52 protein-coding genes (1 of these 52 running past the window's edge) are annotated in these 57,197 nt (G+C 65.9%); 31 read left to right on the top strand and 21 right to left on the bottom strand.

What is annotated here, in order from left to right:
* Together QX121_RS27180 and QX121_RS27175 are read left to right on the top strand one after the other, a co-directional pair.
* On the top strand, positions 1-463 hold the 3' portion of the coding sequence (locus QX121_RS27180) for a 5-formyltetrahydrofolate cyclo-ligase (protein ID WP_315735678.1). The gene continues 119 nt to the left of window position 1, outside the view; only the last 463 of its 582 coding nucleotides appear in the window; its start codon lies beyond the left edge, outside the window; the stop codon is at positions 461-463.
* A gap of 1 nt (position 464) precedes the next feature.
* Entirely contained in the window at positions 465-1,289 is an 825-nt protein-coding gene (locus QX121_RS27175; protein WP_315813507.1) for a TIGR00282 family metallophosphoesterase, read from the top strand.
* Positions 1,290-1,298: 9 nt separating this feature from the next.
* Here the strand turns inward: QX121_RS27175 and QX121_RS27170 are convergent, their stop codons facing one another.
* Both QX121_RS27170 and QX121_RS27165 read right to left on the bottom strand, forming a co-directional pair.
* A complete protein-coding gene (locus tag QX121_RS27170; RefSeq protein WP_315813506.1) occupies positions 1,299-2,729 on the bottom strand; it encodes a methyl-accepting chemotaxis protein in 1,431 nt (476 codons plus the stop codon).
* A gap of 45 nt (positions 2,730-2,774) precedes the next feature.
* Complete coding sequence (locus QX121_RS27165) at positions 2,775-4,523, bottom strand: methyl-accepting chemotaxis protein (RefSeq protein ID WP_315813505.1); 1,749 nt, start codon at positions 4,521-4,523, stop codon at positions 2,775-2,777.
* 219 nt (positions 4,524-4,742) lie between these two features.
* On the opposite strand from QX121_RS27165, the gene QX121_RS27160 reads away from it, so the two are divergent.
* The 7 genes from QX121_RS27160 to ybgC all read left to right on the top strand — a co-directional run bounded on the left by QX121_RS27160 (position 4,743) and on the right by ybgC (position 9,745).
* Positions 4,743-5,489: a YebC/PmpR family DNA-binding transcriptional regulator gene (locus QX121_RS27160; RefSeq protein WP_315734381.1), complete on the top strand. Its 747-nt coding sequence runs from the start codon at positions 4,743-4,745 to the stop codon at positions 5,487-5,489.
* A 73-nt stretch (positions 5,490-5,562) separates the two neighbouring features.
* Positions 5,563-6,090 (top strand): crossover junction endodeoxyribonuclease RuvC, encoded by a 528-nt coding sequence (gene ruvC / locus QX121_RS27155; protein ID WP_315775405.1) that lies wholly within the window; start codon positions 5,563-5,565, stop codon positions 6,088-6,090.
* Positions 6,087-6,704, top strand: a complete 618-nt coding sequence (gene ruvA / locus QX121_RS27150) for a Holliday junction branch migration protein RuvA (protein WP_315813504.1) — start codon at positions 6,087-6,089, stop codon at positions 6,702-6,704. Before ruvC ends, ruvA begins: the two co-directional genes overlap by 4 nt.
* Before the next feature lie 46 nt (positions 6,705-6,750).
* Entirely contained in the window at positions 6,751-7,170 is a 420-nt protein-coding gene (locus QX121_RS27145; RefSeq protein ID WP_015664393.1) for a cytidine deaminase, read from the top strand.
* Positions 7,167-8,213 (top strand): Holliday junction branch migration DNA helicase RuvB, encoded by a 1,047-nt coding sequence (gene ruvB, locus QX121_RS27140; protein WP_315753251.1) that lies wholly within the window; start codon positions 7,167-7,169, stop codon positions 8,211-8,213. The genes QX121_RS27145 and ruvB overlap by 4 nt, the downstream gene beginning before the upstream one ends.
* Before the next feature lie 81 nt (positions 8,214-8,294).
* Entirely contained in the window at positions 8,295-9,215 is a 921-nt protein-coding gene (locus QX121_RS27135) for a metallophosphoesterase (protein WP_315813503.1), read from the top strand.
* Positions 9,216-9,295: 80 nt separating this feature from the next.
* Positions 9,296-9,745, top strand: coding sequence for a tol-pal system-associated acyl-CoA thioesterase (gene ybgC, locus QX121_RS27130; RefSeq protein ID WP_315813502.1), 450 nt, complete (start codon positions 9,296-9,298; stop codon positions 9,743-9,745).
* A 193-nt stretch (positions 9,746-9,938) separates the two neighbouring features.
* Here ybgC and QX121_RS27125 read toward each other — a convergent pair whose 3' ends face one another.
* Positions 9,939-10,466 carry a ParB N-terminal domain-containing protein gene (locus QX121_RS27125; RefSeq protein WP_315775402.1) on the bottom strand — a complete coding sequence of 176 codons (528 nt, stop codon included), beginning with the start codon at positions 10,464-10,466 and terminating at the stop codon, positions 9,939-9,941.
* Between the two features lie 288 nt (positions 10,467-10,754).
* On the opposite strand from QX121_RS27125, the gene QX121_RS27120 reads away from it, so the two are divergent.
* The gene (locus tag QX121_RS27120; RefSeq protein WP_315813501.1) at positions 10,755-11,735 is read left to right on the top strand and encodes a catalase family peroxidase; all 981 of its coding nucleotides are present in this window, start codon (positions 10,755-10,757) and stop codon (positions 11,733-11,735) included.
* Positions 11,736-12,306: 571 nt separating this feature from the next.
* Here QX121_RS27120 and QX121_RS27115 read toward each other — a convergent pair.
* Positions 12,307-12,534, bottom strand: a complete 228-nt coding sequence (locus QX121_RS27115; protein WP_315813500.1) for a hypothetical protein — start codon at positions 12,532-12,534, stop codon at positions 12,307-12,309.
* Positions 12,535-12,827: 293 nt separating this feature from the next.
* Between QX121_RS27115 and QX121_RS27110 the strand changes: the two genes are divergently transcribed.
* From QX121_RS27110 to adh, 3 genes are all read left to right on the top strand, one after another.
* Positions 12,828-14,366, top strand: a complete 1,539-nt coding sequence (locus QX121_RS27110) for an outer membrane protein (RefSeq protein WP_315813499.1) — start codon at positions 12,828-12,830, stop codon at positions 14,364-14,366.
* Positions 14,367-14,643: 277 nt separating this feature from the next.
* Positions 14,644-15,651, top strand: coding sequence for a helix-turn-helix domain-containing protein (locus QX121_RS27105; RefSeq protein WP_315783555.1), 1,008 nt, complete (start codon positions 14,644-14,646; stop codon positions 15,649-15,651).
* A 147-nt stretch (positions 15,652-15,798) separates the two neighbouring features.
* On the top strand, positions 15,799-17,316 hold the full coding sequence (gene adh, locus QX121_RS27100; protein WP_315771753.1) for an aldehyde dehydrogenase: 1,518 nt from the start codon (positions 15,799-15,801) through the stop codon (positions 17,314-17,316).
* Positions 17,317-17,492: 176 nt separating this feature from the next.
* Here adh and QX121_RS27095 read toward each other — a convergent pair whose 3' ends face one another.
* The 7 genes from QX121_RS27095 to xylB all read right to left on the bottom strand — a co-directional run bounded on the left by QX121_RS27095 (position 17,493) and on the right by xylB (position 24,045).
* Positions 17,493-17,960, bottom strand: a complete 468-nt coding sequence (locus QX121_RS27095) for a J domain-containing protein (RefSeq protein WP_315734355.1) — start codon at positions 17,958-17,960, stop codon at positions 17,493-17,495.
* Between the two features lie 83 nt (positions 17,961-18,043).
* Positions 18,044-18,382: a Rieske 2Fe-2S domain-containing protein gene (locus tag QX121_RS27090; RefSeq protein ID WP_315734353.1), complete on the bottom strand. Its 339-nt coding sequence runs from the start codon at positions 18,380-18,382 to the stop codon at positions 18,044-18,046.
* A 24-nt stretch (positions 18,383-18,406) separates the two neighbouring features.
* On the bottom strand, positions 18,407-18,634 hold the full coding sequence (locus QX121_RS27085) for a hypothetical protein (RefSeq protein ID WP_315813498.1): 228 nt from the start codon (positions 18,632-18,634) through the stop codon (positions 18,407-18,409).
* 194 nt (positions 18,635-18,828) lie between these two features.
* A complete protein-coding gene (locus QX121_RS27080) occupies positions 18,829-19,776 on the bottom strand; it encodes an ABC transporter substrate-binding protein (RefSeq protein WP_315734349.1) in 948 nt (315 codons plus the stop codon).
* 100 nt (positions 19,777-19,876) lie between these two features.
* Positions 19,877-20,935 carry an ABC transporter permease subunit gene (locus tag QX121_RS27075; protein ID WP_315813497.1) on the bottom strand — a complete coding sequence of 353 codons (1,059 nt, stop codon included), beginning with the start codon at positions 20,933-20,935 and terminating at the stop codon, positions 19,877-19,879.
* The gene (locus QX121_RS27070; RefSeq protein WP_315783547.1) at positions 20,928-22,451 is read right to left on the bottom strand and encodes a sugar ABC transporter ATP-binding protein; all 1,524 of its coding nucleotides are present in this window, start codon (positions 22,449-22,451) and stop codon (positions 20,928-20,930) included. The genes QX121_RS27075 and QX121_RS27070 overlap by 8 nt, the downstream gene beginning before the upstream one ends.
* A 148-nt stretch (positions 22,452-22,599) precedes the next feature.
* A complete protein-coding gene (gene xylB, locus QX121_RS27065; protein ID WP_315813496.1) occupies positions 22,600-24,045 on the bottom strand; it encodes a xylulokinase in 1,446 nt (481 codons plus the stop codon).
* A gap of 128 nt (positions 24,046-24,173) precedes the next feature.
* On the opposite strand from xylB, the gene QX121_RS27060 reads away from it, so the two are divergent.
* From QX121_RS27060 to QX121_RS27045, 4 genes are all read left to right on the top strand, one after another.
* The gene (locus QX121_RS27060; RefSeq protein WP_315813495.1) at positions 24,174-25,007 is read left to right on the top strand and encodes an SDR family oxidoreductase; all 834 of its coding nucleotides are present in this window, start codon (positions 24,174-24,176) and stop codon (positions 25,005-25,007) included.
* Between the two features lie 172 nt (positions 25,008-25,179).
* A complete protein-coding gene (locus QX121_RS27055) occupies positions 25,180-26,304 on the top strand; it encodes a GGDEF domain-containing protein (protein ID WP_315813494.1) in 1,125 nt (374 codons plus the stop codon).
* Positions 26,305-26,408: 104 nt separating this feature from the next.
* Positions 26,409-27,743 (top strand): acyclic terpene utilization AtuA family protein, encoded by a 1,335-nt coding sequence (locus QX121_RS27050; protein WP_315775392.1) that lies wholly within the window; start codon positions 26,409-26,411, stop codon positions 27,741-27,743.
* An 85-nt stretch (positions 27,744-27,828) separates the two neighbouring features.
* A complete protein-coding gene (locus tag QX121_RS27045) occupies positions 27,829-29,379 on the top strand; it encodes a GMC family oxidoreductase (RefSeq protein WP_315813493.1) in 1,551 nt (516 codons plus the stop codon).
* Positions 29,380-29,382: 3 nt separating this feature from the next.
* On the opposite strand, the gene ggt is transcribed toward QX121_RS27045, so the two are convergent.
* Complete coding sequence (gene ggt / locus QX121_RS27040; RefSeq protein WP_315813492.1) at positions 29,383-31,056, bottom strand: gamma-glutamyltransferase; 1,674 nt, start codon at positions 31,054-31,056, stop codon at positions 29,383-29,385.
* Between the two features lie 215 nt (positions 31,057-31,271).
* On the opposite strand from ggt, the gene QX121_RS27035 reads away from it, so the two are divergent.
* Entirely contained in the window at positions 31,272-32,765 is a 1,494-nt protein-coding gene (locus QX121_RS27035) for an amidohydrolase family protein (protein ID WP_315813491.1), read from the top strand.
* Positions 32,762-33,691 (top strand): GTP-binding protein, encoded by a 930-nt coding sequence (locus tag QX121_RS27030; protein WP_315813490.1) that lies wholly within the window; start codon positions 32,762-32,764, stop codon positions 33,689-33,691. Before QX121_RS27035 ends, QX121_RS27030 begins: the two co-directional genes overlap by 4 nt.
* Positions 33,692-33,707: 16 nt before the next feature.
* Here QX121_RS27030 and QX121_RS27025 read toward each other — a convergent pair whose 3' ends face one another.
* The gene (locus tag QX121_RS27025; protein ID WP_315734324.1) at positions 33,708-34,844 is read right to left on the bottom strand and encodes a GGDEF domain-containing protein; all 1,137 of its coding nucleotides are present in this window, start codon (positions 34,842-34,844) and stop codon (positions 33,708-33,710) included.
* A gap of 101 nt (positions 34,845-34,945) precedes the next feature.
* A complete protein-coding gene (locus QX121_RS27020) occupies positions 34,946-36,022 on the bottom strand; it encodes a J domain-containing protein (protein WP_315813489.1) in 1,077 nt (358 codons plus the stop codon).
* A 482-nt stretch (positions 36,023-36,504) separates the two neighbouring features.
* Between QX121_RS27020 and QX121_RS27015 the strand changes: the two genes are divergently transcribed.
* The 4 genes from QX121_RS27015 to QX121_RS27000 all read left to right on the top strand — a co-directional run bounded on the left by QX121_RS27015 (position 36,505) and on the right by QX121_RS27000 (position 42,729).
* Positions 36,505-37,380, top strand: coding sequence for a dihydrodipicolinate synthase family protein (locus QX121_RS27015; RefSeq protein ID WP_315813488.1), 876 nt, complete (start codon positions 36,505-36,507; stop codon positions 37,378-37,380).
* Positions 37,381-37,576: 196 nt separating this feature from the next.
* Positions 37,577-39,916, top strand: coding sequence for a xanthine dehydrogenase family protein molybdopterin-binding subunit (locus QX121_RS27010; protein ID WP_315783527.1), 2,340 nt, complete (start codon positions 37,577-37,579; stop codon positions 39,914-39,916).
* 391 nt (positions 39,917-40,307) lie between these two features.
* Complete coding sequence (locus tag QX121_RS27005) at positions 40,308-41,369, top strand: linear amide C-N hydrolase (protein WP_315783526.1); 1,062 nt, start codon at positions 40,308-40,310, stop codon at positions 41,367-41,369.
* Between the two features lie 241 nt (positions 41,370-41,610).
* The gene (locus QX121_RS27000) at positions 41,611-42,729 is read left to right on the top strand and encodes an amidinotransferase (protein WP_315783754.1); all 1,119 of its coding nucleotides are present in this window, start codon (positions 41,611-41,613) and stop codon (positions 42,727-42,729) included.
* Positions 42,730-42,741: 12 nt separating this feature from the next.
* Here the strand turns inward: QX121_RS27000 and QX121_RS26995 are convergent, their stop codons facing one another.
* The 4 genes from QX121_RS26995 to QX121_RS26980 form a co-directional block, all read right to left on the bottom strand.
* On the bottom strand, positions 42,742-43,059 hold the full coding sequence (locus QX121_RS26995) for a multidrug efflux SMR transporter (protein ID WP_315783524.1): 318 nt from the start codon (positions 43,057-43,059) through the stop codon (positions 42,742-42,744).
* A gap of 685 nt (positions 43,060-43,744) precedes the next feature.
* A complete protein-coding gene (locus tag QX121_RS26990) occupies positions 43,745-43,993 on the bottom strand; it encodes a hypothetical protein (protein ID WP_315734314.1) in 249 nt (82 codons plus the stop codon).
* Between the two features lie 855 nt (positions 43,994-44,848).
* Complete coding sequence (locus tag QX121_RS26985) at positions 44,849-46,273, bottom strand: sensor histidine kinase (RefSeq protein ID WP_315783522.1); 1,425 nt, start codon at positions 46,271-46,273, stop codon at positions 44,849-44,851.
* Complete coding sequence (locus QX121_RS26980) at positions 46,248-46,913, bottom strand: response regulator transcription factor (protein ID WP_315734309.1); 666 nt, start codon at positions 46,911-46,913, stop codon at positions 46,248-46,250. The genes QX121_RS26985 and QX121_RS26980 overlap by 26 nt, the downstream gene beginning before the upstream one ends.
* Positions 46,914-47,033: 120 nt before the next feature.
* Between QX121_RS26980 and QX121_RS26975 the strand changes: the two genes are divergently transcribed.
* From QX121_RS26975 to QX121_RS26950, 6 genes are all read left to right on the top strand, one after another.
* Complete coding sequence (locus QX121_RS26975; protein ID WP_315783520.1) at positions 47,034-47,813, top strand: ABC transporter ATP-binding protein; 780 nt, start codon at positions 47,034-47,036, stop codon at positions 47,811-47,813.
* A gap of 17 nt (positions 47,814-47,830) precedes the next feature.
* Complete coding sequence (locus tag QX121_RS26970; protein ID WP_315796992.1) at positions 47,831-48,697, top strand: ABC transporter permease; 867 nt, start codon at positions 47,831-47,833, stop codon at positions 48,695-48,697.
* 41 nt (positions 48,698-48,738) lie between these two features.
* Positions 48,739-49,755, top strand: coding sequence for an ABC transporter substrate-binding protein (locus tag QX121_RS26965; protein WP_315734303.1), 1,017 nt, complete (start codon positions 48,739-48,741; stop codon positions 49,753-49,755).
* Between the two features lie 178 nt (positions 49,756-49,933).
* A complete protein-coding gene (locus QX121_RS26960; RefSeq protein ID WP_315759634.1) occupies positions 49,934-50,545 on the top strand; it encodes a LemA family protein in 612 nt (203 codons plus the stop codon).
* A gap of 15 nt (positions 50,546-50,560) precedes the next feature.
* The gene (locus QX121_RS26955; protein WP_315813487.1) at positions 50,561-51,460 is read left to right on the top strand and encodes a YgcG family protein; all 900 of its coding nucleotides are present in this window, start codon (positions 50,561-50,563) and stop codon (positions 51,458-51,460) included.
* A 17-nt stretch (positions 51,461-51,477) separates the two neighbouring features.
* On the top strand, positions 51,478-51,975 hold the full coding sequence (locus tag QX121_RS26950) for a TPM domain-containing protein (RefSeq protein ID WP_315813486.1): 498 nt from the start codon (positions 51,478-51,480) through the stop codon (positions 51,973-51,975).
* 175 nt (positions 51,976-52,150) lie between these two features.
* Here the strand turns inward: QX121_RS26950 and QX121_RS26945 are convergent, their stop codons facing one another.
* Positions 52,151-53,134 carry a YafY family protein gene (locus tag QX121_RS26945; RefSeq protein WP_315813485.1) on the bottom strand — a complete coding sequence of 328 codons (984 nt, stop codon included), beginning with the start codon at positions 53,132-53,134 and terminating at the stop codon, positions 52,151-52,153.
* 86 nt (positions 53,135-53,220) lie between these two features.
* Between QX121_RS26945 and QX121_RS26940 the strand changes: the two genes are divergently transcribed.
* The gene (locus tag QX121_RS26940; protein WP_315796988.1) at positions 53,221-53,865 is read left to right on the top strand and encodes a glutathione S-transferase family protein; all 645 of its coding nucleotides are present in this window, start codon (positions 53,221-53,223) and stop codon (positions 53,863-53,865) included.
* A gap of 125 nt (positions 53,866-53,990) precedes the next feature.
* Here QX121_RS26940 and QX121_RS26935 read toward each other — a convergent pair whose 3' ends face one another.
* Entirely contained in the window at positions 53,991-54,851 is an 861-nt protein-coding gene (locus tag QX121_RS26935; protein WP_315813484.1) for a right-handed parallel beta-helix repeat-containing protein, read from the bottom strand.
* Between the two features lie 385 nt (positions 54,852-55,236).
* On the opposite strand from QX121_RS26935, the gene QX121_RS26930 reads away from it, so the two are divergent.
* Entirely contained in the window at positions 55,237-55,899 is a 663-nt protein-coding gene (locus QX121_RS26930; protein ID WP_315734288.1) for a hypothetical protein, read from the top strand.
* A gap of 100 nt (positions 55,900-55,999) precedes the next feature.
* On the opposite strand, the gene QX121_RS26925 is transcribed toward QX121_RS26930, so the two are convergent.
* Positions 56,000-56,689: a hypothetical protein gene (locus tag QX121_RS26925; protein ID WP_315734286.1), complete on the bottom strand. Its 690-nt coding sequence runs from the start codon at positions 56,687-56,689 to the stop codon at positions 56,000-56,002.
* Positions 56,690-57,197: the final 508 nt, after the last annotated feature.

Genomic DNA, 57,197 nt, shown 5'->3' with positions numbered 1-57,197 from the left:
CTTCGCATTCGAGCCCGGCACGGTCGTCTCCGGCTATGCGCCAGTCCGCAACGAGCTCGATCCGATGCCGTTGCTGCGTGAGCTGGCGGGGCAGGGGGCGCGGCTGGCGCTGCCGGTCGTGCTGGCGCGCGGCCATTCGCTCTCGTTCCGCGCCTTCGCGCCGGGCGACCGGCTGACGCTCGGGTCGCTCGGCATCCCCGAGCCGTCGCCGGCAGCCGCCGAGCTGGTGCCCGATGTGATGCTGGTGCCGCTCGCCGCCTTCGACCGCACCGGCCACCGCATCGGTTACGGCGGGGGCTACTACGACTACACCTTTTCGCACCTGCGGAAGATGCATCACGTCATCGGCGTCGGCCTCGGCTTCGCCATTCAGGAAACCGAGGCCATCCCGGCCTTGGCCCACGACGCGGCGCTGGATTATGTGCTAACCGAGCGCGAGACCTTGGATTTCCGGAGCAATTGAGTTGCGAATTCTCTTCGTCGGCGACGTCGTCGGCCGGGCCGGCCGCAGCGCCGTCTCGGACCACCTTCCAGGCTTGATCCACGATTGGGCGCTCGATCTCGTCATCGTCAATGGCGAGAACGCGGCCGGCGGATTCGGCATCACCGAGGCGATCTATCAGGAGCTCGTCGATGCCGGCGCCGACGCGGTCACGCTCGGCAACCACTCCTGGGATCAGCGCGAGGCACTGGTGTTCATCGAGCGCGCGCCGCGCCTGGTGCGCCCTGCGAACTATCCGGCAGGCACGCCCGGCCGTGGCGCCGCGCTGATCGACGCCAAGAACGGTGCCCGCGCGCTGGTGGTCAACGTGCTCGGGCGCGTGTTCATGACGCCGTTCGACGATCCGTTCGCGGCGGTCGGCCGCGAGCTCGGCGCCTGCCCGCTGCGCGAGGCGGCGGATGCGATCGTGGTCGACGTGCATTGCGAGGCCTCCAGCGAGAAGCAGGGCCTGGGCTATTTTTGCGACGGCCGCGCCAGCCTCGTCGTCGGCACCCATACGCATGTGCCGACGGCCGATCACCGGATCCTGCCCGGCGGCACCGCCTACATGACCGATGCCGGCATGACCGGCGATTACGACTCCATTATCGGCATGCAGAAGGACGAGCCGCTGCGCCGCTTCCAGTCGGGCATCCCGTCGGCGCGCTTCGAGCCGGCCTCCGGCGAGGCGACGTTGAGCGGCGTGGCGGTCGAGACCGACAACGGCACCGGGCTTGCGATCAAGGTCGCGCCGGTGCGCATCGGCGGCCGGCTGTCGCCGACGAGGCCGGCGTTCTGGGGAGGATGAGAGCCTGCGTCAGGCCTTGAGGCGAAAACCCATCCGGAACGCGCCCCAATGCCGGCCCTTGATGACAATCGGCGCGGACAGGTCCTTCATCAGCACGAACTGCCCGCCGCCCATGTCGCGGCGGTAGGTCTGGAGCAGAAACGGCTTGTTGCTGGCGGCGGCCACCTTCTTCACCGCGCGGTCGTCGAACAGCCGGCGGTTGCGGCAGTTGGCGTTGTTCCAGACCGGATCGGGCCCCTGCGGCTTGCGGTAGTTCGGATTGTGCGTCGGCAGATAGCCGCCGCGCGCCCAGGCGACGCAGAACACGATGCGCGGGTCGCTGCCCTGGATCGGGTCCTGGATCGCCGGCAGGACGCGGTCGGTGAACTCGACGTAGCGCGTCATGTACTGCTTGGGATTGGTGCCGGGGATCTCGCGATAGCTCTCGTCCATCAGGTCGGCGAGCGTGATCTCGCCGCGGTCGATCGCCCCCTCGAAGGTCGCCGAGATCTGCCGGGCGGTGTCGACGACGGTCCTGATCAGCGGCGCGTCCGTGGTCTGTACGCCGCTCTCGGCGATCAGCCCGATCAGCGCCTCGGAATGATCGAGCAGCTTGGCGATCCGGCTGTCGGCCTGTTTGAGCTCGACCGAGGACCGGTCGACGCCCTTGGCGAGCTCGTTGAGCTCGCTGATGACCGTGTCGCAATGCGCGAGGTTGGAGGTCGCGGCCTTCGCCACGCCGTCGATCTCCTGGCCGACGCTGGTGAAGCCGTCCTGGACGCGGATGATGATGCCGCCGATCTGCTGGGCGCCTTCACCCGCCGTCTTGGCGCGCGACGAGGCCTGGCCGCTCTCGCCGAGCAGGCTCTTCACCTGCGAGTCGAGCCCGCGCAGGGTATCGCCGATCTGCTGCGTGGCCTGGCGAGTCGCCTCGGCGAGCGACTTCACCTCGCTGGCGACGACAGCGAAGCCCCGGCCGGCGCTGCCGGCACGGGCCGCCTCGATGGTGGCGTTCAGCGCCAGCAGGTTGGTCTGCTTGGCGATCGCCTCGATCGCGACCGAGACCTTGGCGACCTGCGACAGCGCATCGCCGACCGAGCCGAGCCGCTGCTCGATCCGCTCCACGGAGTCGACCAGTTCGGCGATGTGCCGGACCGCGGTGTCGACCACGTTGCGCGACTGGGCGATGTCGCCCACTGCGGCGGTCGTGGCCGATTGCACCGCCTGCGAGGCGGTGGCGATGTCGTGATTGGCCGCGACCATGGTCTTGGCGGTGGCCTGCAGATGCCCGAACCGCTGCGACTGGTAGCTGACGCGGGCGGCGACCTCCTGGACGTTGCCGGCGACGTCGGCAAGCTCGACGCCGAGGCCGCCGATGCGGTCGGCGATCTCGTCGATCAGCCGCTCGGCGCCGGTGCGCGCGTCGTGACTTTCCAGAATGGCGCGTTGCGCGACCGACATGTCCAGGCTCCAGGGCTTGAAAGGATCAGAAAATCACCGCTCGACTCACAATTTGTAGGCGGTGCGGAAGCCGCCCCAGTGCCGGCCGCGAACCCGGATCGGCACGTCGATTTCGCGCATCATGACGGTATTGCCATTGCCCATGTCGCGCGCGTAGCTCTGGATCAGATAGGGCCGCTGGTTGCGGCCCGCGGCGAGCCCGGCCGGATCGTTGAAGATGCGGCGGTTGCGGCTGTTGGCGGTGTTGAAGGCCGCGTCGCCCGGCCGCTGCGGATGCGAATAGATCCGGTTGTGCACCGGCAGATAGCCGTTGCGATCGATCGCGACGCAGAACGCCATGCGCTGGTCCTTGACGAGGAAGGCCTCCTGGAACGAAGGCAGCACGCGCTCGGCCCAGTCGAGAATCCGGCTGCGGTGCTGCTGCGGATTGGTGCCGGGGATCTCGACATAGTTGGTATCGAACATGTCCTCGAGCGTGATCTCGCCGCGCGCGACGGCGCTTTCGAACATCCGGTTCAGCTCGGTGCCGGCTTCCATGGCGCGGGTGACGAACTCATTGTTCTCCTCGTGCAGCGCCCAGAGCTTGTCCTCGATCTTCTCGCGCAGCTCGGCATTGGGCGCATCGAACCGCGCCTGGGCGCCGGCCTTCACCTGCTCGGTGACGCGCAGGCGGCACGGGCCGACGTCCTCCAGCACGGCGTCGAACCCCTCGTTCACGGCGAGACGGCTCGCGTCGGGGCCGGTGATCAGCACGCCGTCGTTGGCAATCTCGTAGACCGCGGCCGTGATCGTGCGGGCGCCGGATTTGATCTCGAGCTTGAGATGGCAAGGCAGGCGCTCGCTGCCGCTGCGCACGGGCCGATCGCCCTGGCGCAGCAGCACGGCACAGCGCGCCTTCAGCTTCTGGGCGTACATGGTTACGGCGCGCCCGGCGTTCGTGACGCGCTCGCCGTAGCTCTCGGCCTGCTGGGTGGCGCTGCTGATGTCAGCAGCGCTGTCGACCACCGAGGATATGAACTGCGAGGCCTGCGCCGCATTGTTCGACATCTCGCCGGTGGTCTGGTTCTGCTCGGCGACGGCGCCGTTGACGTTGGTGAAGACCGGGCGGATCGCCTCGATCGCCTGGGCGATGCGGTGGACGGCGTCGGCCGAGCCGGCGGCGTCCTTCTGCAGTGCCTCGATCTTGCGGGTGATCTCCTCGGTCGCGTTCTGGGTCTGGACGGCAAGCGCCTTGACCTCGGTCGCCACCACCGCGAAGCCGCGGCCGGCTTCGCCGGCGCGAGCGGCCTCGATGGTCGAGTTGAGCGCGAGCAGGGTTGTCTGGCGCGCGATCTGGGAGATCAGGTTGACGACGTTGCCGATCGCCGCCGAGGACTCGCGCAGGCGGTCGACGTTGGCCCGGGCTTCCGTGGCGGCGGCGCTGGCCTGGTCGGCGAGCTGGCCGCCGTCCTGGACCTGGGCACGGATACCGTGGGCGGACTGGGTCACCTTCTCTGCGGCGTGGGCGAACGTCGCCGCCGTTCCTTGCGCGGCGCTGCTGCGGCCGCTCAGCGAATCGGCGCGCTGGCGAATGTCCGTCAGCGTGCCCGCCGTCGCCTCGGCGCCGCTGGCGACCGCATCGGCGGCGCGCTCGAGCTGGCGAATCATGCCGCCGAGTTCCAGCTCCAGCAGGTCGAGGATGGCCTTGGCCGAATCGGCATCCGACGACGCCGGCGGCTCCGGCGCGGCCACCGGTTTCGGTTCAGCCACCGGATCGGGCGCAGAGGGTCGTCTTGCAAGGAAACCAAACGCCATGGGGCGGCCCCGGTGCGGTGAAAAGGTGCAGAGGGGCGGCATCGTTGCACTTGACTGTGAAGCCGTGGTTAACATTTGGCTTATGGTGCAGGGCAGCCAACCGGCTCTTCGAAGGGGGCGGCCACCCTGAATCCACCTCAAATCTTTGATTTTGACGATTCCCGGCCTATAAGGCCGCGCTTCCCCCACCTGATCCCCTACGATTTCAAGAGACCTCGCATGGCCGGCCATTCCCAATTCAAGAACATCATGCATCGCAAGGGCCGGCAGGATGCGATGAAGTCCAAGCTGTTCGGCAAGCTGGCGCGCGAAATCACCGTCGCCGCCAAGCTCGGCACGCCGGACCCGGCGATGAACCCGCGGCTGCGGGCCGCGGTGGTCGCCGCCCGGGCCGAGAACATGCCCAAGGACAACATCGAGCGCGCCATCAAGAAGGCGCTCGGCGGCGAAGGCGACAATTACGACGAGATCCGCTACGAGGGCTATGGCCCGGGCGGCGTCGCCGTCATCGTCGAGGCGTTGACCGACAACCGCAACCGCGCCGCCTCCGACATCCGCTCCTACTTCACCAAATCCGGCGGCAATCTCGGCGAGACCGGCTCGGTGTCGTTCATGTTCGACCGCGTCGGCATCATCGAATACGACCGCAGCGTCGCCTCGGATGACGCGGTGCTGGACGCCGCCATCGAGGCTGGCGCCGACGACGTGATCTCGGGCGAGGGGGGGCACGAGATCTATGCCTCGCCGGAGAGCCTGCGCGAGGTCGCCAAGAATCTCGAGGCCAAGTTCGGCGAGCCGCGCAAGGCGGCGCTGACCTGGAAGCCGCAGAACACCGTGGCGGTCGACGACGAGACCGCCGAGAAGCTGCTGAAGCTGATGGATCTGCTGAACGAGCACGACGACGTCCAGAACGTCTATGCCAATTTCGAGATCTCGGACGCGCTGATGGCGAAGATGGGCGGTTGACGGACGCTTAACCACGTCGTTCGTCCGTTCCGTTTATGTTTCCATCGGTGTGGCGCAAGGCTATCTCTATCCCATGAAAGCCCAGCCGATTCGCGCAGCCGTCCGTATCATTGGGATCGATCCCGGCCTCCGCCGCACCGGCTGGGGGGTGATCGAGAGCGAGGGCAACCGGCTGATCTATGTCGGTTGCGGCTCGGTGGAGCCGCCCGACGACCTGCCGCTGGCGAGCCGGCTGCTGGCGATCCATGAGGGGCTTTCGGCCGTGCTCGGCCGCTTTGCCCCGATGGAAGCCGCGGTCGAGCAGACCTTCGTCAACAAGGATGGTGTTGCGACCCTGAAGCTCGGCCAGGCCCGCGGCATCGCCATGCTGGCGCCGGCCATGTTCGGGATTTCGGTGGCCGAATACGCCCCCAACCAGGTCAAGAAGACCGTGGTGGGCGCGGGGCACGCCGACAAGGGCCAGATCGCGGTGATGCTGAAGATCCTGCTGCCCAAGGCCGAGCCGCCGTCGGCGGACGCAGCGGACGCGCTCGCCATCGCCATCACTCACGCCCATCACCGCCAGGGCCAGGCGCTGCGCATGAAGGTGGCGGGGCTATGATCGGCAAGCTCAAGGGGTTGATCGATTCCACCACCGAGGATTTCGTCATCCTCGACGTCGGCGGCGTCGGCTATCAGGTGCACTGCTCGGCGCGGACGCTGCAGGCCTTGCCGTCGCCGGGTGAAGCCGCCACATTGTCGATCGAGACCTATGTGCGCGAGGACCAGATCAAGCTGTTCGGTTTTCGCTCGGATGTCGAACGGGAATGGTTTCGCCTTTTGCAGACGGTGCAGGGCGTCGGCGCCAAGGTCGCCCTCGCCGTGCTCGGCACGTTGCCGCCGGCCGATCTCGCCAACGCCATCGCGCTGCGCGACAAGGCGGCGGTGGCGCGCACGCCGGGCGTCGGCCCCAAGGTCGCCGAGCGCATCGTGACCGAGCTGAAGGACAAGGCACCGGCCTTCGCCGATGTCGATCCCGGCGTGGTCAGGCTGTCCGGTGCGATCGAGGAGCAGCGCGCGCCGCGGCCCATCGCGGATGCCATCTCCGCGCTCATCAATCTCGGCTATGGCCAGCCGCAGGCGGCCGCCGCGATCGCGGCCGCATCTCGCGCGGCCGGCGACAAGGCCGAGACCGCGCAACTCATTCGCCTCGGTCTCAAGGAGCTGGCGAAATAGGCTATCGTCGCCCGGCCGGGCGAGCAGAAGGACAATCGTTTCCCCCATGGTGAGCAAGAAGGACAAGGAGCTGATCGAGGCGGCCGCATCAGCGGTCAAGAGCCGCTACCGCAACGACTGGCAGGAGGTCGGCGCGGCCATGCGCACCCGCGACGGCCGCATCATCACCGGCGTCAACATCGACGCCTATCTCGGCCGCAACGCTGTCTGCGCCGAGGCCATCGCGATCGGCCGCGCCATCACCGAGCACGGCGATCACGGCATCGAGACCATCGTCGCGGTGCGTCATCCCAAGCCGGGTGAGCCGGGCGAGGTCGCCGTGGTCTCGCCCTGCGGCACCTGCCGCGAGCTGATCCATGACTACGATGCGAAGGCGCGTGTCATCGTGCCGTCGAACGGTAAGGGGCCTGCGGCGGTGACGATCGGCGAGCTGCTGCCGAACAAATACAGGCGCGGCAACGAATGAAGCCGCCTGCGCGCATGGTCAGTCCGGAGCGGCGCTCCGACGATGTCGGTGACACCGCGCTGCGTCCGCAGCAATTGTCGGAGTTCGTCGGCCAGCAGCAGGCGCGCGCCAATCTGTCGATCTTCATCGAGGCGGCGCGCAAGCGCGGCGAGGCACTCGATCATGTGCTGTTCGTCGGTCCTCCCGGTCTTGGCAAAACCACCTTGGCCCAGATCGTCGCACGCGAGCTCGGCGTCGGTTTCCGCGCCACATCGGGCCCGGTCATCGCCAAGGCCGGCGATCTGGCGGCGCTGTTGACGAACCTCGAAGAGCGCGACGTGTTGTTCATCGACGAGATCCATCGTCTCAGCCCGGCGGTCGAGGAGGTGCTCTATCCGGCGATGGAGGATTTTCAGCTCGACCTCATTATCGGCGAGGGGCCGGCGGCGCGCTCGGTCAAGATCGACTTGTCGAAGTTCACGCTGGTCGGCGCGACGACGCGCGCAGGCCTGCTGACCAATCCGCTGCGTGATCGTTTCGGCATCCCGATTCGGTTGAACTTCTACACGGTCGAGGAGCTGGAGGGCATCGTGACGCGCGGTGCCCGCGTGCTCGGCGTTGGCATGACCGCCGACGGCGCCAACGAGATCGCGCGCCGCGCCCGCGGCACTCCGCGCATCGCCGGCCGGCTCTTGCGCCGGGTGCGTGACTTCGCCTCGGCGGCGAACGCCAGCGCGATCGATCGCGCCATCGCTGATCATGCCTTGAGCGCGCTGGAGGTCGATGCCGCCGGGCTCGATGCAATGGACCGGCGCTATCTCTCGACCATCGCCCTGAACTACGGCGGTGGGCCGGTCGGCGTCGAGACCATGGCGGCGGCGCTGTCGGAGCCGCGCGACGCGATCGAGGACATCATCGAGCCCTATCTGATCCAGTGCGGCTATCTGCAGCGCACGCCGCGCGGCCGGCTGTTGACCTCGCATGCGTTCCGGCATCTCGGCATGGCCGAGCCGAACCGCGATCCCAGCCAGTTCGGCCTGTTCGGCAGTGAGGACGATGCTTAACGAATCTGCTGACAATCTGCACGGACGCACCCGAAATCGGTTGCAATGATCGAAGAAGGATTGCGTGCGAGGAGTTCGTCCATGCTGTCACGCCGTCGCTTTCTGTCATTCTCAGGCGGTCTTGCCGCGACCGGTTTTTCGACTGCGACCTATGGCGTCGGCGTCGAGCCGCTCAGCCTGGGCGTCACCGACTATCACATCCATCCACGCAACTGGCCGGCTGGGCTAAGACTGAAGATCGCTGCGATCGCCGACATCCACGCTTGCGATCCCTGGATGTCGCTGGCGCATATCGACGGGATCGTCCAGCGGACCAACGCGCTGCAGCCGGATCTGATCGTCCTGCTCGGCGACTACGTCGCCGGCCATCGTCATCACATCGGACGCATCGACGCTTCGGAGTGGGCGCCGGTGCTCGGCGGCCTGAAGGCGCCGCTGGGCGTGCACGCCATCCTGGGCAATCATGATTACTGGGATGATCGAACCGTGCAGCGCGATGGCCGCGGCGCGCCGTATGCCCAGAAGGCGCTCGAGGCCGCCGGCATTCCTGTCTACGAGAACGACGTCGTGCGTCTCGCCAAGAACGGCCATGCCTTCTGGCTTGCCGGCCTCGGCGATCAGCTGGCCTACATGCCGGCGCGGCGCTTCCGGTCCGTGCCGCGGATCGGCATCGATGATCTCGCGGGGACGCTGCGCAAGGTGACGGACAGCGCGCCGGTGATCCTGCTGGCGCATGAGCCCGACGTTGCGCTCCGGGCGCCGTCGCGGGTGGCGCTGCAGCTCTCCGGGCATACGCATGGCGGGCAGGTTCGTGTGCTCGGCTGGTCGCCGGCCGTTCCCGCGCGCAATGGCGTCAATCTGGCCTACGGCCACATCCGCACCCAATGCGACGTGATCGTTTCCGGCGGCCTCGGCTGCAGCATCATGCCAGTCCGGATCGGCATGCCGCCGGAGATCGTGCTGGTCACCGTCGGCAGGGAACCTGTGGAGGTGACGTCGTAGCCTGCTCTTGCTAGCCTGCTCTTGCGCTGGCCGTTGAACTGGGCGAAACGATCGCCATTTCCGACGATCGAGGGCTTCCCTTGACCCACCAACATCTCGACGGCGAGATCCGCGACGGCCGCCACCACATGCAGGTGCGGGTCTACTACGAGGACACGGATTTCTCCGGAATCGTCTATCACGCCAACTACCTCCGCTTCATGGAGCGCGGCCGCACCAATCATCTGCGGCTGATGGGCGCCGAGCAGCACGCGCTGTTCGCAGAGGCCGCAAATGAAGCGCCAGGTTTCGCCTTCGTGGTGCGCTCGATGACGCTCGACTTCCTGCGGCCGGCGCGCATGGACGACGTGCTCGACGTCGTCACCTGGCCCGTGGCGGTGAAGGGGGCGTCGATCACGCTGGCGCAGGAGGTCAGGCGCGGCGAGGAGGTGCTCGTCAAGGCCGACGTGAGAGTCGCGTTCATCAGCGGCGGCAGGGCGCAGCCGATACCGAGAGCGCTGCGCGACCTGATGAAGGCGGACCTCGCATAAACTGGTGCTGACGGCCGGACGAGTGGAGGGATGAAGATGTGCCCGCCAGCGATCGCGACCTCGCCGCCGTCCAGTCGGTCACGCCATTTGCGCAGCGGATGCGGCGCGTGGCGGCGGATCACGCTGCGCTGATCCGCCCTACGGACTGCCGCTCAATCAAACCTTGGCCGGGGGCAATCGCGCGTCGAAACCGTCAGTATCGCCCGCCGCTGCGCTCTTGTTGCTTGATCCAATCCGACAGGGTTCGGGGCGTCGATCCCTGTCCGGGGCGCGATGGTTTCGCGGTGGCAGTCCTGTTGCTCCGGTTCGTCGTCTCCGTCGGCCCGCGCGGATGCGTCGCGGCATGGGCGCCCGGGACGCCTCTCGGCGCCGTGGCGAGCTTCTCCGCTTCCTCCTTCTCCAGCCGCAGCTTGCGCAGCCGCTCCATCTTCTCGCGCTCCGGATCGACGGGCGGCGGTGGCAGCTCGCGCTGGCGGGCTTCCTCGGCGGAGATCAGCAGACCCATGATGGCGCTTTCGCCGAGGGCCTTGCAGGCTTCGAGGCGGTGCAGACCTTCGATCAGGACAAAATGGTCCTTGTCGCGGCGGACGAGGATCGGCTCGCGCTGGCCGACCTCCAAAATGCTTTCGGCCAGCGCGTCGACCGCGTCCTGCTTCAGCGCCTTGCGCTTCCTGTCGGGGACGTGGATCTTGTCGATGGGGAAGCTTTCCGGTGCGGACACAGTCGAAACTCCGTCGTGGGCGCGCGCCGTCCAGCGCCAGGGTCGGAGGGGGCACGATCCCCCGATCCGCACGGCAGCGCGGAGCGGAGGCAGACCGGGCACGCGCGGCTACAATAGAGACATTCGCCATCTCGCCGCAAGGAGCGGGTGACGGGGCGGAATGTCTCCTGTCAGACGGCAAGGTGAATCATGCGACTGTGATGGGCGCCCCATCGGTCGCGCACGAAAGTCGCTTGCGCGTCAATTCATGCTGCTATGCTGCACCGCTCATACAGGAGGACGCCGCTCATGACGACACGCACGCTCGTTGCCGCGCTGGCCGGGATTGCCCTCGCGTTGCCCGCCGCTGCCCTCGCGCAGGAACCGCCGGTCGAGGAGCAGCTCGTCAATGCAATGAACAAGGTGTTCGGCGTGCACGCCGGCTTTCGCGCCAATCACGCCAAGGGCGTCGTGGTCGAGGGCAAGTTCAAGCCGTCGACCGAGGCGGCGACCTTGAGCAAGGCTTCGCTGTTCAGCGGTGGCGAGATTCCGGTGACGGTGCGGTTCTCGGACTCCACCGGCGTGCCGAACCTGCCGGACGGCTCCGGCGACGCCAATCCGCACGGCATGGCGGTGAAGTTTCATCTCGCCGACGGCAGCGACATGGACCTCGTGATCAACTCGCTGAAATTCTTCCCCGTCTCGACCGGTGCGGAGTTGCGCGATTTGTTCATGGCGATCGCGGACTCTGGACCGAACGCGGCCAAGCCGACCAGGCTCGAGCAGTTCATCGCCAGCCATCCCTCGGTGCCGGCGGCGCTCGGTACCATCGCGACGCCGGACAGTCTTGCCGACGAGGCCTATTTCGGCGTCAACGCCTTCGTTCTCGTCAACAAGGCCGGCGAGAAGCAGGCGGTGCGCTGGCAGATGCTGCCGGAGAAGGTCGTGCATATCGACCAGGAGGACGCGGCGAAACGCGCGCCGGACTTCCTGATGGCCGAGCTGCCGGCGCGGCTGAAGCAGGGGCCGGTGACGTTCCGCTTCAAGGCGCAGCTCGCTGCGGCCGGCGACGACACCAAGGATCCGGCCAAGCCGTGGCCTGACGATCGCAAGCTGGTCGAGCTCGGCGTGCTGACGATCGACAAGGCGGTCGAAGACAGCGACGGGGCGCAGAAGAAGCTGCTGTTCCTGCCCGGCCAGCTCACCGACGGCGTCGAGGCGTCGGATGATCCGATGATCGACATCCGCAACGGCGCCTACGCCATCTCGTTCTCCCGGCGCAATCCGTGATGATGACGTGACGCGCGACGCGCGGTGCGGCGGATCAGGCTGCGCTGATCCGCCCGACGGGCCTCAGTCTGTCGTCGTGGCCGAGGCGAGCCCAGCCATGATGCTGCGCGCCGCGGGCGGCGCTTGTGCCGATGACCGGACGATTTGGCGGCGAGCTCAAATCCGTATTTCCGGTCGCGATCGGCCGTGACCTAGCTTCGTTCCATCCTGATCGCGATCCAGAACGAGCGGGAATGGGCTGCATCTGTGCGGAGTGCAGGATCGGATCGATGGATACGGTCGGGCCTTCGAGCCCGGCGAGCGAGCACGACACAGCCGGCCGCAATTGTGGATGCTTTGCGGCGCGCGATCCCGATGAGTTGCCGCAACGTTGACGAAGCCCGGCCTCATTCAGCGCGATTGCGACGGCATTCGCCGCTTTCTCTCCCGATCGATGACGTCGCACAAGCCGCGCGATAACGGCGAAACCAAGAGCAGGGGGTTGTCGACACGCGTGGACAGCCGAGCGTCGGCGCGTCGAAGGCGGTGGCGGCCGTGCAGCCGATGTGCCGCCATGTTCGACGTGATGCAATCAGGGCGTGTTGTCGACGCGAAGGCCGACGATCGCGAGGTGCGCGCGATCAGGAAGCATGCCGTCGAGCGCGGCGCCGACGCGCAGCGCATCCAGTGAGTTCGGTGCGCACATTCGTCTACTAATGAACTCATGAGCCGCGGCGGCATCGCGCATTGCGCTGTTTGTCGCAATCGTGTCGCGCTGCTTCTTTTCGCCGGAATCCTGCATCTTGCGTGCAACAGTCAAAGCTGAACTTCGATCGCGTCGGCGTCGCGATCTGCATTCCTTCCGAATGACATTTTTCAATTCAGTTCGCGACACAATCTCACCCTCCTGATGCGGCCGCCGTTTGTTGCGGCACGTGTTCAGGAGTTGTGAGTTCGATGCGTCGCGTATTTGGCGTATGCCTTTGCCTATCTACTTTCGCAGGAAGTACGACATCGGTCTGGGCGACTGATCTCGCCCTGCCTCCCCCGCTCCCGCCGCCTGACGTCTTCGCCTACAGGTGGAGTGGCTGCCATGCCGGCGCGAACGCCGGGATGGCCTGGTCACGCCAGCAGCAGACGTGGACCCAGGTCGCCAATGCCGCCGCCGCGCCCGTTCAGCCTGTGCAGCAGCCGGTCGGCAATGCAAACAACCCCCCTGTGGTCAAGCCGCCTGTGGTCGCAAATCCAGCGCCAAACCCGCCGCCGCCGAACAACCCCGGCGGGAACAACGGCGGATGGAAGCCGCCGCCGCATAAGCCGCCGGGCAAGCCCCCGATCTGTGAGCGCAACGACAAGGGCTGGTGGCAGCCCGGCAAGCAGTATCATGGCGACAAGGATCACGACTGGCCGCACGACAAGCCGTCCTACAAGCCCGATCACGACGGTGGCCATCATTGGCCGCAGGTTGGATCGAAAGGCGGCGACAACAAGTCTTCCTGGCCGTCGGCGCCATCCAAGACCAAGGACGACAACTACAACGACGTCAAATATGGCAGCGGCTGGTTCGACAAGCCTCACGACGACGACCATGGCAAGTCGAGCGGCTGGTCGCAGCTCCATTCGAACGGTTACTCCGACAAATATACTTGGCTGCGACATGACCAGCAGAACGATCATGACAAGCCGGCCACCGGCTGGGGCGCGAAGAAGGACGACGGCTACGACAAGCCGCTTGGCTTCGGCTGGTCGAAGCAGCCGCTGAAGAGCGAACGTGACAGCTACGCCTGGCTGAAGCCGAATGACCGGAACGACGACAAGCATGGCGGCTACGGCTGGGGCGGCAAGCCGCACGACAATGATGACGGCAAGGGCGGCTATGGCGACAAGCAGCCCGACAAGGACCATTGGCAGCAGCAGCACGGCGGCAACTACAATCATGGCGGATGGCCGCATCATCCGGACAAGCCCTGGCCGCCGAAGAATCCCCCGCCGAACAATGGCGGCGGCCAGCCGAACCCGCCGCCGCAGGGCAACAATGGCAATCCGCCGGCGCAGAACCCGCCGGTGACCGGCGGCGGCAACGTGGCGCCGCTGCCCGTCGCGGCCGTGCAGATTCCGACCGCCGTCTCCAGCAATGGCAGCGACGTCGTCGGCGGCCTGCAGCTCGGTTGCGATTACCAGATGGACCGCTTCGTCGTCGGCATCCAGGCGATGGCCGATCTCGGCATCATCAACGCGTCGAGCCCGCTGGGGCCGGCGCTGACGATGAACACGCGGACCAGCAACCTCTACACCGCCACGGTGCGCGCAGGCTATCTGGTGACGCCTGAGATCCTGGCCTATGTGCGCGGTGGCGCGGCGTGGACGCGGACCAACGTTTCGGTCGTCAACACCGCCACCGGACAATCCGCCAGCGTGGCGTTCAACCGCAGCGGCTGGACGGTCGGCGCCGGCGTCGAGTGGATGTTCGCCCGCAACTGGTCGGCCTTCGCCGAATATGACTACGCCGATTTCGGCACCGCGACCGGCACGCTGCCGGGCGCCGCCGCGATCACAGGAGGACCGAACGTCGTCAGCCAGAAGACCCAGCTCCACACGGCGATGATCGGTGTCAACTACCGCTTCGAGATGCTGTCGCGCGGCGCCCGCTGAGGCCCGCGGCGGACGCCACGCCGCCGGTCACGCAACACAGCAAGGCCGCCTGGTTCGTCCAGGCGGCCTTTTCGGTTTTGTGGGCTGGTGCTCAGCTCGCGCGCACCGAGCTGAGGAACTTGCCGACGTCCTCCCTCAGGCGGCTACTGTCACGCGACAGGTGGGTGACCGATGACAGCTTGGTCAGCGTTCCTTGACGCCGGTCAAACCGCGGTGCTGTAGTTGCGCTAGTCTAGTAATAAGCCGTGCCAACGCGGGGAAAGCCGGGAGGAGGGACATGGGGCGTTCGCCCGGGAATGCCCATTCGGATCGCGTCCTGGAGGCCTTGGCCAAGGGGGATGCCAAGGCTGACGGCAGAGCCGATAGCCGAGCCGACCGAGGTGCGCCGGCGGTCTCGGCGCTGGCGGCATCATGGCGCCGCTCCGGCTATCTCCATGCGCTCGATCCCGCCACGCCGAAGCTGCCAGCCCGCCTGACGGCAGCCGAGATCGCGGACGCGCGCGCCCGGCTCGGGCGGCTGCTCGCGATCGCACAGGCGAGCCTCGACCGGCTGTTCCTGGCGGTTGGGGGCGTCGGCTGCTCGGTGCTGCTCGCCGATGCCGACGGCACCGTGCTCGAGCGCCGCGGCGCCCGCGGGGACGACGCCACCTTCGAATCCTGGGGCCTGTGGACCGGCGCGGTGTGGAGCGAGCGGCACGAGGGCACCAATGCCATCGGCACCTGCCTGGTCGAGAAGCGGCCGCTGACCATCGACCGCGATCAGCACTACCTGTCACGCAACGCGCGGCTGTTCTGCACCACGGCGCCGATCTTCGACGAGCACGGCCAGCTCAAGGCCGCGCTCGACGTCTCCTCCTGTCGCGCCGATCTGACCGAAGGCTTCAGTCGGCTGATCGCGACCACCGTCGCGGATGCCGCGCGCCTGATCGAGGCGGAGAATTTCCGCCAGGCCTTTCCGCACGCCCGCATCGTGCTCACGCCGGACAGCGAGCGCGAGATCAACTCATTGCTGGCGGTCGATCGCAACGACCTCGTCGTCGGTGCCACACGGGCGGCGCGCCGTGCGCTCAACCTCTCTCCGTCCGCGCTGGCGCGTCCGGTGCCGGCCGGCGACCTGATCAAGGATGCAACCACCGGGGGCGACGACATTGACGCCGCCGAGCGTGCCGTTCTGAAGCGCGCGCTGGCGCGCGCCGGCGGCAACGTCTCGAAGGCGGCGAAGGAGCTCGACATGTCGCGCGCCACCCTGCACCGGAAGATGAAGCGGCTCGGGCTCGAGCGGTGAACGCGCCGCGGCTGTCGAATCGCAGCCAACATGTCGCAGAACTGCGACACTTCCTCGGACGCGCTCGTTGCGGCCTCTGGTCTGTCGCGCCTGTTTGATCGAGCCTCTCTCCAACGCCGTGTGCATCGGCGTGAATGGGAGAGAGAGATGACCAAGGTTGACGTCAATGCGGCGTTCAAGCCGCCTTTCGCTGCGCGTTACGACAACTTCATCGGCGGTGCCTGGAAGGCCCCCAACGCCGGCAAATATTTCGACAACATCTCGCCGATCACCGGCCAGCCGGTGTGCGAGATCGCGCGCTCCGATGCCTCCGACATCGAGGCCGCGCTCGACGCCGCGCATGCCGCCAAGGACGGCTGGGCGCGCACCAGCGTCACCGAGCGCGCGATGGTCCTCAACAGGATCGCCGACCGCATGGAGGCCAATCTCGACAAGCTTGCGCTCGCCGAGACCTGGGACAACGGCAAGCCGATCCGCGAGACCACCGCCGCCGACATCCCGCTCGCCATCGATCACTTCCGCTATTTCGCCGGCGTGATCCGGGCCCAGGAAGGCTCGATCGCCGAGATCGACCACGACACCATCGCTTATCACTTCCACGAGCCGCTCGGCGTCGTCGGTCAGATCATTCCGTGGAATTTCCCGATCCTGATGGCGGCGTGGAAGCTCGCGCCCGCGCTCGCCGCGGGCAACTGCGTCGTGCTCAAGCCGGCCGAGCAGACCCCGGCCTCGATCCTCGTGCTGATGGAGATCGTCGGCGACCTGCTGCCGCCGGGCGTGCTCAACGTCGTCAACGGGTTCGGCTTAGAGGCGGGCAAGCCGCTGGCCTCCTCCAACCGCATCGCCAAGATCGCCTTCACCGGTGAGACCTCGACGGGGCGGCTGATCATGCAATACGCCTCGCAGAACCTGATCCCGGTCACGCTCGAGCTCGGCGGCAAGTCGCCCAACATCTTCTTCAAGGACGTCTGCGCCGAGGACGACGACTTCCTCGACAAGGCGATCGAGGGCTTCGTGATGTTCGCGCTCAACCAGGGCGAGGTCTGCACCTGCCCGAGCCGCGCGCTGATCCACGAATCGATCTATGAGCGCTTCATGGAGCGCGCGCTGCAGCGTGTCGGCGCGATCGTGCAGGGCAGCCCGCTCGATCCGGCGACCATGATCGGCGCGCAGGCCTCCGCCGAGCAGATGTCCAAGATCCTGTCCTACATCGACATCGGCAAGAACGAGGGCGCGCAGCTCCTGATCGGTGGCGAGCGCAACGTGCTCGGCGGCGATCTCGCCGGCGGCTATTACGTCAAGCCGACGGTGTTCAAGGGACACAACAAGATGCGCGTGTTCCAGGAGGAGATCTTCGGACCCGTCGTCTCGGTCACGACCTTCAAGACCGAGGACGAGGCGCTGGCGATCGCCAACGACACGCTCTACGGCCTTGGCGCCGGCGTGTGGAGCCGCGACGCCAACACCTGCTACCGCTTCGGCCGCAATATCCAGGCGGGGCGTGTCTGGACCAATTGCTATCACGCCTATCCGGCGCATGCGGCGTTCGGCGGCTACAAGCAGTCCGGCGTCGGTCGCGAGACCCACAAGGTGATGCTCGACCACTATCAGCAGACCAAGAACATGCTGGTCAGCTACAGCCCGAAGAAGCTCGGCTTCTTCTAAAGGCTGGGAGCCGGGCCGGTCGGGCATGAGCGCCCCGACCGGCTTGCTCTTTTTGACTGCATGTCAGCCGGTCGCACGAGAGCGTCCGGCTGGCTCGGGCGCCGGCTCGGATCCCGCTCCTGGTTCGCTCCGCTTGGTCATTTCGTGGCTGTCGGTCACGTCATCGCTCGCGATCGTCACTCCAACCGCGCCAGCAGCGCATCGCGTGCCTCGGAAATGCGTCGATAAAGTTCATTGCTGCCGCCGGCGTCGGGATGCGCGGACTTGGCCAGCCGGCGGAACGCAGCTTTGATGTGTGTAGCCGTCAGCATACCCTGCAGGGGTAGCTCGAGGATTGCGCGAAAGGCGTCGTCGTTCTGGTCGCGCGCGAGCCGATCCCACAAGGCGCGACGCGCGGCCCGCGCCTCGATCCGCAACGCATCCTGATCCTCGCGCCAGCGTCGTTGCGACATGACGAGGCAGGAGCCGAAGACGATGCGGCCGTGGGTCTCCAATTCGTCGAGGCTGAACGGCCCGACGACGTCGTAGGGTGGCGCGAGCCGTGCGAGCCGTCCCGTTGCGCCGTCGGTGATGGAGCCGAGCCGGACCGTGTCGACGATCCCTATCGACCCATTCCAGATCACCCATTCGGCGGCGCCCGTCATGCTGCTGAACTCGTCGATACGGCCTCCCTCCGCAACGCGGACAGGGGAGTGCCCGGCGTTTGTTCCCATCTTCGATGGGCCGATCAAGCCGGCGACCGGGCCTGCTTGACAGGACCGACGTCGACCTGAATCTCGCCGCCTTCGACCTGCAGCGGGTAGCCGTGCAGCGCGTTGCGGACGAGATGCGTGACGCACTTGCCGTTCACGCCGTCGAAGCCCCATTGATGGTGCGGGCAGGTGATGGTCTTGCCGTCGAACGTCGCCTCGGTCAGCGGCACGTCGGCATGCGGGCAGCGGCCGCGATAGGCCTTCAGCTCGCCGCCGTGAGGCCAGAGCAGCAGCACGCTCTTCTTGCCGACCTGGTACAGGCCCATGCCGCCTTCGGTCATGGCGCTTGTCGGACAGACTGCGGTGAAAGCCATGGGATCGCCTGCTGATTGGTGCCGTCAGGCAGGCTCACGCAAATTCCGGACCAGCGAAAAGCAGCAACAAACAGCGGGTCGTTGTCGCAAATGCGACATGGCCTTGGATGGCGCGGTCCTATTTGCGTCCGAGCGCGGCGAGGAATTCCGCTGGGGAATGAACAGGAACTGGGCGCGCACCAGGCCGCGGCCGAGGTCGCACAGCAGGTCGCCCTTGCCGAACAGGCGCTCTGCGCCGGGCTCGTCGAGCATTCACCGCATTGGCGACCTTGAGACGGACTTTCAAGGGCAGGTTCGTCGTTCCGGCCTTGATGTCGTCGCCGAGTTTGACGACGCCTGCGCCGTTCAGAACCTGATAGAGCGCGTCCAGCGGTTCGTTCCAAGAAGAACGCCGCCCGTGAGGGCGGCGTTGCCGGGGGGCTTGGTAGAAGCGAAGCGGCCGATTTCTACTCCTTGCGCTCGGAGGTCCAGCCCTTGTACTCGCCGACATTGTCGCGCGTGATCAGCTTGGACGGCAGCAGTTCGACGGTCGAGGCCGGCTTCTGGCCGTTGAGGATGTTGACGCCGATCTGCACGGCCCGGCGCGCCATGAAGAACGGGTCCTGCGAGGCCGAGGCCTGGATCTGCTGCGAGGCCGGATCCTTCAGCGCGGCTTCGATGTCCGGGGCGCCGTCGACCGCGGTGATGATGATGCCGGTGCGCTGCTGCTGACGCGCGGCGAGATCAGTGCCGATCGCCTGGGGATCGTTGATGGCGAAGATGGCGTCGATCTTCGGGAAGCGGGTGAGATAGCCCTGCGTCACCGTGAGGCCGCCCTCGCGCGAGCCCTTGCCGTCCTGGTCGCTGGAGAGAACCTTGATGCCGGGAGCCTTGGCGAACACGCTCTTGCAGCCGTTGACGCGGTCGATCACCGCCGACACCTGCGGCCCGTTCTCGATGATGACGTCGCCTTTGCCGCCGAGCTTGTCGACAATGTACTGGCACGAGATCTCGCCGGCCTGCACGTTGTTGGTCGTCACGGTGGCGTCGGCGCCCTCGGCCGCGGTGTCGACCGCAACGACGAGGATGCCGGCCGCCTGCGCCTTCTTGATCGCGGGGCCGATCGCCTTGGGATCTCCGGGGTTGAGCAGGATCATGTCGACGCCGGCGGCGATGAAATTGTCGATCTGGGTGACCTGCTTGCCGAGATCATATTCGAAGCCGACCGCGGTGATCTTGACGTTGGGATTGGTCTTCTTGGCCTCGAATTCGGCGCCCTTCGACAACGCGACGAAGAACGGGTTGCCGAGCGAGCCCAGCGACACGCCGATCGATTTCAGCTCCTTGGCCGATGACGGCGCGGAGCTCATCACGAGCGCCAGCGCGGCACCGGCTGATAACATCGACTTGACCATGTGTTTCCTCCCTGGTCCTTCCTGTTCGTCTACGCACGGCGGACCAGTGGCCGTGGAAGAATCCGTTGCGGCGGGCCTCGATGGCGCCCGCCATGTTGTCTCAGGTGCGGGCCGAGCCCTGCAGCCGGTAGCGGTCGAGCGCGACGGCGCCGATGATCACGAGGCCCTTGATGACGTATTGCCAGATGTCGGACACGCCGACCAAGATGAGCCCGTTCGACAACACCGCGATGATGAGGGCGCCGACCAAGGTGCCCCAGATCGAGCCGATGCCGCCGACGAACGACGTGCCGCCGAGAATGACCGCGGTGATGGCGTCGAGCTCGTAGGACTGGCCGAGCTGCAGGCCGTTCGCCGCATAGAGCCGCGCCGCCTGCATGCCGCCGCCGAGGCCGGCGAGCAGGCCGGACATGCCGTAGACGAAGATCAGGACGGCCCAGACCTTGATGCCGGCGAGCCGCGCCGCGCTTTCATTGCCGCCGACGGCATAGATGTGCACGCCGAGCACGGTCCGGCGCAGGATCAGCCAGGAGCCAAGGATCACCAGCAGCGCGATCACCGACAGCCAGGGGATCGATACGACGCCGGGGATGATCGTCAGCGAGGCGTTGCCGATGAAGGCGTAGGGAATCGATGGGTTGAACACGGTGGTGTCGCCACCCATCAGGCGGGCGAGACCGCGCACCGCCGTGAGCGAGCCGAGTGTCACGATGAAGGGCGGCAGCCGCAACAGCGCGATCAACGCGCCATTGATGACGCCGAAGGCGAGGCCCGTCAGCACCGCGGCCGGCAGCCACAGTGCGCCGAGATCGGGCATCTTCGACAGTGTCAGGCCGGCCATTGCAGCCGCGGCGAGGATCGAGCCGACCGACAAATCGATGCCGCCGGTCAGGATGACGAAGGTCATGCCGGCGGCGAGCACGGTATTCACCGCGGCCTGCTGCAGCACGATTCCGAGATTCTGTCCGGTGAAGAATCGTCCTTCGGACAGCATATGGAAGCCGACGCAGAGGATGAGCAGCACCGGCAGCATGCCGGCGGCGCGGATCATCAGCCGCAGCCGCTGCTGCTTGTTGTCCGATGCCGCGAGGCTCGGTGCCGGCGCGGCCTTGATCTGCGCTGGCGCGGGCTTGACTTGAGCTTGGCTGTTGTCAGGCATCGACGTGCTCCGTCCCGGTGGCCAGCGCCATGATGTCTTCCTGGGTGATGGGTGATGTCGTGCTCTGCTGCAGGTCGCCGACCAGATGTCCCTCGCGCATCACCAGCACGCGGTCGCAGATGCCGAGAATCTCCGGCAGGTCGGACGAGATCACCAGGATTGCGGTGCCGGACTTGGCGAGATTGTCGATGATCGAGTAGATCTCGGACTTGGCGCCGACATCGACGCCGCGGGTCGGCTCGTCGAGGATCAGGACCTTCGGTGCGGTCGCGAGCAGGCGTGACAGCAGCACCTTCTGCTGATTGCCGCCCGACAGGCCGCCGACGGTGACGCCCGGATTGGGGGCGCGAATGCCCAGCGCGCTGAACGCCTCGTCGGCGCGTGCGCGCGCCTTGTCGCGGTCGAGAAGGCCGCCGAGCTTCGCGTCACGCCCGATCACGGCAAGGTTGATGTTGTCGGCGCAGGACATGTCGAGGAACAGCCCGAGCGCCTTCCTGTCCTCGGTCAGATAGGCGATGCCCGCATCGAGCGCATCGCGCGGCGTGTCGATGCTGACCTCCTCGCCGTCGAGCTCGATGTGTCCCGTCGTCTTCGGCGCAGCCCCGATGATGAGATGCGCGAGCTCGGTGCGCCCGGCGCCGATCAGCCCGGCGAGGCCGACGACCTCGCCGGCGTGAACGGTCAGCGAGCAGTTCTTGACGCGATGGCCGTCGCCGAGATCGACGGCGCTGAGCACCGCGCGGTCACGCTTGGCGTGCGGGTCGTGGTCTTTCTTGTAGAATGACGACACGTCGCGACCGACCATCATGCGGACGATGCTGTCGGCGCGGATCTCCGGCTTGTCCAGCGAGCCGACCAGCCGGCCATCGCGCAGCACGGTGACGCGGTCGCCGAGCGCATAGACCTCGTCCATGCGATGCGAGATGTAGATGATGGCGAGCCCTTCGGCGCGGAGCTGGCGGATCAGCGCGAACAGCTTCTCGCTTTCGCCGGCCGACAGGGAGGTGGTCGGCTCGTCCATGATCAGGATCTTGGATCGTGCATGCAGCGCGCGGGCGATCTCGACCAGCTGGCGCTGGCCCATCGACAACTCGGCCACCAGGGTGGAGGCTGTGAAATCGGCGCCGAGCCGGTCCAGGATCGGTCCAGCGCCCTCGCGCATGGTGCCGCGCGCGAGCAGGCCGCTCTGCGACAGCTCGCGTCCGAGATAGATGTTTTCGGCGACCGTCAGGTTCGGCGCCAGCGACAACTCTTGGTAGATGATCGAAATGCCGGCGTTGCGGCCGCCCATCGGCCCTTCGATGCGCACCGGCCGGCCCTCGATGCGGATCTCACCGCCGGGATCCGGGCGATAGGCGCCGGAGAGAATCTTCATCAGCGTGGATTTGCCGGCACCGTTTTCGCCCATCAGCGCATGGACTTCGCCGGCGTAGACGGTGAGGTCGACCTTGTGCAGGGCCTTGATGGTGAAGAATGACTTCGACACCCCGCGCATCTCGAGGATCGGACCGCTCATCGTGCCTCCCAATGCACGTCGTCTAGTCGTCCGCGGCTCGTTGATCGCTGGCGCGGGAAGCCATTAAACTAGAGGCTGTTGCCGAATACAATATGAAAGAGACGCCGCTGCAACACGTCGCCGCGACGGTGGCCTTTCGGAGATGCGTTCAGCTCGGCCGACGGTAGAGCTGTCGCCAGCGCGGCCGCCGCTCGGCATAGGCTGCCGACAGCGGGATGTCCGGAGCGAAGGTCTGCACGCGCGCCGGCGGCGTGCAGACGGCACCGATGTCCTCGCCGGTGACGGCAAGACGTGCCAGCCGCGCTGCGCCGAAGGCGGCGCCGGTCTCGCTCTCGGCCAGCCGATGAATGGGGATGTCGAGGACATTCGCCAGGATCGCGAGCCAAAGGTCGGAGCGCGATCCGCCGCCGATCGCATCCGCCTCGGCAATCACAAGGCCGGTTTCCGTCAACGCGTCGCGGCAGTCGGCCAGGGCGAAGGCAACGCCCTCGAGCACCGCCTGAACGATGGCGTTGCGGTCGGTGGCATGGCTCAGGCCGTCGAGCAGGCCGCGGACATGGGGATCGTCATGCGGCGTCCGCTCGCCCGCAAGATAGGGCAGGAAGCTGACCGGCGATGGCATGGCGGGCCGGGTGCCCAGCGGCGCAAGCAGCTCGGTCTCGCTCGCGCCGAGCAGCCGCGCAACCCAGGCGAGGCATGAGGCCGCCGACAGCATCGCGCCAGCCTGCAGCCACATCGCCGGGATGGCATGACAGAAGGTGTGAACGACCCGCTCGGGATTGGCCGTGACGGTGTCGACCGCCGTGATCACGGCGCCGGACGTGCCGAGCGTGATGAACGTGGCGCCCGGTCTGACAGCACCGATGCCGACGGCGCCGGCCGGGTTGTCGCCGGCGCCGCCCGCGATGGTTGGGCGCTTCGTCATGCCCCAGCGTTCCGCGAGGTCGCTGCGCAACCGGCCTGCCGGCGCGCAGCCTTCGACGAGGCGCGGCATCTGCGCACGCGTGAGGCGCGTGGCGGCAAGGCCCTCGTCCGACCAGTCGCGCCTGGTGACATCGAGCCAGAGCGAGCCGGACGCATCGGACATGTCCTCGATCGCCTCGCCCGACAGCACCAGCCGGACATAGGCCTTCGGCTGCAGAACCAGCCGCGTGGCCGCGAAAATCTCCGGCTCGTGCGCCTCGATCCACATGAGCTTCGGCGCGGCGAAGCCGGGCATCGCCTTGTTGCCGGTGATCTTGCGCAAAGCGGGCCAGCGCTGCTCCAGCGCGACGCATTCGCGCTCCGACCGGCCATCGTTCCAGAGAATGCACGGCCGCAACGGATTCATGGCGGTATCGAGCAGCACCGGGCCATGCATCTGGCCCGACAGACCGATGGCTTCCACCGCCGCCACCGCGCCGGGATGATCGACCTTGAGCGCATCGAGCGTGGCGAACACCGCGGCGATCCATGCGGCGGGGTCCTGCTCGGCCCAGCCCGGTCGCGGCACGTCCATCGTCAAGGCGTGGCTGCGGCTCGTAACGACGCGCTGCGCAGCATCGACGATGATCGTCTTGACCGCGGATGTTCCAAGATCGATGCCGAGATACATGACGCCTCACGCCTGCGTGCGCAATGACGGATATGGAGTGGAGCGATACCAGACTCCTGATAGCCTTGTCATCCGAACGCGAGTCATCGCAGCGCGCCGAGGCGAGATCATTTTCAAGGAGCCGAGACATGGAGCCATCTGACCAACCAGCCGAACGGGCGTCGCGTCTCGTCGGACACTACGCGCTGGTGACGGGCGCGGCGCAAGGCATCGGCCGCGCGATCGCGGTGCGGTTCGCCGAGGAGGGCGCGCATGTCGCGATCAATTTCGGTGGTCCGTCGCCGTCCGGCGACGAAACCCTGGCGCTGGTGCAGGCGGCCTCCGCCGCTCACGGTCACGGCGCACGTGATCATTTCGCCGTGAAGGCCGACATCGGCGTCGAGGCCGAGATCGCCGAGATGTTCGAGACGGTGCTGACGCGCTGGCCCAGGCTCGACTGCCTAGTCAACAATGCCGGCTTCCAGCGGGAATCGCCCAGCGATGCGCTCGACGTCGACACGTATCGCAAGATTCTCGAGGTCAACCTCAACGGCGCCGTGCTCTGCGCGCGTCACGCGCTGGCGCATTTCGTCGCGCGCGGCGGCGGCAACATCATCAACACCTCGAGCGTGCACCAGATCATTCCGAAGCCTGGCTATCTCGCTTATTCGATCAGCAAGAGCGCGATGGCGGGTCTTACACGGACGCTGGCGCTCGAATTCGCCGGGCGCGGCATTCGCGTCAATTCTGTCGGCCCCGGCGCGGTCGACACGCCGATCAACGCGGCTTGGACCGACGACCCGGTCAAGCGCGCCGCGGTCGAGTCTCATATTCCGATGGGGCGGGTGGCGAGCCCGGAAGAGATCGCCGGCGTGTTCGCCTTTCTCGCCTCGGCCGAGGCGAGCTACATCACCGGGCAGACGATCTATGCGTGCGGCGGCATTACGCTGTTCGGCGAATTCCGAGACAATTGGGCGAGCTGATCCGGCGCCAGCATCGGTCTTGCGCGCCGTGCGCCTGCCATCATTCGCATTGTCGTCGTCGTGGTGAGGTTCTCTTAAGCATCCGCCGCGCATGGCAGCCCTTCGCGGGTGCAGCGAGATTTCGTTAAGGCGTGGGTACGAGAGTGCGCGCGCCTGGCGAACTGGAATTGCGATGCATCGATTGGACCCGGACATTCGTCGCGATCTCGCGCATCTGCTGTACAGCTCGATGCCGTTGGTCGGGACGATCTCGGCCGCCGCCGTCGTGATCGGCAGCGTGATGGCCTGGGTTGCGCGCGATCCGGGCTACGCCGCGATCACGGTGGTGCTGCTGGTGATCGGTGCCCTTCGTGTGATCAAGCTGCGGATGTTCGCGGCGCGCTTCGATCGGCTCGATCACGATGGCATCATTCGCTGGGAACGCCTCTACGGCCTCGGCGCTGCCGCCTTCGGTCTGGCCGTCGGTGCGTTGTCGGCACGCGCGTTTCAGATCGGCGACGGGCCCGGCATTTGGATGTGCTTCGGCCTGTCGATGGCCTTCTGCGTCGGCATCGTGTCGCGTGTCAGCCCATGGATCGTCATGACCTCCTCGGCGGTGCTGCTGATTCCGACCGTGGTGTCCTGCCTGATGCAGCCCGAGCCGGTGTACCGGATGGGCGCCGGCATGGTGGTGCTGTTCTGGATCACGCTGCGCGGCACGTCCTATCGCCTCACGGCTGCCTTCACCGAGCGGATCACGGCGCAGCAGGCCTTGGCGCGGCAGGCGCTGTGCGATTTCCTCACCGGCCTGCCGAACCGCGCCGCGTTCATCGCCGCACTCGGCCGTTGCGATCGCCCCGTCGCCATCATCGCGGTCGATCTCGACGGTTTCAAGCTCGTCAACGACCAGTTCGGCCATCAGGCCGGTGACGAGCTGCTGCGTCAGGTCGGCGCACGCCTGCAGGACTGTCTCGGGGACGCCGGCCTTGCGGCGCGGTTCGGCGGTGACGAATTCATGCTGCTGCTGCCTGCGGTGGGACGCGACGCCGCGCTCGTGCTGGCGCAAGCCGCGGTGACGGCACTGTCGCAACCGTTTGTCTTGACCGGAATGCGCGTTCAGATCAGTGCCAGCGCCGGCATTCTGGTTACCGATGATCGGCAGGCCGACACGGAGTCTCTGCTCGACCAGGCCGATCGCGCGCTCTATGCGGCCAAGCGCGCCGGCGGCCAGCGATGGTGCTGGGCTGACGAGCACATCGCCGTTGCCGTCACATGCACGGCGAGCAGCGAGGCGCCGACGCTGGCGCTCGCGGACTAGCAGCATGCCTGACCGTTCCATGCGGACGCTGGCAAGGTCGGACCGCGGCCGCTAGTGTGATCGGCAGAAGCCGACGAACGGCATGATGTCAGGAGGAGCGGCCGATGCGGAGCATCAGGATCGGCGCCGGAGCGGGCTATTCCGGCGACCGGATCGAGCCTGCGGTGGAGCTCGCGGCGAAGGGCGGCCTCGACTATCTCGTGTTCGAGTGCCTGGCGGAGCGCACGATCGCGCTGGCGCAGCAGGCGCGCATGAAGGATCCGGCCGCCGGCTATGATCCGCTGCTGGCGGCGCGCATGCAGGCCGTGCTGCCGATCTGCCGCGCCAACAACGTCCGTATCGTCACCAACATGGGTGCGGCCAATCCGGTCGCCGCGGCCGAAGCCACCCGCACCATGGCGCGCCGGCTTGGACTGGCGGGGCTGAAGATCGCGGCCGTGACCGGCGACGATGTTCTTGAGCCGTTGAAGACAGCGGATGTCGTGCTCGACACCGGCGACACGATCCGGGCCCTCGGCAATCGGGTCGTCTCGGCCAACGCCTATGTCGGGGCGGGCGCGATCGCGGAGGCGCTCGCGGCCGGCGCGGATGTCGTGATCACCGGGCGCGCCGCCGACCCGGCGCTGTTTCTCGGACCTCTGATCCACGAGTTCGGCTGGGCCCTGGATGATTGGGACCGGCTCGGGCAGGGCACCGTCGTCGGTCATCTGCTCGAATGCGCCGGGCAGATCACCGGCGGTTATTTCGCGGACCCCGGAGTGAAGGATGTTCCCGATCTCGCCCGGCTCGGCTTTCCGATCGGCGAGGTGCGCGAGGATGGCGAACTGATCGTGACCAAGGTCGCGGGCTCCGGCGGCTGCGTCACGCCGGCGACCGTGAAGGAGCAACTGCTGTACGAGATCCACGATCCCGAGCAATATTTCCAACCCGACGTCGTGGCGGATTTCTCGCAGGTGACCGTCGAGGAGCTTGGTCCGGACCGGGTCAGGGTGGTCGGCGGCCGCGGCCGGCCGAAGACGGGACTGTTGAAGACCTCGGTGGGCTATCTCGATAGCTATGTCGGCGAGGGGCAGATCTCCTATGCCGGCCCTGGCGCAGTCGCGCGTGGCCGCCTCGCGCTCGATATCGTCCGTGAGCGCCTCGCACTCATCGGCGTGGCGACGAGCGAGCTGCGCTGCGACCTGATCGGGATGAATGCGCTGCATGGCGACGATCGCGGACAAGTCGCCGAGCCCTACGAGGTGCGCGTTCGCGTCGCCGGGCGGACCGAGACGATGGCGGAGGCGGTCCGCATCGGCAACGAGGTCGAGACGCTCTACACCAATGGCCCGGCCGGCGGCGGCGGCGCCTGGAAATCGGCGCGCGAGGTGATCGCCGTCGCTTCCTGTCTCGTTCCCGAGGACGTGCCGCAGCTCTGCGTCGGCATGCTGGTGGCTTGAGCTTTCGAGGGCTTCACGGATCGCTCCCGGCAGCGCAAGCTGGTGGTCATGGTTGCGATGCCTGAGAACAGCGAGAATTCAGTCCATGTATGACGTCATTGTCGTCGGCGGCGGCTCGGCGGGAGCGGCCGTCGCTGCGCGCCTGTCGGAAGACTCCCAGACGCGGGTCCTGCTGCTGGAAGCCGGCGCCGACTGGCGCGCGGACGACGCGCCGTGGGAGATCGTGACGCCCAATCCGATTCCGATCATCCATGATCGCGCCTTCCAGGAGAAATGGCAGTGGCCGCAGCTGATGTCCCGCCGCGTCGCCGGGCAGGACATGCGCTTCTACTGGCGTGGCAAAGGGCTGGGCGGCAGCTCGATGATGAACGGCCAGATCGCGATCCGCGGTGTGGCCGATGCGTTCGACGAATGGGCGGCCAATGGCTGTACGGGATGGTCAGCCAAGGAGGTCATGCCGCTGTTCTCGGTGATCGAGGACGAGCTCGCGCTTGGCGATCGCGAGGGGCACGGTCGCGGCGGCCCGCTTCCGGTCTACCGCGCACCGCCTGACAAGTGGGGCCCGATCGACCGCGGCTTGCGCGATGCTGCGCTGGCGAGCGGCTATCCCTGGTGCGACGATCTCAACGGGCCCGACGGCGAAGGCGTCGCCTGCTATCCGATCAACAGCCGCAACGGCCGCCGTATTTCCACCAATGAGGGTTATCTCGAGCCGGCCCGCGGCCGTTCGAACCTCGAGATTCGCGGACGGGCGCTGGTCGATCGGCTCCTGATCAGCGACGGCAGGGCGACCGGCGTGCGCGTCCACATCGAAGGTGAAGGCGTGAAAAACGTCGCGGCGCGCGAGGTCGTGCTGTGCGCCGGCGCCATCCACAGCCCCGCGATCCTGCTGCGCTCGGGGATCGGCCCCGCGGCGGATCTGCAGGCGATGGGGCTTGCCGTCGTGCGCGATCTTCCCGTCGGCCGGCACTTCTTCGATCACCCGCTGTTCCGCACCACCATTCAGTTGCGTGAGGAGCTGCGTCCGACCGATCGCGATACGCGCCATACCAATTGCTGCGTCACTTACTCATCGGGCCTTGCCGGCGGCGGCAAGCGCGACATGATCCTGATCGCGTTCAATCACCGCGGCATCGGGATCCCCGGCGCGATCGGCGCCGGCCTGTTCAACGCCTTCTCACGCGGCACGCTCAAGCTCGCCTCGACTGATCCGAGCGTGGATCCGATCGTCGAGGAGAACATGCTGGCCGATCCGCGCGATATCGCGCGGATGCGCGACGCCGTGAAGCGGCTCGCCGTGATCACGGTGCAGCCGGCGCTGCGCGAGATCGCCGACTGGATTCGCCTCGGCGATACGGAGCTCACGCTGCCGCAGGCGGCGGCGCTGCCCGATGCCGAGCTCGACGCGCTGCTGCGCCAGGTCACCGGCGACATCCAGCACGCCGCGGGGAGCTGCCGCATGAGCGGCGTCAACGATGACGATGGCGTGGTCAATCCGGATGGCACCGCGAAGGGGATTGCGGGGCTTCGCGTCGCCGACGCCTCGATCATGCCGTCCGACTGTCGCGCCAACACCCACTTGACGACGGTGGTGATCGGCGAGGCGATCGCGCGGATGATGCGAGCGGGGCGGTAGGCGCTACGCGATCGCGAAGCGAAGCCCGGCGCGGGCGCGCCCGCCGGAGATCGCGATCGGCGTGCCGTCGGCGCGCCAGCACGCGGCCCCTGTCAGCGTGCCGTCGTCGCCGAACGCAATCGCATTCATGCCGCCGGCCACAACCGGCTCGCGCCTGATCTCGTGGCCGCGTGCGGCAAGCTCCGCCGCGACGGCTTCGGGAAACGCCGGCTCCAGCTCGAGCACGCCGCCCTGGGTCCACAGCCGCGGCGCCTCGACCGCCTCCTGCAGCGACATGCCGTGGTCGATCAGGTTGACCAGCGCCTGGAAGGCCGAGGGAAAGATGCGCAAGCCGCCGGGCAGGCCGAGCGCATAGCGCAAGCGGCCGTCGCGCAGCGCCATCATCGGCGCCATCGAGGTGAAGACACGCTTGCCCGGCTGGATCGACAGCGCGCGGCCCGGGTGCGGATCGAAATTGTACATGTAGTTGTTGGCGGTCATGCCGGTGCCCGGGATCTGCACGCAGGCGCCGAACAGGCCATTGATGGTCTGGGTCGCGGCGACGACGTTGCCCTCGGCATCGGCGACCGTGACATGGGTGGTGTTGGCGGACTCCGTTGGCGCAAGGCCCAGGGCGAAACTCCGAGCCCGGCTCATGTCGATCTGCGCCCGCCGCTCCGCGGCATAGGCCTTCGACGTCAGCCGCTCGACCGGCACGTCGACGAAAGCGGGATCGGCAGTGGCGACCGCGCGGTCGGCGAAGGCGATCTTCAGCGCTTCGGCGAGCAGATGCACGCCATCGGCCGAACCGAAGCCGAGCCCGCCGACATCGAAGCCTTCGAGGATGTTCAGCATCTGCACGATGTGCACGCCGCTGGAGGAGGGCGGCGGCGGGCCGATGATCTCATGGCCTCGATAGAGGCCGCGGATCGGCGCGCGCTCGGTCACGCGGTAGGCGGTGAGATCCGCGGCATCGATCAAGCCGCCGTTCTCCGCCATGTAGCTGGCCAGCGCGGCACCGAGCGCTCCGCCGTAGAGCGCCCCGGGTCCCTGGTCCGCGATCAGATGCAGCGATGCCGCGTAGTCGCTCTGGATGACGCGCGTGCCGGCCTTCACCGGCGCGCCGCCGGGCAGGAACAGCGCGGCGAGACGCGGATCGCGCGCGAGATCGCTCGCGACCAGTCGCACGCAGTCGTTGAGATAGGGGCTGGCGATGAAACCATGCTCGGCGAGCCGGATCGCCGGCGCCATCACCTCGGCCAGCGGCAGCCGGCCGTAGCGTGACAGCGCCTCGCACCATCCCCTCAGCGCGCCGGGCACGGCGACCGCCAGCGCGCCGATGACATTGCGGCGGCCGCGGGTCTCACGCGCCAACGCGATCTCGTCGGAGACCGGATCGTACATGCCGGGGTCAGCGCGCGACGGCGCGGTGCTCAGGCCGTCGAGCACGACGTGGCGGCCGTCGGCGAGGCGGATGTGCGACAGGCCGCCACCGAGAATTCCGACCATCATCGGCTCGACCACGGTGAGCGCAAACAGGGAAGCGACCGCGGCATCGATCGCATTGCCGTCGCGTATCAGCATCTCGGCGCCGGCGCTGGAGGCGAGCGGATGGTTGGTGACGACCATCCCGCGCGAGCCCGTCGCCGGCTGCTTCTCGCAGGTGAAGTCGGCGATGCGCCGTGTGGGCGAAGCCATTCGGGTCTCCTCTGTCGAACGGCGGATGCCGAGAGGTCGTTTTTCGCAATCCTGACCGATCCCTTGCGCAAGGGGAAGAGCGGCGCCCCAGTTCGACGAACTGATAAGTGCGTCACGCATGGCTCGGAGAGCATCGATCTCTCCCGCCGCGTTCTCATCGCCGCGCATCTGTGTTAGGCCTGCGCGCAGTTCCACTTTGCGAGCCCAGCTGATTCATGCCTCACTACGATCTGATCATTCGCGGCGGCCGCGTGCTCGACCCCGAAACGCAACTCGACGTCACCGCCGACGTCGCGATCAAGGATGGCGCGATCGCCGCCGTGGGCGACGTCACCGGAGCGGCGGATCAGGTCATCGATGCGGCCGGCCTTGCCGTCGTGCCCGGCTTCATCGATCTGCACGCGCACGGCCAGTCGCTGCCGGCGGACCGCATGCAGGCGTTCGACGGCGTCACCACGACGCTCGAGCTCGAGATCGGCGTCATGCCGGTGGCACGATGGTATGACGAGCAGGCGGCGATCGGCCGCCTTCTCAACTATGGCGCCGCTTCCGGCTGGGTGTTCGCGCGCATCGCGACGATGACGACGCAGCAGACCGCATCCAGCATCGCCGGCATGGGCGAGGCGATGCGCGACAAGCGCTGGGTCGAGGAGGTCGCGACTGCGGCCGAGACCGCGGAGATCGTCGAGCGCACCCGGCAGGGGCTGGAGCAGGGCGGCCTTGGCATCGCCTTCCCGAATGCGTATGCGCCCGGCACCGGCATGAAGGAGCTGTCGGAGCTGTGCAGCCTGGCTGCCAAGCAGAACGTGCCGACCTATACGCACATTGCCTACATGTCGAATGTCGATCCGCGCAGCTCGGTCGACGCCTATACGCGGCTGATCGGGCTTGCCGGCTCGACCGGTGCCCACATGCACATCTGCCATTTCAACAGCACCAGCCTGCAGGATGTCGAGCGCTGCGCCGAGCTGGTGCAGACCGCGCAGGCGCAGGGCCTCAAAGTCACGACTGAAGCCTATCCCTACGGGACCGGCTCGACGGTGGTCGGCGCCGGCTTCTTCGCCGATCCGGCGTTCTGCCAGCGCATGGGCACCGGCTATGACGCGATCGAGATGGTCGCCGAGCGTCATCGTCTCGGCAGCCGCGACGAATTGCTCGCGCGGCAGCAGGAAGATCCCGGCGCATTGGTGCTGATCCATTTCCTCGATGTCGCCGTCAACCAGCGCCACCGCGACCTGCTCGACGTCTCCGTGCTGTTTCCAGGGGGCGCCATCGCGTCGGACGCGATGCCGTGGATCCTGTCCAACGGCACGGACTACACCGGCGACGCCTGGCCGTTGCCGGACGACGCAGTGTCGCATCCGCGCTCGTCGGCGACGTTCACAAAATTCCTGCGCGAATGGGTGCTGGACCGCAAGGCGGTGCCGCTGATGGAGGGCCTCGCCAAGTGCACGCTGATCCCGGCCCGGATTCTGGAACCATCGACGCCCGCGATGCGAAAGAAGGGACGGCTGCAGGCCGGCTGCGACGCCGACATCGCGGTGCTCGATCTCGCCAGCCTGCGCGACCGCGCCGACTTCCTCAACATGAACCGGCCGTCCGAGGGCGTGCGGCATCTGCTCGTCCATGGCCGCGCCGTCATCGCAAATGGTGATCTTGTTCGCGATGTCAGGCCGGGACAGGCGGTGCGCCGTCCGGTCCTGTCATGATCGTCCCGGTCCTGCTGGTTGCCGGATCGCTCGGCGCCGGCAAGACGACCCTGCTCAATCATCTGCTCGCCAATCCGGACGGGCGGCGCATCGCCGCCATCGTCAACGACTTCGGCACGGTCGACATCGACGCCCAACTGCTCGGCACGGTGACGGAGGAGGTGATCAGCCTGAAGAACGGCTGCATCTGCTGCTCGCTGCAGGGCGACCTGCTGCGCACGCTGTCCTCCGTCATCAAGCGCTATCCGGTCCCCGATGCGATTGCGATCGAGACATCCGGCATTTCCGATCCGGCCGAGATCATTCGCAACCTGATGGATCCCGTGATCTTCAAGGTCGCGCCGCTCGAGACCGTGGTCACGCTGGTCGATCCGCAGCGGCTGCGCGACGATCCTGAGATCGAGCACGACGCGCTGTGGCGCTCGCAGCTGCGCGCCGCCGATTTCGTGCTGCTGAGCAAGGCCGACCTGCTCGACCGCGCCGCCCTCGACGAGGTTCGCGCCGTCGTGGGCCGCACCAAGCCGCAATCGGCGATCTTCGAGATCGCCCATGGCATCGTCGCGCCGGACCTGCTGTTCAGCCGCGACATTCGCGCGCCGCGAGAGCTGCCCAAGCAGGTGCCGACGATGTCGCAACCTTTCGCAACCCTCACCTGGACCTCCCGTGCTCCGCTGTCGCTGGCCCGCTTTCAGCAGGTGATCGGAAAGCTCGCGCCGCGCACGCTGCGCATCAAGGGCATCCTGCTGTTCACCGACCATCCGGGACAGCCGATCCTGTTTCAGTCGGTGGCGACGCGCGGGACGTTGGCGCCATCGCCGGTGCCGCCCGCGGACGGCCTCACGGCCCAGCTCGTGCTGATCGGACGCGAAGGTGAGCTCGACGCCGCCGAGATCGACGCACTGCTGCGCGAGATGGTCGTCGTTTGAGATCGAAGGGCGCGCGTCAGCTCGCCTGCCGCAATGCGCCGTCGGCGGCTTCGGCCCAGGTGCAGCAGCCGCCCCCGGCGCGCTTGGCGGCGTAGAGCGCGCTGTCGACCTCGCGCAGCACCTCGTCCATGGCCTCGTCCGTGAGCGGCCGGTCGTTCACCAGCAGGCCGGCGCTGGCGCCGATCACCACGGGTATGTCGGACAGCAGGAACGGCATCGATAGCGAGCGGACCGCCTCGCGCGCGAGCCCCAGCGCCTCGTCGCGTCCGTTCGCGCCGCGCGCGACCGGCCTCAGCAGCATGAACTCGTCACCGCCGAAGCGCGCGGCGAGGCCGCCCGGGCCGACACAGCTCGACAGCCGGGTCGCGACTTGCCGCAACAGCTCGTCGCCCGCGTGGTGCCCGTGGCGGTCGTTGACAGGTTTGAAACCGTCGAGGTCGATGGCAATGATCGCGATGGTCCCGACCGCGCGTTCAAGCGCGGCCAGGAAGGCGGCGCGGTTCGGCAGGCCGGTCAGGAAATCATGGTTGGCCTGGCGGGCCAGTGCGTGCTTGGCCTCGAGCCGTTCGATGAACGCGGTGCTGAGATGACGCGATGCCTCGCGGATCGAAAACCAGAACAGCACCAGCAGAACGGCGCCGAGCTGATAGGGCAGCTCGGGGCGCATCAATCCGGCGATCAGCGTCGGGGCGAGCAGCACGGCGGTGGTCGTCAGCACGACCCACGGGCGGATCGCCGCGCGGGACACCATGCCGACGCAATAGGACATCGACAGGCCGAAGGCGATCCATGCGCCCGGAGCATCGTTGAGCTGGAACGCGCGAAAGGTGAGGGCCCCAAGCGCAAGGCCGAAGGCGGCGGCGCCCGCGGCGTAGACCTTCTCCCAGAGGATCACGTCGCGATCGGACAGGCGCCCCGCATATTGCTTGTAGCGCAGCAGGCTGACGACGCGACCGATGGCGTTGACGATGATCGCGAACGAGATCGCGATGTAGCCGGGATCGTCGTGCAGGACCGCAAGCGTGACAGAGCCGGTGATGGCGGCCGCATTGATCGACATGACCTGCGGCAGAGAGGTGTACAGGAGATCGACGAGCTCGCGCCGGATCGCCGGGTTCGGATGGATGAATCTGGAAAGCAGCCCGTGTCCCATGGGGACACCATGCGACACCTTTCCTAACAGTTGATGGGCTTGAACGGTTCGCGCGACGAAGGTTCGAAGTTACCTTAAATCTTCGTCAATCCGGCAATCGCTCAAGGCGCGCGGCTGGGATCGGTGGTCGGGTAGATCGGCGTCGCCGTCGACATTCGCGAGGGCATCGGCGCCGCCGTCGCCACTTTCGGCGCCTCGGCCTTCGGCGTTTCCGCCTTGATGTCGGATTTGGGCGGCTCGAGCTTCAGCGGCCGCAGCGGCTGACGCTTCGCCATCGCGTCGAGCACGGCGCGGTTGGTCTTCTCGATGCGCTTTGCGGCCGCGACGTCGGCAAAGGCGCGGTCGAACTTGCGCATGCGATAGAACACGATGCCGCGGTCGATATAGGCCTCGTGGTAACGGGGATCGAGCTGGATCGCGGCGTCGAGATCGGCCAGCGCCGCCGCGAAATCGCCCTTCTGGAACGCGGCCATGCCGCGATCGTGACGGGCCTGGGCCTCGCTCGACGCCGTGCCGCCGGCGAGCATTGCATCTGCCGTGCATGGCGCGGTCGCGCCCGCCGCGCAGGGCGTACGCTCCTGCTCGGCCGAATAGACCACGTCCACCTTGCTGACCCGCAACGGCAGCGGCTCGGCGGGAGCTGAGGCATTGCTGCTCGACGCATTGCCGTTGCCGACCGTCGTGCCGGCAGCCGGGTCGCTGCCGGGATTCGCGGCCGCGTCGCTGGCCGTCGCCGCGTCAGTGAGGCTGTCGATCGGCCTGGCGGGAACCTGGTTCGGCTTTACCTTGTTGGTCGCAACCACGATCGGCTCGAGCGGCGCGACGGATGCCGAGGACATGTGGGTGAATAGGAGGTAGCCCGTCAGCGCCAAGGCGGACGCGCCGGCCAGCGCCATCACGCCGGACGCGACCTTGTGCACCTTGGCGACGACGGCGAGCTTGGAATCCTGCCGATGCTCGTCCTGCGCGGCGCCGAGCAGCCGGTCATAGGCCGTGCGCTGCTCCTTGTCGCCAAGAATGTCGTTGGCGCGGATGATCTGTCGAAACCGCAGCGCGGCGTCCGGATCGCCGGGATTGACGTCGGGGTGGCTCTCTTTGACCGCTTTGCGGAAGGCCACCCGGATATCGTCAGCGTCATCGTCCGGAAGAGCTCCGAGTAAATCGTAAAGCGTCTTCATCGTCGTTCTCGCTGCAGGCTTCCCTCGTCTCCGATCGAAATTCCTACGGCGAATTTACGCTGGAGCACTCGTACTAACTGTTTCCGCTTGGCATGATGGTTGGTCAATCCGGCGGAAAAATGACTGAAAATGGCGAAGTTCGTAGCCATTTTTGCCGTGTTTGAGCCATCGCGCTCGTCTTTCCTCGTCATGGAGCGCGCAATCTCAGATTGAGTCGCTGCTCTCTAGCCGCCTCCGCCGCCGGATCTTCCTCTATGGTGAAGAGAAAGTTTGAAGCCGGATTTAACGGGAGCTGATTGGCAGGTCAGTTATTTGCGACAACATGCGATTGCCGCAGCAGTGTGGCACCGTCGCTCACCCGCCCGCGCGAGCCAGGTTCCGCCAGGGCGGACGCCGTTTTTGGAAACGCTCCGTGCAGCGGAAGCCGCCCGCGATCAGGCGCCTGCTTGCGGAACCAGCGGCCCGGCCGCTATACCGGCCGCATGGCTGAATTTCACGGTGTCTTTCCCTACCTGGCCTCGCCGATCGGCGCGGATGGCACGATCCGTACGGAGGTGCTGGGGCGTCTGTGCGACGACCTGATCCATGCCGGTGTGCACGGCCTGACGCCGCTCGGCTCCACCGGTGAGTTCGCCTATCTCGATCGCGCCCAGCGCATGGCCGTCGTGGAGACGACCATCGATGCGGCCCAGGGCCGCGTTCCCGTGATCGCAGGCGTGGCCTCGACCGCGATCGCTGACGCGGTGGCGCAGGCCAAGGCTTACCAGAAGCGCGGCGCAACCGGCATCCTGGCGGTGCTCGAAGCCTACTTCCCGGTCAACGACGCCGGCATCGAGGCGTATTTCCGGGCGATTGCCGATGCGGTCGACGTTCCCATCGTCATTTACACCAATCCCCAGTTCCAGCGCTCGGACCTGTCGCTCGATGTCATTGCGCGCCTCGCCGAGCATCCGCGCATCAACTACATCAAGGACGCGTCTACCAACACCGGCCGGCTGTTGTCGATCATCACTCGCTGCGGCGACGCCATCAAGGTGTTCGCTGCGTCCTCGCACATTCCGGCGGCGGTGATGCTGATCGGCGGCAAGGGCTGGATGGCCGGGCCGGCCTGCATCATCCCGCGCCAGAGCGTCGAACTCTACAATCTCTGCAAGGCGTCCCGCTGGGACGATGCGATGCTGCTGCAGAAGAAGCTGTGGCGCGTCAACGAGGCCTTCGCCCGCTTCAACCTCGCGGCCTGCATCAAGGCCGGCCTGTCGATCCAGGGCTACGACGTCGGCGATCCCGTGCCGCCCCAGGCCCCGCTCTCGCTCGAGCAGCGCAAGGTCGTCGAAGAGGTCCTCAGCAGCCTGGGGTAATGCCAAGATCCTTAATGCCGTCATGGCCGTGCCGACCCGGCCATCCATGCCAAGCGGAAACGAAGTCGTGGATGCCCGGGCCCAGCCCGGGCATGACAGTGTGGTATGCCGCACCAGCACAATCACGGCTTGGCCAGCGGAACTGCGATCCGCTAAAACGCATGCAATTGCATTTGAACTGACCAAGGACTGACGAATGAACATTCTTCCCAACAATATGCGGTTTGGTGCGGGGCAGCCCGTCAAGCGTCTGGAGGATCAGCGACTGCTGACCGGGAAGGGACAGTTCATCGACGACAAGGCGGAGGATGGCGCGCTCTGGCTCTACGTGCTGCGCTCGCCGCATGCCCATGCGAAGATCGTGTCCATCGATGCCGCCGCCGCGCGGGAGATCGCCGGCGTGCAGGCGATCTACACCGGCGCGGACCTCGTCGCCGACGATGTCGGCACCATTCCGACATTGGCGATCTTCAAGCGGCCCGACGGCAAGCCGATGACGGTGCCGCCGCGCCGTCTGCTGGCGCACGAGATCGTCCGCTTCACCGGCGAAGCGGTCGCCGCCGTGGTCGCGACCTCGCGCACGATCGCGCAGGAAGCGGCGGAAGCGATCGTCGTGGACTACGAGGTGCTGCCGGCGGTGACCGATCCGGTGAAGGCGCTCGAGCCGGGTGCGCCCGTCGTCTGGGCCGAGGCGCCGGACAATATCGTTGCCGCGATGAGCTATGGCGATGCCGCCAAGGTGGAGGAGGCCTTCTCCAGCGCTGCGCACAAAGTGTCGCTCGACATCACGAGCCAGCGCCTGGTGCCCTCGGCGATGGAGCCGCGCTCGACCATTGCCGAGATCGAGAAGAAGACCGGCCGGCTGTTGCTCCATGTGCAGTCGCAGACGCCGGCCTCGACCCGTGACGTCCTTGCGGAAGCCGTGCTGAAGCGGCCGAAGGAGAGCGTGCGCGTGCTGGTCGGCGACATCGGCGGCGGCTTCGGCCAGAAGACCAACCTCTATCCGGAGGACGGCATCGTCGCCTATGCCGCGACCAAGCTGGCCAAGAAGATCCGCTGGCGCGCCGAGCGCACCGACGAGTTCGTCGGCGGCACCCATGGCCGCGACCTCACCTCGACGGCCGAGTTCGCTTTGGACGCCAAGGGCAGGGTGCTGGCCTATCGGGTGCGTTCGATCGGCGCCACCGGCGCCTATTCGTCGGGCGCGGCCAACATCATCCCGCTGGTGCTCGGGCCGTTCGTGCAGACCGGAGTCTATGACCTGCCGCTGGTGCATTTCGAGGTCAAGACCGTGATGACGCATACGGCGCCGGTCGGCGCCTATCGCGGTGCCGGACGCCCCGAGGCGGTGTTCATCGTCGAGCGGCTGTTCGATGCGGCCGCGCGCCAGATCGGGATCGATCCGCGCGCCATCCGCAAGACCAACTACATCAAGCCGGCGCAGCTCCCCTACACCAACGCCGTCGGCCAGGTCTATGATTCCGGCGCCTTCGCCCACATGCTGGAGCGCGCGTCCAAGCTTGCCGATTGGGACGGCTTCAACGCGCGCAAGCGCGAGGCGAAGAAGCGCGGCATGCTCTACGGCCGCGGCCTGACCAGCTATATCGAATGGACCGGCGGCCGCGCCCACACCGAGAAGGTGTCGCTGCATGCGACGGCCGAAGGCCGCGTGATCCTGCATTCCGGCACCATGGCGATGGGGCAGGGCCTGCAGACCACCTACACCCAGATGATCTCCGACACGCTCGGCATTCCCCTGGACAAGATCGACGTCGTGCAGGGCGACACGGATCTCGCCACCGGCTTCGGCAGCGTCGGCTCGCGCTCGCTGTTCGTCGGCGGCACCGCGGTGGCGGTGTCGTCAAACGATCTCATTGCCAAGGCGCGCGAGAAGGCATCGAACCTCTTGGAGACCGCGGTCGAGGACATCGAATATCGCGATGGCGTCCTGACGGTCGTTGGCACCGACCGCCGCATCAGCCTGTTCGAGATCGCCGGCAAGGAGAAGCAGGCCAAGCTCTCGGTCGACAGCGAGGGCGAGGTCGACGGTCCGAGCTGGCCGAACGGCACGCATGTCTGCGAGGTCGAGATCGATCCGGAGACCGGCATCAGCCGCGTGGTGCGTTACACCACGGTCGACGACGTCGGCGTCGCCGTCAATCCGATGCTGGTGGCGGGCCAGATCCATGGCGGCGTCGCGCAGGGCATCGGCCAGGCGCTGTACGAGAACGTCGCCTATGATGCCGACGGCCAGCTCCTGACCGCGACCTATCAAGACTACTGCATCCCGCGCGCCGACGACGTGCCGCCGATCGTGGTCACGCTCGACGATTCTGCGCCGTGCAAGACCAACCCGCTGGGCGCCAAGGGCTGCGGCGAATCCGGCGCCATCGGCGGCCCGCCCTGCGTCACCAACGGCGTGATGGACGCGCTGTTCGAGTTGGGGATCACCAACCTGCAGACGCCGCTGACGCCGGAAAAGGTGTGGGCGGCGATCTCCGAGGCGAAGGCGGCAAAAGCCAAAGCGTCGGCCTAAGCGAGCGCGCGGGACGCTCCCGCGTCGGACGTGCTCCTGTTGCGTCGCTCAACGCGCCGATCTGCGCCGAACTGTTCGGTGACGAGGGCGGCGAGGGTTACGCCCGCATCCGGTCGCGCCCCTGCATGCCCAGCGGCGACTGATCTCGCTGCGTCATAGCCCGCCATTCCGGGCAGCCCGTCAGGGCTGAATCCGGAATCTCGAGATTTTCGGTGCAATTGCGCACCTGAGGGGACGATGCTGTCGGATCGCCCCGCCGAGCCCGGCAAGACAACGATCTCACGCGAATCGTCGCGGCGTCGCGACCGAGAGCGACGATGATTGACCCAGATCAAGGTCGCCGACTCGCACTCGCCTCTAGATTGTATCCAACACAACGAGGAGCGCGACCATGCGGCGGTGTGCGGGCGTGATGAGCGGGGCGATGGCTTTGGCAATGGTCGCGTCTGGATCATCTCTGGCGGACGCGTGTTCGCGCGTCCTCTGGGCCGATAATGGTCAGGCCGTTGTCACCGGGCGCAACATGGATTGGCCCGAAGACATGCGCACCGATCTCTGGGCCTTCCCGCGCGGCCTTGCGCGCAAAGGCGAGAGCGGCGACGACAACGAACTGAGCTGGACGTCGAAATACGGCAGCGTCGGCGGGGCGGTTTATAATCTGGCGATCGCCGACGGCATGAATGAAAAAGGTCTTGTCGCCAACCTGCTGTGGCTCTCCGAGAGCGATTACGGAAAGCGCGATCTCAAGCGCCCCGGCCTCGCGCTGTCGCTATGGGCGCAATACAACCTCGACAACTTTGCCACCGTTGCCGAGGCCGTGGCCGATATCGAAACCGGTCGCTATCAACTCATCACCGCCGGCATGCCCGGATACGCGACGGCGACCGTGCATCTGTCGCTTTCGGACGCGACGGGCGATTCGGCGATCATCGAAATCGTCGATAGCGGCAAGGTGCGCGTTCATCACGACCGCCGCTATCTGGTCATGACGAACTCGCCGCCCTTCCCCGAGCAGCTCGCCAATCTGAAGAAATACCACGTCTTTGGCGGCACCGAAGCGCTGCCGGGGACGAGCGAAGCGGCCGACCGCTTCGTCCGCGCCGCCTATTACATCCAGAACCAGACCAAGCCGTCGGACACCCGCCAGACCGTGGCCCGCATGTTGTCGGTCATGCGCAACGTGGCGCAGCCTTTCGTGCGGCCAGACCCGAAGCGACCGGAGGCATCGCATACGATCTGGCGGGCCGTCGCCGACTCGACCGACCGGCTCTATTTCTTCGAATCGACGCTCAGCCCGAACATCGTCTGGGTCAACTTGCCGCTCATCGACCTTTCCGTCGGCGCTCCGATCCGCAAGCTCGACCTGTCCGGGGCGGACAGAGATCTGGTCGGCGAGGTGAGCAGCCAGTTCAAGCCGGCCGCGCCGCTGGAATTCAAGAAAGGCGGCTCCTGACGGGGCGGAACCCTGAGGACAGATACAACGTCATCCTTATATCTGCGTTGTGGCGCTCGCACGCCGCGCGACATGATGCCGGGCGCTCGCCGTGCAGCCCTGCCACCGCACCGGGCCGGAAGCGCCGCGCCGTTTGTTAAGGACGGATTGTGGTGCATTGCAGCACTGAGGCTATGCGCCGGCGATGCTGTCGCACCAGAGTATTCCTGCCACATCAGCAACCTCCTGCTTTGGTCATGCCATGATCACGCACGAAATCGGCCCGGATGCCGACCGCAAGGTAAGGATCTCTCCGGTCAACTCGCACAATGAGTGGGATCCACTCGAGGAAGTGATTGTCGGAAGGCTCGAAGGCGCGACGATCCCATCCGCCCATCCGGTCGTCGCCTGTAACATTCCGGGAATGGCTGCACGGGCGCAAGCGCTGCTCGGGGGCTTCCGCTATCCAAGGATGTTGATTGAACCGGCTCAGCGCGAGCTCGATGGCTTTATTGCGTTGTTGCAGTCGCTTGGCGTGGTGGTCACCCGACCGGAACCGGTTGATTTCAAGAAGCGCTTCAGCACGCCCGAATGGTCTTCGCGCGGCTTCTGCAACTCCTGCCCGCGCGATAGCATGCTCGTGATCGGAGACGAAATTATTGAAACGCCCATGGCGTGGCCCAGCCGCTATTTCGAGACCCATTCCTTTCGTCCGGTCCTGAAGGACTATTTCCGTCGCGGCGCCCGCTGGACTGCCGCGCCACGGCCGCAACTCACGGACGAACTGTATAACGCCGATTTCAGACGGCCCGAAAAAGGTGAGCCGATGTCATATATTCTGACTGAATTCGAACCGGTGTTCGACGCTGCCGATTTCGTTCGCTGCGGGCGCGATCTGTTTGTAACCCTCAGCAATGTCACCAATGCATCCGGCATCGAATGGCTGCGCCGCCATCTCGGCGACGGCTATCGCATCCACGAGATCGAGAGCCGCTGTCGTAGCCCGATGCACATCGACACGACCATTTTGCCGCTGGGGCCGGGCAGGCTTCTGATCAATCCCGAATACATCGACGTCAGCCGCCTCCCGGACATACTGAAGAAATGGGACATTCTCGTCGCTCCCGAGCCTGATCCGATCACCGATCGCATGCTCAATATCACGTCGCTATGCGGAAAATGGCTCAACATGAATGTACTGATGGTGGACGAAAAGCGCATCATCGTTGATCCGCATCATGTGCGAACGATGCGTGCGATCGAGCAATGGGGTTTCGAGCCGATCCCCTGCGAATTCCTGCATTACGCCGCATTTGGCGGCGCATTCCATTGCGCGACACTCGACATCAGGCGGCGCGGGGCGCTCGAGAGCTATTTTTGAGGATTGGCACGCCTATCCGGACTCGAGGCGCAGTCCGACGATGCCAAGTACAATGAGACCAATCGAGGCGAGCCGGGTCGCGGTCGTCGGCTCGTCGAACAGATAGATTCCGAAGAGAGTGGCGACGGCGATGCTCGCGCCGGTCCACGCGGCGTAGGCCGTGCCCATCGGGATCGTCTTCATGGCGAGGCCAAGACAACCGACGCTGGCGCCCATAAAACCCACGGTGACCAGGATCGACGGCAGGCGCGAGAGACCTTCGGAATATTTGAGAGCGATCAGCCAACCCACCTCGCAAAGGCTGCCAATGAATAAGATCACCCAGGCCATGAGAGGTTCTCCCAAAAGATGGGCTTAACGATCCTCGACGGAGTTCGTGTCAGAATTCCACGGTCTCGCTATTCTGCCAACTCGTTTCGCCAAGCCCTTACACTTTGCATGTGCACGCTGGAAGGCTACGGAAAAGCCGGCTTGTCGGATCACCCTGGGTAAGCGGTTCAAGAGCCAACAAATATGAGTCGATCATCAATTGAGAGCTGCCTGGGCACCTGATGGAGATTTCGTCTACGGCCGCCGTGGTGATCGAACAGCACGGCATGTCGGCTCATGGCCCGAAGCGAAAGTGCTGGAGCGCGCCCGACATTTCCGGAGCTGGGGTCAGATCGGCTGTGCCACCCGCCTGCCGGCCACAGCCGCCCTTGGTCCGAAGTTGACATCCAAAATAGTAGGCTCCGGTAGAATCTACTTCGCTCTTACGACCCCGCCGCAAATCCCCCAGCCTCGAAAAAGACTGGTTGCTCGCGGTCGGCCAATCGGGATGGTGAGCCTTCGCAGGACCGCGCAGAAGTGCGGCTCGATCCCTCTTGCGGTGGTGGCCTGACGGTGGACAAGGGTGGGGAGTCGGGCGATTCAGCGATGAGCAGACGACGTAATGTCACGCCCCGGGCGTCCAGTCAGCGCGAGAGGCCGTATCGTTTGGGCATCATCACTGGAAAGCAATGAGTTGAGAAGAGAACTAGGGTTTAGTTTCCCATTTCAAACAAAACTCAATGTCGTCCCATCCGATACACGCCTTATGTTCATCCCAATTGACACAGATCTTCTTTTTTCCAAAACTTACACAGTATTTTCCCGATGCCTTTGCCAAGGATGGCTCGACATATATTGTCTTTCCATCGATCTCGGTTCGCACCAAAATGGTTTTGCCTTTTTTGTCCGTTACTGTTGTTTTGTCTTTACTGAGAAACAGATCTTCATCGGTCATGGTTCTTTCTCCTAAATTGCGCGCTGCCACTTGCGTCCCGGTTCGATGTCAAGCGGTCAACTCAATATAAAACCGACCAGCACCCGTTAGCTTGGCGCGAACTTGAATTCAGTAATTCTTACACCTAGAAGTAGAAATTATCTCAGAATACTACGTATTGATTTCGATCAAAGTCGGTCGGTCCGTCTACGACGAAAATACCCAAGCTAAAGCTGCCGGGAATGCTGGCAAGCCAGGATGTCCGCCCCAACGGTCGCGACCGGGGGGCGGCTGAGTCGGGCAAAACGCGCGAAGATTTGTGCCGGTCCGATCGTACGGGAGTGCCGTAGGGGACGAAAAATCATGGGCGCGCAAAAACTCATTTCGCCAGCCGTTTCAACGCGCAAGGGCTGGTGAGGCCGTAGTCCCGAAATTTTCCTCTTTCTTTTTATCAGAAATCATGGATGATGCACGCATCCCGCCTCGACGAGAGGGGCGTTGCGCGCGATCGTCACGACACGCGAGGCGGGGATGCGATGGACGTTTTTGCGGCGTGAGACGAACGCGGCGAGGGCGGACGTGAAGTCGTGTGGTTCTGGCATCCCGACGCTGATGCTAAGTTGCTTGGGTGATGATCCGAGCGACGACGGTGGCCAAAAAGCCCGGTGCACCGAGAAGAGCACGATATAAGCGTTAAAACCGTCGCGCAGGGAAGGCCGGGACGTCTCGGCCGAACCTGTGGTTCCTGCCCCGTGCATTTTGTTCGCACGGGGGCCATGGGGGCGGCGAGCTCCCGGCCTTCCCTGCGCCCTCTCGATCTTCGAAAGGGCATGTCGATCGCAAGACTCGGGCGTGATCCGCCGCGGGACGACGACGTCATGTCCGCTGCTGTTTGAGCTGTGAATCTGGACGTGCATCGATTGCCGTCGACCGATCGACCGGCAGCTCCAGTCGCACACTGAAGTCGCCTGCCACTCCGCTGAACCGCAGACGGCCGCCATGGGCCTGCGCGACCTCGCTCGCAATGGCGAGGCCAAGGCCTGAGCCGTGGGAGCCGTCGCCTTTCTGGAAGGGAGATAGCAATCGCTGCTGCGCCTCGGCGGCGATGCCGGGGCCGTCGTCCCAGACGATGATCGCGACATGGCTCGCCTTGCTTTCCACCGTCACCATCAACCGCATCTTTGCACCATGCGCCAGCGCGTTGTGAATGAGATTGGCGAGTGCCTCGCGCAGGCTGATGGCATCGGCGGCGATGACGGCATCGTCTTCTGCTGGCACGAAGCTGACGGAGACCTCGCGGTCGAGCGACAACGGGACGCTCTGCGACAACACCGACTTGGCCAGCGCGTTGATGTCGGTCGCGGCGAAGCGCGGCGCCTGGGCGCGGTGCTGGATCATGGCGTGATCGAGCAGTTGGCTGGTGAGGCGGGCGAGATCCGCGATGCGACTGCGCAGCCTGTCGAACGCCTTCGGGTCCTTGGTCTGATCGCTCAGCAGCTCGACCTCGGCATCGATCGCAGCGAGCGGCGTGCGCAGCTGGTGGGTGGCGTCGGCGATGAAGCGCTGCATCAGCGCGATGCGCTCGGCGAGGCGCTGCATGAAGCCGTCGATCGCGCCGACCAGCGCGCGCACCTCGCGCGGCGGCGTGATCGCGATCGGGCTGAGATCGTCCGGCCGGCGCTTGACGATCTCGGCCTCGATCCTCGTCAGCGGCGCGAACACCAGCCGCAGGCATAGCGCAGTCGCCACCAGCGCCAGCACGCTCATCGCGGCGATGAGGCCGATCGCCTTCGAGGCAAGATCCCAGGTCAGCGCGTCGCGGGCGCGCAGGGTCTGCGCCAGCACGATCTGGCTCCAGCCGTCTCCGGGCGCGCCGTCGAGCTTGCGCGCTACCGCGGCGATGCGCACGGCCTGGTCGCGATAGATGCCGTCGCGCAGCACCACGCCCTCGCGCAGCGCCCTGGCGGGCGCGGTGACGGCGAGATCGTCATAGCCGGCGACGACGACGCCGCGCGGATCGGTGACGCGATAGAACACGAGGTCATAGGCCGACAAGGTCGCAAACGCTGCCGCCGGCGGATCCAGCGTCACGACGCCGCCCTGCATGTAGATGTTCTCGGCGATCTGCACGGCGCCGCCGGCGAGCAGCTTGTCATAGGCGTCGCGCGCGGCGGTGGCGGCATATTGCCAGGCGGCGAGGCTCAGCACGACGGCGCCGACGGCCAGGATCGCGCCGATCGCGATCAACAGCCGCGCGCGCAGCGAGGTCCTGAGGTCACGAAGCGTGGAGCTGATAGCCAAGGCCGCGCTCGGTCTTGATTTCGACTGTTGTCGCCGCCAGCTTGCGCCGCAGCCGGGCGACGAACTGCTCGACGGCGTTGGGGCTCGGATCCTGGTCGAAGCTGAACAGCTGCTCGACCAGCTCCTCTTTGGCGACGTAACGCCCAGGGCGTGCGGCGAGGATTTCCAGCACGGTCAGCTCGCGCCGCGTCAGGTCCAGCGGCTGGCCGGCGACGCTGGCGGTGCGCCCGGCGCGGTCGATCACCAGCGGCCCCAGGGTCAGCAGATTGTCGGACTGGCCGGCGGCCCGGCGCAGCAGCGCCCGCGCCCGCGCCTCCAGCTCGCGATAGTCGAACGGCTTGATCAGGTAGTCGTCGGCGCCGAGGTCGAGCGCGCCGATGCGGTCGTCCACCGCCGAGCGCGCGGTCAGCACCAGCACCGGCGTGCGCAGGCCGCGCTTGCGCAGGTGCTTGAGCACGGCAAAGCCGTCCATGTTCGGCAGCATCACGTCGAGCACGATCAGGTCATAGGTCTGCACCTCGATCAGCTCGCTCGCGGTGCGGCCGTCCTTTTCCCAGTCGACGGCGTAGCCGATCCGCTCGAACCGGCTGGTCACGGCGGCGCCGATCTCGGGCGTGTCTTCCACCAGCAGGATGCGCACGGTCTCGTTGTCCGCCTCGGAGTCAGGTTCGCGTCAGTCTCCTCCTCTATCACCTCGGATAAGGGCGCCGAAGTGCACCAAGCGAAATTTCGCACTGCAATATAACGGAGGGGAGGACGCATGACCGTCCATCAATCGCCATCTCAGTTCGAGCCGCTGCTCTCCGTCGAGGGCGTGACGCTCCAGTACAAGACGCCGGACACCTTGGTCACGGCGACCTACCGCGTCGATTTCAAGGTCTTCGATTCCGACCGCTTCGTGCTGCTGGGGCCCTCCGGCTGCGGCAAATCCACGCTTCTCAAGGCGATCGGCGGTTATCTGAAGCCGACCGAGGGCCGCATCCGCCTCAAGGGCCACGATGTCACCGAGCCCGGCCCGGACCGCATGATGGTATTCCAGGAGTTCGACCAGCTGCTCCCGTGGAAGACGGTGCGCGAGAACGTCGTGTTCGCGCTGACCGCCAGCGGCCGGCTCGGCACGGCGGAAGCCAACGAGCGCGCCAAGTCCTATATCGACAAGGTCGGCCTCACCAAGTTCATCGACTCCTATCCGCATATGCTCTCCGGCGGCATGAAGCAGCGTGTCGCGATCGCCAGGGGCATGGCGATGGAGCCCGACGTGCTCTTGATGGACGAGCCGTTCGCCGCGCTTGACGCGCTGACCCGGCGCAAGATGCAGGATGAGCTGCTGCAGCTTTGGCAGGACACCCGCTTCACCGTGCTGTTCGTGACGCATTCGATCGAGGAGGCGATCAAGATCGGCTCGCGCATCCTGCTGCTGTCGCCGCATCCCGGCCGCGTCCGCGCCGAGCTCAACAGCGTGCCGCCGGGCACGATGGGCTCGCCCGAACAGGTCGCGCTCGAAGGGCGCATCAACGACATGCTGTTCGGCCATCACTGAGACACGAGGAGAGCATCATGAGCGAGACGATGGCGCTGCGCCCCGAAATCGTCAATGCAGACACGCCCCTCGGCGACGTCAAGGTCGAGGCCAGCCTGTCCTGGCTGGAACGCATCTACCACGTCGGTGCGGTCCGCAAGGCCATCATCCTGGTGGCACTCGCCGCGCTGTGGCAGGCCTATGGGCTGTGGCTCGGCAATCCCCTGTTGTTTCCGACCTTCACTGACACGCTCTCAGCCTTCTTCGAGAACATCGGTAACGGCATCATCCCTGCGCGCACCCTGGTGTCGCTGGAGACGCTGCTGATCGGCTACGGCATCGGCATCGCGCTGGCGGCCGTGCTGACCACGATCGCGATCGGCTCGCGGATCGGCGCCGACATGCTGGAGGCGCTGACCTCGATGTTCAACCCGCTGCCGGCGATCGCATTGCTGCCGCTGGCGCTGATCTGGTTCGGCCTCGGCAAAGGCAGTATCATCTTCGTGCTGGTGCATTCGGTGCTGTGGGCGATCGCGCTCAACACCCATTCCGGCTTCCGCTCGGTGTCGAACACCTTGCGCATGGTCGGCCTGAACTACGGCCTGCGCGGGTTGAAGCTGGTGCGCTTCATCCTGATCCCCGCCGCATTCCCGGCCATTCTCACCGGCCTGAAAGTCGGTTGGGCCTTCGCCTGGCGCACCCTGATCGCGGCCGAGCTGGTGTTCGGCGTGTCCTCGGGCTCCGGCGGCCTCGGCTGGTTCATCTTCGAGAACCGCAACCAGTTGGAGACGGCCAACGTCTTCGCCGGCCTGTTCACCGTGATCTTCATCGGCCTCGTCGTCGAGAACCTCGTGTTCGCGACCATCGAGCGCAAGACGGTGCGGCGCTGGGGCATGCAGCACTGATTTTCGAGTTATAAGCACAACAACACGGAAGGGAGACGACCATGTCCTGGAGCAAATCACTCACGGCCGCCGCGCTCGGCCTCACCGCGCTGCTCGGCGCCACCGGCGCTTCGCAGGCCGAGGTCAAGGAGATCAGGCTCTCCAAGGGCTACGGCATCCTCTATCTGCCGCTGATCGTGATGGAGGATCAGAAGCTGATGGAGAAGCAGGCGGAGAAGGCCGGGCTCGGTCCGTTCAAGGTGAACTGGCAGATGCTCGACGGCGGCAACATCATCAACGACGCGATGATGGCCGGCTCGCTCGACATCGCCGGCACCGGCGCGCCCGGCTTCATCACGCTGTGGGCCAAGGCCAAGGGCATTCCGGCGGTGGAGGTGGTCGGCGTCAGCGGCCTCAGCTCGACCTCGCTGTGGATGAACACCAACAATCCTGAGATCAAGTCGCTGAAGGATTTCAAGCCGAGCGACAAGATCGCCCTGCCGGGCATCAAGACCTCGCTGTCGGCGGTCATGCTGCAGATGATGGCGGCGCAGGAGTTCGGCAAGGAGAACTACGCCAAGCTCGATCCGATGACCGTCGGCCTGCCGCATCCGGAGGCGCTGGCGGCGCTCACCTCGGGCAAGACCGAGATCACGGCGCATTTCACCTCGCCGCCGTTCTCCTACATCGAGCTGAAGGATTCGAAGATTCGCCGCGTTGCCAATTCCGCCGACGTGCTCGGACGGATGACGATGGACGTGGTGTTCGCGCCCAAGCGCTTCGTCGACGCCAATCCCAAGGTCGTGCAGGCGTTCCTCGATGCGCTCGACGAGGCCTGCACGCTGATCGCCAACGACAAGGCTGCCGCGGCCGAGATCTATGCCCGCACCGCCAAGGTGAAGACCACCAAGGAGGACGTGCTGGAGATGCTGCAGGACAAGGACACCTGGTTCTCGTCGACGCCAGAGGGCGTGCTGAAGATCGCCGAGTTCATGCACGGCGTCGGCTCGATCAAGGTCAAGCCGGCGAGCTGGCAGGACATGTTCGTGACCCAGCTACGCGACCGCAAGGGCAGTTGACCGAGACCCGTCACGGCCTGCGCGGCCAATGACTGGCATCCGCGAGGTCGCCCGGGAACTCTCCCGAACCCACGCTCCGGCCGCCGAGACTTATGTCCGGCGGCCGCCGGCCGTCATTGCGCCGCTGCCCAAGCTGTGCTCTGACGAGGCGGCACAACCGGGAGAAGGGGGACGCGCGATGCGGAAATTGCTGACCGTGCTGGCGGCGCTGATGACGCTGAGCCTGACCAATTGCGGCTACAATGCCATCCAGACCAATGACGAGCAGGTCAAGGCGGCTTGGTCCGAGGTCGTCAACCAGTATCAACGCCGCGCCGACCTCGTGCCCAACCTGGTCAACAGCGTGAAGGGCTTTGCCCAGCAGGAGAAGGACGTGCTGCTCGGCGTCACCAACGCCCGCGCCAAGGTCGGCAGCGTCCAGGCCACGCCCGACGTCGTCAACGATCCCGCTGCGCTGCAGAAGTTCCAGGCCGCGCAGAGCGAACTGACCGGCGCGCTGTCGCGGCTCCTGGTTGTCACTGAGAATTATCCGCAGCTGAAATCGGACGCGCTGTTCCGCGACCTGATGTCACAGCTCGAAGGCACCGAGAACCGCATCACGGTGGCGCGCAACCGCTTCATCAAGGCGGTCCAGGAATACAACGTCGGCATCCGCACGTTCCCGAATAACCTGACCGCAATGATGTTCGGCTACAAGGAGAAGGCCAACTTCACGGTCGAGAACGAACGCGAGATCTCGGTGGCGCCGAAGGTCGATTTCAACGCGCCGTCGCCTGCGCCGTCGAAATAGCCGGAGCAGGGAATCGTGCGCGCGCTGCCGGTCCTCAAGGCGCTGCTTGCGACGCTGTTCGTCTGTCTCGCGACGATCGTGCTGGCGGACGTCGCGGTGCCGCAGCTCACCGGCCGCGTCGTCGACCAGACCGGCACGCTGTCCTCCTCGGACATCGCAGGCCTCACGCAGAAGCTGAAGGACCTGGAAACCCGCAAGGGCAGCCAGGTCGCGGTGCTGATCGTGCCGACGACGCAGCCCGAGACCATCGAGCAGTTTTCGCTCCGCGTCGCCGAGACCTGGAAGATCGGGCGCAAGAAGGTCGACGACGGCGCGCTGCTGGTGATCGCCAAGAACGACCGCAAGCTGCGCATCGAGGTCGGCTACGGCCTCGAAGGCAGCCTCACCGACGTCACCGCGCGCCGCATCATCGACGAGGTCATCACGCCGAAATTTCGCAGCGGTGATTTCGCCGGCGGCATCGGCGCCGGCGTCGATCGCATCATCGGCGTGATCAATGGCGAGACCCTGCCGGTGCCGCAGCCCCAGGCCTCGCACGGCACGGATCTCGACATCGACTCGATCTCCTCCTTCGCGCCGGTGGCGCTGTTTGGTGCGCTGGTGATCGGCGGCATCCTGCGGACCTTGCTCGGACGACTGATCGGATCGCTCGCGACTGGCGGCGCCATGGGCGTGATCGCCTGGCTGCTGGTGGGATCGGCGGGGCTGGCGGCACTGTCGGCCATCGCCGGCTTCGTCATCGCTTTCATTGCCGACAGTTTCGCCGGGATGAATACGCCGGGCAGCGGCCGCCGCGGCGGCTGGTCGAGCGGATCGTCGTCAGGCGGTTGGAGCAGCGGCAGCTCGAGCGATAGCGGCAGCTTTTCCGGCGGTGGCGGCAGCTTCGGCGGCGGCGGCGCCTCGGGCAGCTGGTAAGGACGGGACGCGCGACCATGGGCATCAAGCGGATCGGGCGGCATCTCCTGCATCATCCCTGGCAGATGAAGCGTATCTTCACGCCGGACGTGCTCGCGCGCATCGAGCAGGCGATCAAGGATGGCGAGCGCACCCATGCCGGCCAGCTTCGCTTCGTCGTCGAGGGCGCGCTCGACGGTCGGCCGCTATGGCGCGACCAACCGCCGCGCGAGCGCGCGCTGGACCTGTTCTCGCACCTGCGGATCTGGGACACCGCGCACAACAACGGCGTCCTGATCTATCTCCTGCTCGCCGATCGCGACGTCGAGATCATCGCCGACCGCGGCATCCACGACCGTGTCGGCGCGGCGGGTTGGGAGGCGATCTGCCGGGCGATGGAGGCTGAGTTTCGCCAGGGCCACTTCGAGCAGGGCGTCATGCAAGGCATCTCCGCCGTCTCACGCGAGCTCGCCAGGCACTATCCGCCGCACGCCGGCGATCCAAATGAGCTGCCCGACGCGCCAGTGGTGCTGTAGCGATCCATTCCGCGGCACACGTCTCGCTCAACCCGACTTGAAATTGGCGGGCACGATTCCAACCCCGTCATTGCGAGCGCAGCGAAGCAATCCAGACCGTCTCTGCGGAGGGATTCTGGATTGCTTCGCTGCGCCGCTGCGCTCGCAATGGCGCGGACGGAGCCGTGTTTGCCATTCACGTCGTCGTCGCAGAAGCGCCGTACCGCTTCGCCATCGCCCCCGCCATCTCCGTCATCTTCGCCCGCAACTCGGGCGGATCGAGCACTTCGACCTCCGGCCCGAAGCGCAGCAGCTCGCCAGCCGCATGCCATAGTGTTGTTCCGGTCGGGATCGTCGCGATGCGCCAGCCATCGGCATCGGCTTCGTCGGCCAGGCGCGTGCGGGCGCGCACATAGGGCTGACTCAGCGCCTCTAGCAGCCGCACGCCGAGCGGTGACAGCCGCACCGTTGCGAGCTTCGGATGCAGCTCCGCTTCCAGCCGCTCGGTCGCAGCCCGCCAATAGGCGGCGAGATCGAAGTCGGCGGGCCGCGCGAAGGTCTCCACTGTGACGGTGCAATCGAGCACGCGCGCCACGCGATAGGTGCGCACGCTGCGCTCGACCTGCCCTGCGAGATACCAGCCGCCGCCCTTGAGCACGAGGCCGAGCGGCGCCACCCGGCGCCGCTTCTCGGCGCGCCAGCTCTGATAGCGGATGTCGATCAGGCGGTCGGCGAGCAGCGCGTCCGCAATGGTTCGCAGATGCGTCGGCTCCTCGGACTCGCCGAACCAGCCAGGCGCGTCGAGATGGAAGCGCGCCTGCATGCGGCCGGCATTGGCGCGCAGGCTTTGCGGTAGTGCCGCCACCAGCTTGGTCTGCGCCGCGCTCATCGCGCCATCGAGCCCGAGCGCGGCGGCGGGGCCCGGCAGGCCCGCCATGAACAGTGCGTCGGTTTCCGTCGGCGACAGCCCGTTCAGCCGCACGCGATAGCCGTCGAGCAGGCGGAATCCGCCTTCGGCGCCGCGCTCGGCATAGACCGGGATCCCCGCCGCGGCGAGCGCGTCGATGTCGCGATAGATCGTGCGCACCGAGACCTCGCAGGCGTCTGCGAGCTCGGGCGCGGTAACCTGTCCCCTGGCCTGCAGGGTGGTGAGGATCGAGAGCAGCCGGCTCGCGCGCATGCCCTTCTTTAAACATACCTGACACACCTTGTCAGGTATGGTGTGCGACAAGCCCGCACCGCAGCCGGCAATGGGAGGACACCATCATGACCGCCGACGACAAGATCACGCTGTATTACTCACCGCAGACCCGCGCCGCCGGCACCCGCGTCCTGCTTGAGGAGCTGGGCGCGCCCTACGATCTGCATGTCCTCAACATGAAGGCGGGCGAGCAGCGCAAGCCGGAGTTCTTGGCCGTCAATCCGCTCGGCAAGGTGCCGACGATCGGACATCGCGGCCAGATCGTGACCGAGCAGGTCGCGATCTTCATCTATCTCGCTGATCTGTTTCCGCAAGCGGGGCTGACGCCGGCGCTCGACGATGCCATGCGCGGGCCCTATCTGCGCTGGGTCGCCTATTACGGTGCGTCGTTCGAGCCCGCCGTGATCGACCATTTCATGAAGCGCGAACCGGCCCCGATCACGCAGTCGCCCTATGCCGACTACGATACGATGCTGGGCGCGCTGGAGCAGCAGCTCGCCAAGGGGCCGTATCTCCTCGGCGAGCGCATGACCGCCGCCGACGTGCTGTGGGGCGTCGCCTTCAACTGGACCATGATGTTCGGCGTCGTGCCGCGCAAGGACGTGTTCGTGCGCTATGCCGAGCGCATCACCCAGCGTCCGGCGTTCCAGCGCGTCACCGCCGCGGATGCCGAGATGGCGGCCCAGCACGCGGCCGCCGCCGGCGTCTGAGCGCCGAGCGTCAGCTGTCGACGCAACGGAGCGGGGACCCGCTATCAACGGGACCTCGCTCGTGCGATTGCACGTTGTCCGCCAGGCGCGGGTCGCCGAACGTCCGGCCTCCCGCGTCGCCGTCGCTAGTTCAGGCTGATCCCGGTGAGCGGCGTGCCGTCGACGCCGTTGTTGCTGATCGCGTTGTTCTTGAAGGACGAGACGGAGCCGCCGCCGGTCTGGACGACGCCGTTGGCATTGCCCTGGATGACGGAATTTCCCAACGTCACGATGGCGCCGCTGCCGCTTGCCAGAACGCCGGTGTTGTTGAACTCGGAGGTCAGCCGGTCGAGAAACACGCCCATCCCCGGCTTTCCGGCCGGGACCGTGGCGGATATCCCGGCATTGGCATTTTCGATGGTCTTCGTGTTCGATACGAGCACGCTGATCGCACTGCTCGAATTCGCGGTTGAGACCGTGACGCCGAACGCGGACGCCTTGAGCGAGGAGTCCGCGATCACCACCTGGGCCGCACCGGTCGGCGCGACCGAGATTGCGCTTTGCGAGAAGTTCTCGAAGGTACAGTTCTCGACGACGAGCTTTCGGCCGGCCAGGAAATTGACGCCGTTGAGGCCGAGGGTTGTGCCGGCGCCGTTGATGCTCAGATTGCGCAGGATGATGACGTCGTTGGCGCCGGCATTCACGTTGATGCCGTTGGTCGCCGACGCCAGAATCGAGGCCATGGTCCCCCCGCCGTCGATCGTGATCGATTTGGTGATCGTGACGGCGCCGTAGCCGCCGGGATCGAGCACGTCGATCTCACCGCCGGCGGCGGTCTTCGAGATCGCACCGGCGAAGGTCTTGCAGGGCGCCGTGCGGCTGCACGGGTTGACGTCGTCGCCGACGCCGGACACCCAGGTCCGCGTCGCCTGCGCGTGAGCCCCTGGCGAGGCAAGGATCAAAAGTGCGGCGCACAAAAATCCGATCGAAGAAATGAGCTTTCGCATGAGCGCTCCCCTTGAAATGCTGGAAATGAAAAAATAACCCGAACGCAGAGTATTAGTCTACGAAAGCAACCAGAGCGTTCATCGAAAAGGACGAGGCGAGACGGCACATTTGCGATCGAGAACCGGCGCCCAGCCGAAACGCGGTGAGAATTCATGACGACGCCGGCAAGACAGCTCATAGTTTGCTCGCCTTCGCCCCTCCTGCCAATTGAGTGCACATTGTCCTGTGATTTGGCGCAGGCGCCTTGGAAGATCGCTCTGCGCAGGATCAACGTTTTTTTTAAGAGCGACGTAAGTAAAAATGTTTGAAGTATTCGGCGCCGCCCCTCTGGCGGAGTGGGTCGAAACTCGTTCTGCGAGATAAGTCTTTTTCGGGAGAAGTCGCGTGATTGAAAGGGTCTGGGTGAGTGACTGCTTCATGGACTCTTCCAATATTTCGAAATTCAATCTGAACCCGGATGACCAGGGCAAGGATTACTGGCAAGATACCGAATATCGGGAAGAACTGGACCGTCTGGACAAGCTCATGCGCAAGCACGAGGACGGTGAAACGTTGACGGAAGATGAGCGTCCGAAGCGGGCCTACCCGAGGTACAAGGATCGGCGCATTGGAAAGTTGTCCGATTTCTTTCGGGTCAATGCCTTCATCGTTGTCTCTTCCGATTTTGCCGAAGTGCTTGGGAGATTCGAGCTTGGAAAGGGCGGCCTGTCCAACATAGAGCTCTATCAGGGCAATCGCGTCGAACGGGTGCCGGGGGCCTGGTATTTCCTAAATCTCGGATGTCAGAAGCAGACCTTTCGTTCCGGGCGATCAACCGGCGGTTTCGTTCAGCCGGACTTGTGGCCCAAGGGCAAACTGATGGTTAGCTTGCCCAAAGACAACCAAATTGCGGTCGGGGCGGCAGCTCTGGAAGGTTGTGACCTCTGGACCGACCCGAGCCTTGCGGGTGCGCTGTTTCTGAGCGGGCGGCTCGAGGCTGCGCTGAAGGCCGCGAAGCTGACCCGTAACGTGCGGCGAGCACGGTGCATGATCGTCAATGAAGATTGAGGGGCGCAATGGGCTGAAGCCAGAGACCTCGGCATCTCTCGCAAGGGAGTTGAGGTGACAGTCCTGGACCGCAAACTTAGTTCGTGGATGGAGAGGCTTGTTAATCATCGATCACGCGCTGGGACAGCGGAACGACCGGTGGAGGCTCGGGGGCGGCCAGGAAGTTGAGGTGCTCCGCAAAGCTGCCTCTCCGATCGACGTCCATCTTCAGGCCGATACGCCCCGCCAACCTGTGGCGCGCGGCGGCGAACCAGCGAAAAACCTCGTAGAATATCGGGCAGTGGCTCTCATATCCAAAATGAGGGATCCCCACGAGACACGGTTGACCGAACCCCATTTCTTCATGATCACGCCTGGTGCCGTCGCCGTGGTAGACATTCCATCTGATGTCGGCGTTCTTCGACACCACAAGATCGCCAGCGAAGATCGAGATGTCGTGGACGATGTTGATGCCGTGATATGGACCGGTCCACGCCGGCTCGTAGTCATGAATGGCTGAAATGACTTCGCCGTCGCTCGGCAACAGGTGTCCGCCATATCTGAAGATCCAGCTGTCGAGTGTCGGCAGAAATCGGTCCGATAGCGTCAGCTCGATCGAGAATGACCTCAGATAGTCCGCCAATGCTTTGAGGCGGCTTTGCTTCTGCGCGAGAAAATAATCGAAGTTTGCCCTGATTTTTGCGTCTGACAGAACTGCCTCGCTGTCGTGAAATGGAGGCGAATAGATGGGGTAGTCGAAAAGTGCACGCCGGACTTTCCGATGATCGATCATGTTCGCAATGAAGCGCATGCTTCCTTGTCCAATCAAATGCCGTGAGCCAGGTTAGCAAGGAATTCCGGCGCCGTGTTGAACGCACCGGCTTGGATCAACCGCCTTGCTCTCCGCCCCGCACGACGGGCAATTCCCGCATCCCTCTCATGCGCCAACTGCCCGTCGAGCCAGTTTGTCGCATGTGTGCCGCCTTGCGGCGTCGGGCAAATCGCGACGATGATCCCGGCCATCCCGTTCGCGATGAGGAGGGGCGGCTCGGCCGATCGTCACGAGGCGTAGCAGCGGGGAGCGGTGGCCGTATCGGGCTTGGGGCTCTGCGCAAGCGGGCCGGCGAGCAAGCGTGGTACGGACGGTCAAGTCGTAGGGTCCTGGCATCCCGATGCCGATGCCAAGTTCGCATACAGGCTTCGCCTCGTGCGGATGACGGTGACCAGAAAGCCCGGCGCACCGGGGAGACTACAAAGCAGCCGTAACGCCATCGCGCAGGGAAGGCCGGGTGCCAGTCGGCACCCGGCCTTCCCTGCGC

The organism is Bradyrhizobium sp. SZCCHNR2028, assembly GCF_032380995.1.
Taxonomy (GTDB): domain Bacteria; phylum Pseudomonadota; class Alphaproteobacteria; order Rhizobiales; family Xanthobacteraceae; genus Bradyrhizobium.
The sequence above is the reverse complement of the archived record's forward strand: the minus strand, read 5'-3'. Positions and strand labels throughout refer to the sequence as shown.

Coding starts and splice junctions, on each gene's coding strand:
- adh (WP_315771753.1), top strand. CDS start 15,799: ATGACCAAGGTTGACGTCAATGCGGCGTTCAAGCCGCCTTTCGCTGCG.
- QX121_RS27010 (WP_315783527.1), top strand. CDS start 37,577: ATGAACATTCTTCCCAACAATATGCGGTTTGGTGCGGGGCAGCCCGTC.
- xylB (WP_315813496.1), bottom strand. CDS start 24,045: ATGTATCTCGGCATCGATCTTGGAACATCCGCGGTCAAGACGATCATC.
- QX121_RS27090 (WP_315734353.1), bottom strand. CDS start 18,382: ATGGCTTTCACCGCAGTCTGTCCGACAAGCGCCATGACCGAAGGCGGC.
- QX121_RS27075 (WP_315813497.1), bottom strand. CDS start 20,935: ATGCCTGACAACAGCCAAGCTCAAGTCAAGCCCGCGCCAGCGCAGATC.
- QX121_RS27165 (WP_315813505.1), bottom strand. CDS start 4,523: ATGGCGTTTGGTTTCCTTGCAAGACGACCCTCTGCGCCCGATCCGGTG.
- QX121_RS27110 (WP_315813499.1), top strand. CDS start 12,828: ATGGCCTGGTCACGCCAGCAGCAGACGTGGACCCAGGTCGCCAATGCC.
- ruvB (WP_315753251.1), top strand. CDS start 7,167: ATGAAGCCGCCTGCGCGCATGGTCAGTCCGGAGCGGCGCTCCGACGAT.
- ruvA (WP_315813504.1), top strand. CDS start 6,087: ATGATCGGCAAGCTCAAGGGGTTGATCGATTCCACCACCGAGGATTTC.
- QX121_RS27045 (WP_315813493.1), top strand. CDS start 27,829: ATGTATGACGTCATTGTCGTCGGCGGCGGCTCGGCGGGAGCGGCCGTC.
- QX121_RS27020 (WP_315813489.1), bottom strand. CDS start 36,022: ATGAAGACGCTTTACGATTTACTCGGAGCTCTTCCGGACGATGACGCT.
- QX121_RS26965 (WP_315734303.1), top strand. CDS start 48,739: ATGTCCTGGAGCAAATCACTCACGGCCGCCGCGCTCGGCCTCACCGCG.
- QX121_RS27145 (WP_015664393.1), top strand. CDS start 6,751: ATGGTGAGCAAGAAGGACAAGGAGCTGATCGAGGCGGCCGCATCAGCG.
- QX121_RS27135 (WP_315813503.1), top strand. CDS start 8,295: ATGCTGTCACGCCGTCGCTTTCTGTCATTCTCAGGCGGTCTTGCCGCG.
- QX121_RS27085 (WP_315813498.1), bottom strand. CDS start 18,634: ATGCTCGACGAGCCCGGCGCAGAGCGCCTGTTCGGCAAGGGCGACCTG.
- QX121_RS26935 (WP_315813484.1), bottom strand. CDS start 54,851: ATGCGAAAGCTCATTTCTTCGATCGGATTTTTGTGCGCCGCACTTTTG.
- QX121_RS27170 (WP_315813506.1), bottom strand. CDS start 2,729: ATGTCGGTCGCGCAACGCGCCATTCTGGAAAGTCACGACGCGCGCACC.
- QX121_RS27050 (WP_315775392.1), top strand. CDS start 26,409: ATGCGGAGCATCAGGATCGGCGCCGGAGCGGGCTATTCCGGCGACCGG.
- QX121_RS27030 (WP_315813490.1), top strand. CDS start 32,762: ATGATCGTCCCGGTCCTGCTGGTTGCCGGATCGCTCGGCGCCGGCAAG.
- ruvC (WP_315775405.1), top strand. CDS start 5,563: ATGAAAGCCCAGCCGATTCGCGCAGCCGTCCGTATCATTGGGATCGAT.
- QX121_RS27095 (WP_315734355.1), bottom strand. CDS start 17,960: ATGACGGGCGCCGCCGAATGGGTGATCTGGAATGGGTCGATAGGGATC.
- QX121_RS26975 (WP_315783520.1), top strand. CDS start 47,034: ATGACCGTCCATCAATCGCCATCTCAGTTCGAGCCGCTGCTCTCCGTC.
- QX121_RS26945 (WP_315813485.1), bottom strand. CDS start 53,134: ATGCGCGCGAGCCGGCTGCTCTCGATCCTCACCACCCTGCAGGCCAGG.
- QX121_RS27055 (WP_315813494.1), top strand. CDS start 25,180: ATGCATCGATTGGACCCGGACATTCGTCGCGATCTCGCGCATCTGCTG.
- QX121_RS27080 (WP_315734349.1), bottom strand. CDS start 19,776: ATGGTCAAGTCGATGTTATCAGCCGGTGCCGCGCTGGCGCTCGTGATG.
- QX121_RS26925 (WP_315734286.1), bottom strand. CDS start 56,689: ATGCGCTTCATTGCGAACATGATCGATCATCGGAAAGTCCGGCGTGCA.
- QX121_RS27120 (WP_315813501.1), top strand. CDS start 10,755: ATGACGACACGCACGCTCGTTGCCGCGCTGGCCGGGATTGCCCTCGCG.
- QX121_RS27000 (WP_315783754.1), top strand. CDS start 41,611: ATGATCACGCACGAAATCGGCCCGGATGCCGACCGCAAGGTAAGGATC.
- QX121_RS27005 (WP_315783526.1), top strand. CDS start 40,308: ATGCGGCGGTGTGCGGGCGTGATGAGCGGGGCGATGGCTTTGGCAATG.
- QX121_RS26970 (WP_315796992.1), top strand. CDS start 47,831: ATGAGCGAGACGATGGCGCTGCGCCCCGAAATCGTCAATGCAGACACG.
- QX121_RS27025 (WP_315734324.1), bottom strand. CDS start 34,844: ATGGGACACGGGCTGCTTTCCAGATTCATCCATCCGAACCCGGCGATC.
- ggt (WP_315813492.1), bottom strand. CDS start 31,056: ATGGCTTCGCCCACACGGCGCATCGCCGACTTCACCTGCGAGAAGCAG.
- QX121_RS27070 (WP_315783547.1), bottom strand. CDS start 22,451: ATGAGCGGTCCGATCCTCGAGATGCGCGGGGTGTCGAAGTCATTCTTC.
- QX121_RS27160 (WP_315734381.1), top strand. CDS start 4,743: ATGGCCGGCCATTCCCAATTCAAGAACATCATGCATCGCAAGGGCCGG.
- QX121_RS27060 (WP_315813495.1), top strand. CDS start 24,174: ATGGAGCCATCTGACCAACCAGCCGAACGGGCGTCGCGTCTCGTCGGA.
- QX121_RS27015 (WP_315813488.1), top strand. CDS start 36,505: ATGGCTGAATTTCACGGTGTCTTTCCCTACCTGGCCTCGCCGATCGGC.
- QX121_RS26940 (WP_315796988.1), top strand. CDS start 53,221: ATGACCGCCGACGACAAGATCACGCTGTATTACTCACCGCAGACCCGC.
- QX121_RS26950 (WP_315813486.1), top strand. CDS start 51,478: ATGGGCATCAAGCGGATCGGGCGGCATCTCCTGCATCATCCCTGGCAG.
- QX121_RS26990 (WP_315734314.1), bottom strand. CDS start 43,993: ATGACCGATGAAGATCTGTTTCTCAGTAAAGACAAAACAACAGTAACG.
- QX121_RS26995 (WP_315783524.1), bottom strand. CDS start 43,059: ATGGCCTGGGTGATCTTATTCATTGGCAGCCTTTGCGAGGTGGGTTGG.
- QX121_RS27035 (WP_315813491.1), top strand. CDS start 31,272: ATGCCTCACTACGATCTGATCATTCGCGGCGGCCGCGTGCTCGACCCC.
- QX121_RS27105 (WP_315783555.1), top strand. CDS start 14,644: ATGGGGCGTTCGCCCGGGAATGCCCATTCGGATCGCGTCCTGGAGGCC.
- QX121_RS26960 (WP_315759634.1), top strand. CDS start 49,934: ATGCGGAAATTGCTGACCGTGCTGGCGGCGCTGATGACGCTGAGCCTG.